Origin of the sequence: Filimonas lacunae, assembly GCF_002355595.1 — a bacterium.
Lineage (GTDB): Bacteria > Bacteroidota > Bacteroidia > Chitinophagales > Chitinophagaceae > Filimonas > Filimonas lacunae.
Genome location: NZ_AP017422.1, coordinates 3,748,644 through 3,806,314, shown reverse-complemented (window position 1 = coordinate 3,806,314; position 57,671 = coordinate 3,748,644). Strand labels below are relative to the sequence as shown.

Here is a 57,671-nt window from a genome sequence, read left to right as displayed (position 1 = left end):
TATTACAACTGTGACTCGTTGAATACTGCCTACACTATACTGAAAGAATATCATTTGACGCTGGACGAACTGAGAAGCAATAATTTTACTATTACGTATCCATAAAGCACCGATACTATGAAAACAGAAAAAGAAAAGGCGCAGGCAGGAGCGTTGTACGACGCTAATTTTGATGTAGCACTGATACAGGAAAGAGATGTGGCAAAAATGCAGTGTTATACCTATAACCAGCTACCTCCTGCCGCTAAAGCAGAGCGCGAAACATTACTTCGTGAACTATTGGGCAAAACCGGGCAAACGTTTTTAATAGAGCAGCCATTCTACTGCGATTATGGCTACAATATTGAAATAGGCGAAAACTTTTACGCTAATGTAAACTGCGTAATACTAGACGGTGCAAAAGTAACTTTTGGCGATAATGTGTTTATAGCACCCAATTGCGGGTTTTATACAGCAGGGCATCCCCTGGATGTACCACAGCGTAATAAGGGACTGGAGTATGCGTATCCTATACGGGTAGGAAATAATGTGTGGATTGGCGCTGGTGTAACGGTATTGCCTGGTGTAACTATAGGTGATAATACCGTAATAGGTGCAGGTAGCGTGGTAACTAAAAACATTCCGGCGAATGTGGTGGCCGTAGGCAACCCTTGCCGGGTAATGAAGAGTATATAAATTGCCCGATGGCTACACCTAAGATCCATTTGTTGGTGAGTCTACGCTGTTAGGCAAAAAAGTGGTTCGGCGATGAGTAGCTATAAAAAATCCGGTTTGCATCATGCAAACCGGATTTTGTTTATGTATAAGAAAGTTGATTATTCATACAGGTACATCAGATAGTCGTAGCCGCTACCTGTGTTTTTTCACGCCTGGTAAATTTATCAAACAGCAACACACTTGCTAACCATACTGCAAATAAAATAACCAATGGTACCGTGTCAGATACGTTGCGTGGTACTGCTGCCTGGTGAATATTATTTAAGGAATGAAAAGCAGCTACTGCCAGGAATGATCCTGTTTTGTCTGCTACCGCGCCAATGCCCCAGCTACCCACCAGCAATAAAGCAAAGAAAACAAGGTGGCCGGTAGAGAAACCGAAATTCAGGTGCCAGAAATACCATAATATGGATACGATTACAATATTGGCGAATTTAGATACGCCTGCCTGTGCCAGTAACGGACGTAAAAAGCCACGCCATCCAATTTCTTCGAGTAAAGCATATAGTAACAGCGCAAAAGCACCGGTTGCAGACTCCATTGTGGTAGTGAATAGTGGATAAATAAGTAATATAATAATAGGAAATACCCAGTACAATATGATAGTTATCAGTAGGTTAGGGAATTTTCCTTTAGGTGTTAACTGAATTTTGATGCCAAATATAGCCGCTGCTATTAATGCGCCAATGGTGGTGCCAGAACCACGCAAAATGGTTTGTAAAAAGAAATTATCTGTATGTAACAGGTCGGTTTTAGTAACGAGGTAACGGATACCTAAAGCGATCACATAAAACACGATAAGGGCGGCTACTGGAATTTTCTTAAACATAGTTTTGAATTGTTATGCAAACATAATATGCCCGTTCTCCGTAAAAATTGACTTTGGGTAAGAACTATAAAGGCTTATTTACCAATCCGTTTTCTTATCCTGCTTACACTTTCTGCTGTTAAACCCAGAAAACTGGCTACAATTTTCAGTGGTGTGCGTTGTAATACTTCCGGTTTTTCCTGTAACAGTTGCAGATAGCGTTCCTGTGGCGAAAGGGTAAGCAGTTTTATCTGTTCGGTTTGCTTGCGGATATATAACACCTCCGCAATAGCTTTACCTATATGCACTCCGGCAGTGGAACGGGTATATAATTCCTGTAAATCGTTTTTATGAATAGCCCATACCACGGTTTCTTCCAATGCTACTGACTGAATGGGAGTGCCCGTGCCTCTAAGAAAAGAAAGGTAATCAGAGAATATATCGTTCTCGTAGCAAAGATGAATACAGGTTTCTGTATCCTCTCCGCATACATATAAAGCTACTGAGCCTTTTATCAGCAGGTTGAGGTGGTTTTCTTTTCCGTTACAGGGTTTGATGATTTCGTTACGTGCATATGCGATGGTTTTGAGCTTTTCGGCGAAAGATTCCCATATGCGCACGTTGGCTGGAAAATAGCGGTCAAATATCTGCTTTACAGCTTCTGGTGTTGGTTCTCTCATACTACAGGTAGTAAATATAAGAATTTCAATATTCCAAAAACAAGCGTTTTTTATCTCTGTTTTTCTTTGTATAGGGAAGCTGTAGCGCTATGGAAAATGTAACAATAGTTACAAGTATTGTATTTCCGGGCAGATAACTTCGCCGCAAAACTCAGATAATGTTATATTCTTTTTACCGCAACTGTGCTATCGCATTAGGTTTGCTGGTTTTTGCTACCTCTTGCAACAAAAACAACGACAATGCAGCCCCCCAGGTGGCTGATTCTGTGTACATGCCTACGGTTATTTACGATGGTGATGCTCCTTTGGATAGTTTTGTTTACAATAATGATAACACGGTAGCTACTGCCTATAATGGCCGTACCTATCAAAATCACATGAATTTTGAATATAATAGTGAAGGGAAATGTAAGCGTGTGTTTTATTATTTAGGAAACGAATCCCAGTTGGCACAGGTGGATACCCTGGTGTATGCCGCAGATGGTTCCATCGCATTCAGCTCTTATTATCCCTCACAGGGGCGCCCTATAGAGTATGCCGTGAAGGTGAAATTCAATAGCAATGGAGCTGTTGTTTCTCTTGCGCAGGACACCGTGAAAAGGGATGGTGGGTATAAGCAAACGCTGACCGCCAACTTTACCTTTGCTAATAATAATCTTACGCAATACTCCACTAACTATTATTTAGAGGATGGTGGAGCGGTGGAAAGCAATTATACCAGCAGTTTTGCCTTTGAGTATAATCAGCGTGCAAATAGCTGGCTGGAGTTTTATCATAAAAACCCTTTTATACAGGTGCTGTTAGGCTATTACCAGATTGAAACATTCCTGTTTACTGCCAGTGCTAATGAATTAGCTAAGTTTAGCCCCACTTATTCCGGAAGTGAAACTAAAAGCTATCCTGTAAACAACACGTATGATAATGCAACCGGTACACTTGTGAAGCAGCAAATTGGTGATGATACTAATGAATATGCTACTTTTTCATTTAAGTATAAAAAAGTGGCTAAGAAATAAAATAGCTGAATCCCTTATTAAACAGTGAATATGATAACTTCCTTCTTGCGCAACAGCGCTATTGTATTGTTTTTTTCGTTTGTGGGCGCTTCCTGTAGCAAAAACAGTGATGCCGTATCTACTAAGGCAGATTCTGTATATATGCCTGTTGTTATTTATAACGGAGCCACTCCCTTAGATAGTTTTGTGTACAATGATGATAATACACTGGCAACCGTATTTTGCCAAAGTGTGAATAGTGCATACGGAACACGTATGGATTTTAGATACAATATCAGTGGGCAGTGTAAAAGTGTACAGTATTATACCATAGCTAATGGTAAGTTGGAATATACCGATTCGCTCTTATACGGCTTAAATGGAACTGTTGCTCTTATGCGATTTTATGAGGTTGGTGTGCCAGACTTTACCTACAAAATGCAGTTTAATAGTAATGGCGCATTAACCACCTGGGTAATGGATTCGCTTATCGTGGAGCTGGCTAAAACAGTTGATGCTTATAAGCTCACATTCAGCAATGATAATCTTACAGATTTTACCCATCATTACTATTATGAATATAATGGTAATGTGAGAACTGATTTTACCGACAAGTATACATTTGAGTATGATACGCATGCGAATAGTTTGCTGGAGTTTTTCCGTAAAAATCCTTATATGCAGGTACCTATGTGCTGGGATCAGTTTGACGGATTGCTGATAACTTCCAGTGTGAATGTATTAAGCAAAGTGAGTATAAACTTCCAGGGGATGGATCCGGAGTCGTACGTGGTACATAATACTTATGATGCTACCACTGGTTTGCTTACCAGGCAGGTATTGGGCGACGAAACTAATTACCTCTTTGATTTAAACATGCGCTATAGAAAAGTAGCGAATAAATAAGCAGGCCTTTAGTGGTTTAAAGGGAGCTTTCTACAGGAAGCTCCTTTTTTATTGGGACAGGCTACTGGTGTATCAATATCTCCTGGAAAGCTTTGGCGCTTTGTTTCTGGTAAGCTGCTTTTAAAGAGATGATAGCTGCCTGTTGCACAATATTTACTCCTTCAATAGGGATGGCAGTAAACTGTGGCTGCCCATTCGCGGTGGTTTGGGTAAGTATGGTGTGCCAGTGGCCGGTGTTTACCAGTTCCAGCAGGGTGGGTATGTCGTTAATTTCCAGGTTTACCTGCGGGGTAAGCTGGTGGCTGGTAAACAGCTGATCAATAAAATGCCGGGTGGCATAACCATGTGCCGGAAGTGCCAGCGGTAACTGTTGAATATCGGCTAATGTTACACTGGAACGGTGGGCTATTTCAGAGGTGTGAGAGGTTAACAGGCGCAAGCCGGAGGTAAACAGGGGCTGGTAGTTCATTTCCGGGTGAATGGAATCAAACTCAAAAGTGAGTACAAAATCCAGTTCAAAACTAAAAAGGCGGTCGGTAATCTCTTTAGAAGTGCCAAAACTTACCTGTATGTGAATATTGGGGTAGGTGCGGGCAAAGGCTACAATTGCCGGCGCCAGCACGTGTTTTAGGCCATAAGAGCAGCCTATATGCAGTTTGCCGGTTTTTATCTGGCCCAGATCCTGCACCATCTGAAAGCCATCGTTGGCTTTATGCAGGCATTGCAGGGCATAATCGTAAAAGCGTATGCCGGCTTCTGTGGGATGTACGCGCTTGCCCACCCGGTGAAAAAGTGGGGTGCCCAGCTCGTTTTCCAGTTGTTTTATCTGCTGCGAAAGGGTACTTTGACTAATGAAAAGCTGTTCTGCGGCTTCTGAAAAATTTTCCAGTTCCTTTGCCTTGATATAATATTTCAATTGCCGCAGCTCCATGGGTAAATCGGTTTTATCAATAAGCGTTATTGAAAAATAGCATTTACGAAAGTAAGCATAGTTAAAGAACTTTGATCTGTTTTTAGCAAGGCCGCCCGTTAGGGCATATGAGGATAGTAATATGAATATAATAAGCGCAAGTGAAGGTATTTTTAGACTAGGATCGGGAAAGCAGTTTGGCAGACTGGATGTGGCTGAATTGGCGAATGAGAAACAGGCGGTAAAAGTAAGTGTAACACCTTTTGTGGTGTTATCGGAAGGGGAAGTGATACTGCTGGACACCGGATTAGGAAGTATGGTTGATGGGCAGCCTTGCATTTACAATGCTTTACACGAAGCGGGTATACAGCCGGAGCAGGTGACCCGCATTCTGCTATCGCACTTGCATAAAGACCATACTAACGGTATCCCGCTTTTTCCCAACGCTACTATATACGTTAACAGTAAAGAATATGCTTTTGCCCGCACGCAGGAAGGAAACCCTTCTTATAACCAGTCTTTGCTGATGCAGTTGCCACAGCAATACAAGGTGCATTGGATGGAGGAAACGGAGGGCTTTATTAATGGAGAGATCACTTACCAGGTAGTAGGCGGGCATACGCCTTTTCACCAGGTATTCTGGATAAGGAACAATGAAGGAACCACCTTTTATGGAGGAGATAACCTGCCACAGGCATATTACCTGAAATATCATGCCGCCTGGAAAAACGACTACGATGGCAAAACAGCTATGGAACTACGTTTGCAGTGGGAGAAAGAAGCGCGTGATGAAAACTGGTCAGTATTGTTGTATCATGATGTAAACAGGGATCGTATTAAGCTGTAGGTTTCCTGGGGTATACCAGCAATTGTAGTAACAACGCAATTGCCAGCAGTAAAAGGATGAATACGGTCCAACCCTGGCCGGATAACAATACGCCACTACCACTTCCTATAATAGAGGAACCTATGTAATAAAACAACCAGTATAGCGCCGTTGCGGTGCTTTTATTATGTTGGGCGGTTTGGGCAATGATGCGACTGGCCATAGTGTGGCCGGCAAAGAAACTAAACGTAACCAATCCTAATCCACACACCAGCACTACCAGGTTGCCCGATAGCATGGCCAGCAGTCCACCTGCCAGAAACAGGATAAATAGTCTTATTAATTGCTGAGGGGCTACCTTATCGCTCCATTTACCGGCCACCATAGTACCCACTACGCCAATGGTATACATGAGAAACACACTGGCAATAATGTAATGTGGCAGGGAAAAAGGAGGTGCTTCCAGCCTAAAGCCCAGATAGTTATATACGCTTACGAATGTGCCCATAATGCAGGCAGCTGTAATGTAGTAACGCAGCATTACCGGATGCCGGCTAAACTGCCCTATCTGTTGCCATTTTACTTTAAAACCAGCCTTTGCGGGAACAAAATGGCGGGATGCGGGCAACAGCTTTACAAACACTATCCCTATTACCAGGCTGCTAAGGCCAATAAGCCCCATTGCCCAACGCCAGTTGAGCCAACCTGCCAGTAAAGTAGCTTCTATACGCCCGGCCATGCCGCCAATAGCATTACCGCTCAGGTACAGGCTGATAGCACGGCCAATGGCTGCCGCACTGATTTCTTCGGACAAGTAAGCCAGCGCCACCCCCGTAACGCCGGCCAGTGCTATGCCTTTGCAGGCATTGATGAATACCAGTAAAGGAAAGTTGTGTACGAATGCCGTGCTGATGGTAAGCAAAGCCGAAATAATCATGGAAAAGCCCATTAGCTGCTTACGATGTAACTCATCGGCTTTAAAAGAAAGAATAAACAGTCCGATGCCTACGCCAAGTGTAGAAGCCGAGACGGTGTAGCTGCTTTGTGCTGGTGTAACACTAAACTGCTTACACACCAGTGGGAGCAATGGCTGAAACACATAGAGCTGTGCAAACACCGAAAGGCCTGATAAAAAAATGCTGGTGTTGATGTAAGTATACCGCAAGGTTTTCGCTTCTGCTTTCCTTCTCTTCGGTACTATAGAGATTGTATGTGCCAGTGACTGCGTAATCATAATTGGTACAGCAAAGGTCCGGCACAAGGAGAATATGGGTAAACGGTATTTTTCTATAACATCTATTGATAAAACCGATTAGGCGGAGGGAAAAGTTTTTAAAAAATAGGCCCTGGCTTTAGACAAAGCGGGCCGTTTGCTAACCTATGAAAAACACCTAGTTTATAATAAGGTAGTGTAATCTTTTTTGTTATTTACTTAGCTGCTTATTGCGCTTTGCAATGTGAAAGTAGTACGCTTTCTGATACCCGCAATAGGTGCCGATTACTTATAACTGCTTTTTAATAGTTGATATTTTGTATGTATCAGTGACCTTAACTATTCCTGAAAAATAGCTTAACGCTAAAGGCCATTATCTTAAAGAAATACCCGATACTTACTTATTTATCTAAAAAAGACAACTTGAAACGTTTATTGCTGCTACAGATATTGGGGAAGGCGTTGTATGAGTATAAATACAGCAGAATATAAGCAGGAAAGCGGCTTTTGTTAAGCCCCTAGTTGCCGGATATCTTTAACCTCTAATACCTGTTTGGGATAACCCTTTAACACTGCATTGATCATTGCTTTCCCTACTTCATGCAGACTCAGCATCCCGGAAGGTGCTATCAGCGAAAAGATACTGATCAATGGCTTAAAGAACCAGCGAACGTTTTTCTGGCCTTTTACAGGTTTCATGCCAGCGGGCCTGAAGTTATACTGGCCTTTGAAAGGTAATTGCATTAAATCATTCTCCGTTTTGCCCTTTACACGAGCCCACATACTTTTTCCTTTTTCGGTGCTATCGGTTCCCCAGCCGGTAACGAAGGTGAACACCATATTGGAGTTGAGGGTTGCCAGCGTTTTGGCAAAGTATAAAGTGGTATCGTAAGTGATGTAGGTATAGTCCGCTTCATTCTTGCCCATGGCGCTAACGCCGGCACAATAAAAGCAGGCATCATAGCCTTGTAAAGTATCTGTATGGTGACCAATTTCCCAAAAGTCTTTTACTATCAACTCCCGTGTTTTGGGAAGTGACTGGCCATAAGATTTGCGGCCTACTAACAGTATTTCAGAAATGTTGTCGTTTTGCACGCATTCTAACAAAACGCCTTCGCCTACCATTCCGGTTGCCCCGGTAATAATTACTTTTAATGCCATAGTTGTTGTTGAGAGGTGCATTTTACAACAAAATCACATACTGACCATATATCGTATTATTATAGAACGGCTTCCGGATGGTTGTTCTTTTAATTGCCTTTTTTTATCAGTTTTTCCAGATCGCTCCATGCGCCGCCGTTGTATACTTTTTTAAATCCTCTTTCTTTTAAAATATTTTCTGCTTTTACACTTCTTAACCCATGACTGCAGCAGGTGATATATGTTTTTCCGGAATCGAGTTCTACATATCTTTCCCGTAAAGTGCCAAGTGAAATGTTCAGCGATCCGTTGATATGACCTGTTTTGTATTCCTGTTCTGTTCTTACGTCCAGGATAATTGCGCCTTTGGCCAGTAAGCTGTTCAGTCCCTTATCCAGTGTGGCAATACGATAGGCGCGGTAGGATATATACACCAGCAGCAGTATGCCTGTTATTATTATGGCTGTTTTCATTATTGCTGTTCCAGTTTACTTAAAATGTGTTTGTCTATATAAAAAGTGCCGAAGGGAATAATGCAGGCTATCAGCACCTTCCAGGTGGTGGTTTTAAATTTCCAGTTTTGCTCAACGCCTACGCTGAGTGTGTTGAATACAAACAGCAGGAAAATAGCGCCGTGAACAGCACCCAGTACTCGCGTAGCATCCGGATTGTGTAACAGGTATTTCATGGGCATGGCAACAAACAACAGTGTCAGTAATGAAATACCTTCCAGTATACCAATAATACGTAGCCTGCCAATTTTTGTGCTAAATAATTGAAGCATATGAATAGGGGTTTTATCTGAAGTAGGGGCGGCTGGCAAAGGGGGAAAAAGGCCAGGGAATGGCTATGAAAATGATTGCCAGTGCTATAGCATACCAGGTAAGCAAGGTTTTGAATTGCTGTTTATCGTCTTTTTTTCGCTTGGCCAATGCTGATCCTATAGTGATAATAACAATAGCGAGTAGCATGCAGCCTGCATGATATATGCCAAAGAAGGCTATGTCTGTAATTCGTACCGCTTCGTGGAAATGCGACCGGAAATATTGAATGGCCGGACTGCGAAAATACAGAAGCATGCCTATTACTAATTGAATATGGGCAATGGTGGCAGTCCAGTGCCGTACCAGGTTGTCTGTTTTAGTAAAAGCAGCTTTTCGGATATAGCCTTTGAAGGCTCTGTACACTGCATATGCCAGGCTTATTACCACCAGCCATCGAACAAATGAGTGGAGAAAAGTGAGTAGTTGATACATTGTTATTTTACTTCTGCAATGTAAAAGTAAAATAATTACATACTAATTGGTATGTTTTTGGTGAAAAAAATTATTGCAGGCTGCGCAGGTAGTTTTTTAATTCTTTCAAATAAGGCTGGTAAACGCTTTTATTGTTTTCCAGTTTTCCAAAATTCCGGATACCCCAGTAGCCCGACATTACAAAAGAGGTGACTTGTTTTGCGTTGACATCGGCCCTGATGAATCCGTCTTTCTTCCCTTTTTCAATAACGTCTACCATTACCTTTGTCCATTCTTTGGTGAGCTTGTCCAGTGCTTTGCTAAACTCTTCGTTCCAGGGCGTCATTTCCTGTGTGAAGTTGGCGGCGGGGCAACCAAACTCTACTTTTAAAAAATCATTTTTTATCAGCAGGTGATACATTAGTTTGTAAATGGCGTCTAATGGATTCGCTTCTTTTTGTAAAGGCTCTATAAAGCTGCTGGTGAGGGTGGGAGTCATGATTTCATTGATAATGGCCAGCCCCATTTCGTCTTTACTTTTAAAGTGATAAAAGAAAGCTCCCTTGGTTACCTGCGTGGTGGCTATTATGTCGTCAATACTGGTGGATTTATAGCCTTTTAAATAGATCAGCTCAAATGCCTTTTGTAAAATCATGAATCGTGTAGCCTCTGACTTTTTCATAAAATACTACCTGGTATGTATGGCAAAGTAACGAAAAATGCCTTGTAAACCGGGGGCACACTAAAAACACTTATCTTTCCGCTTCTACTCAATACTATAATCGTATGAAAGCCTTACACAGTTGTTTATTGTTTGTAGCAATGATATTCTCCCTTAGTGGTTGGGCCCAGCGAACTACTATTGATAACACTTTGCCTGATAGCCTTACAGCTGCCCGCACCCGAAGCGCTTTAAACAGTTTACCAGCCACTGACTATATAAAGCAAACCTATTATCAGAACGATAGTTTGCTCCACTACCGGCTTTTGACGCCTGTTGATGTAGCTGCTAACAATAAATATCCGCTTATTATCACGCTTCATAATTCTTCCCGGATAGGGGATGATAATGAAAAACAGCTGGAGCCTATGGCCCGTATATGGTTACGGGATGATATCAGGTGGAAGTATAAAGCTTACGTGCTGGCTCCGCAGTTTACTACCCGTTCTTCTAACTACCAGGAGGATAGTTTGCGTCATACATTAGTATCTATACCTTCTTCAGATGTATGGTTGTTACTGGCACTGATAAAACAGGTGCAGGAGGAATATAAAGATATTGACCCCGCCCGTATTTACCTGGTTGGCTATTCAATGGGGGGCTCTACGGCGCAAAACCTGATGAGCCTGGCGCCTGAACTATTTGCAGCCATGGTGTCGGTAGCGGCAGTACCTGATTTTTCTAATATTGCGGCTGTTAGCACTAAGCCTGTATGGTTAATTCATGGACAAAAGGACGATGAAAATCCATACATCGGAAGCCGGCAGCTATTTGAAGCCATGCCACACAACAGGCAGTTGCTTTTTACTACTTATACCCAGCTGGATCACAATGTGATTACCATTCCGCTATTGTTATCTAACCAGGTGCCGCAATGGTTATTTAAGCAGTATAAAAAGCGTTAGGGTCGGATGGATTTACCAGCGATAAATACTTTCAATTTCACCGTTCGCTACTACAAACCTTAATGTTTATTCAGCTGGCAAAAGATCGCAAAAGTAAAAGCCATACTGTTGGGTGGTATTATTGTCTGATTCAGGGGCTGGGTATTGGCGATATACGGTTTCGCCAAGGGTGCAGGTTATTGGATGCATAAACAATGGCCCGTCAAATACAAAAGAATGATATTCTCCGTTTTCGCCACATATATCCACATGGGGTGGCAGATCACGTACAAATGATTCATCTATCATTCGTCCACAGAAGTTTTTGTCAAGGTATTGTTCGTTCACACAAACTACTATGGCCTTGAAGCCTGCTTGTATAAACTCCTGCATCAACTCGCGTGTATCTCTTTTCCATAAAGGAAAAACGCCTGTGATGCCTGCACGGGCCAATTGTGCTTCGCGGTATTGTTTTAAGTCTTCCAGGAAAATGTCTCCAAACAAAGCATGTGTATATCGATCGTGTTGCAGCTGGTGTATCTTCTCCATTAATATAGCTTCGTATGTTTCCATAGAAGGCTGTTCCGGCAATTCAATAGTGGTCAGGGGAAGGTTCATGGCCCGGGCCTGCTGCATAAGCAGGCTTCTGCGAACGCCGTGCATAGAGATGCGATCGTGTGTGGCATTAACACTGGTAAGCAGTGTGCCTACGTGGTATTGTTTGTTCCGTAACACTTGTAACAGGCATAAAGAAGAATCTTTGCCACCGCTCCAATTCATGTATGTTTTGTTCATTCTTTTGTCGTTCGTGCTGCTGTTTCTAAAGCGCAATATCGTTGTTTCATCATAAAACCCTTAACTTTCATTTTTCTACCAAAGCAAATTGATATGTCTACTGCAGCTGATACTATTCGCAACCTAATGACCCAGTTAGAGCAAAAAGCACAATCACTGGATGAGAAAACCAGGAAACGATACCGTGTAAATTATGTACTGGGTGCTGCTTCCAGGATAGCTGGTAAGCCTGAAGTTGCCACTGATACCGAATATATTACCCTGCTGGGCAATGTGGTAAATACTTTTCCTGCAACACCCGAAGGGAAAAAGCCCTATGCGCAAAACATTAACCGTTACGATGCTTATATCCGTAAGAAATATAAACTGGTGCCAGCCGGTTTTAATCTCGCTATTTGGATGTCGATGGGCATAGGATTGGGTTTGCCTATTGGTGCTGCTTTAAAGAATATCGCGCTGGGCATCCCTATTGGAATCGGGTTGGGATTGTTTATAGGTTCTATGCTGGATAACAAAGCTAAAAAAGAAGACAGGGTGGTGCCTTTATAGCAAAAACTATCAAATCAAATGTAAGAAAGGATTGAATACTTCCCCGTTCCTTCAGAATGTTTGTGCATGCTATCCACCAGTACTTAGATTGTTTGCACAAGTTGGTGAACCCTTTCCATCAGTTCTTTCCTTTCTTCCATATTCTCCGGCAAATAAGCAAGGAGTACCCTGATGCTTCCCACAAGTACCTGCATCACTTCAGAGAATTTTAGCACTGCTCCGGAGAGTTCTCTGTACTTTTCCAGGAACTTTTGCTCTTCTTCGGAGAGTTCCTGCATTTGTAGCCACAACTTATTGGGCAAAATTTCCAACCTTCTGGCCATTTCAGGGAACTCCCTGGAATGGTCAGGGAACTCCCTGTACAAATCAGGGAACTCCCCGGAAGGATGCCACAACCTTCCGGGCATTTCGGAGAGTTGTCTGGAATGCCCAGGTAACTCTCTGGACAAATCAGGGAGTTCTCTGGAAGGATGCCACAACCTTCTGGCCATTTCAGAGAGTTGTCTGGAATGCCCAGGCAACTCCCGGGAGTGATGGACCAACCTTGTGGAGAAAAACTAAAGTGCCAAAATCGCAAATATTGACTCAATTTGCATAGAAGGAAGAGGTTGACTGTCGCAATTAATGTTTTATTGACCCCTTATCCAATAATTGTTTTACTTGTATAATGCTTTCCAAAGCAGGTTATTCCACAAAGAGCGTACAAGTGCTGTAATATATCGTTTTTCAAAAGTGAAATTGTTGATTACCTTCGCTTCCGGAAGTCCGGATTTGTTTAGAAAGCCTACAGGCGTATTTGGGCTGATAGATATTCATTCATCCATAAACACAGCATATCATGAAATATTTATTCCAATTGCTTTTTAATAAGCTGAAAAAGAATTTCTATTATACGGAGATAAAGCAGATTGGCCTTTTGGTAGCTATTGCGGCATTTGCATGGGCTGCCTATGCTTATGGAACTTCTGTGGCGCATGTGGCTTTTTCCAATACAGGTATGACGTATATATTTTTCCTGTTGCTGGCGATTGTGCTGGGGCAGGTGATACGCTTGTATTACCGTATCATGATGATTAAATACGCTGAGAAAAAGGCTTAATCCGTTATTCAACTACCCGGCAGCCTGTATAGCAACAGTTGGCCAGATTAGAAATAGTATTATCCCTCCCTGGCATTGCCACGGAGGGATATTTTTTTGTACTCCTGGCTGTTTTATTTATTTGCAACATTATCCAAATGGTGGCAAGCTGGAGAGTGACCTGGTTTCTGATACCAAATCTTCTACTGATGCCGCAGTAACCTTCCCCGTTAAAGTGATTGTACCATAATATAGTACTGGTAGCAAAAAGTGAAAAGCCGGACCAGAGCCGGCTTTTCTTATTTTTACAGTCATAATACGGTATGAAGAAGCAGGCAATAGCTATACATAGGGATGAGCTGAAAAATACGGGGGTAGACGTAGCGCCCCTTGGCGAGCAGTCGGAGTGTGTGCAGTTGCCGCACCGGGATGACCATTATATGTTTATGATTCAACAGAAGGGTAGTTGTGTGTGGGAGTTGGATTTTAATGAAGTGAAACTGTCGGGCACCTCTTTAGGTTATGTAGCGCCGGGTCAGGTGCATCGCTATGTACGTCATACCAACAGCGTGGGCTGGCTGGTTTTTGTAACTCCTGAACGCATATCGGCGCAATACCGTGAAATACTTAGTACTTACCAACACATACAGCAGGTAGTTGCTGTTCCAAAAAATCATGCTGCTTTCACTATCACTCCTTTATTAATTGATGCCAGGAATGAGGATGCTACCTTGCTTCGGAAAACTATTTGTCATTCCCTGGTTGATGTGCTGGCCGGACTGGTGGCATCAGGTATTGCACAGGCGCACCAGGCGGTAGGTTTAATTGGTAGTCAGAAATACCATACTGTGCTGCGGTTTAAACAGTTGGTGATAGCGCATTATAAAGAAAAGAAGCTGGTAAAAGATTATTCTGCCCTGCTAAACCTTACACCATTATACCTGAATGAGGTGGTGAAAGAAATAACCGGCTTCCCGGCCAGTTATTGGATTCAGGAGAGCATTTTACTGGAAGCCAAACGGTTATTGCATTACACCACGCTGGATGTAAAGCAGGTGGCGTATGAATTAGGGTATGACGATCACGCTTATTTTTCCCGTTTTTTTAAAAAGCATACCGGAATGACAGCTACTGCATTTAGAAACAGGTAACCATGATTTGTCCAATGATAGCCATGGCATAGCTATCGACTGGCGCCTGGCGCCGGGATAATTTTGTATCCGTAATCATTGAATCATAAATACGATACAAAATGTCTCAACCACACAACATGGCAATGGCAACTGGTAGCCATGCGCCAGGCAGTGAAGCGCCTGGTTTCTTTAAAATGACAGGCCCTATAGTAATGGCTGTTTTTGCAGTGTACTTGTCTATTGGCATTACTCTGGGTGCATTACCTTCTTTTATTAAAAAAGACCTGGCTTATAGCAGTTTTACGGTAGGCCTGGTGATTGGCCTGCAGGCGCTGGCTACTTTATTAACGCGTGCCTATGCCGGCAAAAGAACGGATGTAAAAGGTGCAAAGAACAGTAAGCAGATAGGGGTGCTGTTGGTGCTGGTCGCTGGCGTGCTATATGTTGCTGCCGGATTATTAAGTGCTTTTCATAGCCTGGCACTGGCAGTGCTGGTTTTATCACGTGTGATACACGGGGTGGCAGAAAGCATGCTGGTGACGGGTGCACTCGCCTGGGGCATTGGCCTGGTAGGACACGGTAAATCAGGTAAGGTAATGACCTGGAACGGCATCGCTATGTATGCAGGCATTGCAATAGGTGCCCCACTGAGCATATGGTTGGTAAATACCTCTGGTGTGGTAAGCGCTTTTGCGGTGATACTGGTGTTAGCCTTATTTAGCTGGATGGCAACCGCCAAACTACCTGCTATTGCATTAGAGGCTACACAGGTGCGTACACCTTTTTATAAGGTGATTGGCCTGGTGGCAGAACAGGGGATGGCACTGGCATTTTCTTCTATGGGCTTTGCCTGTATTGCTTCTTTTGTGGCATTGCTGTTTGCAGAGAACAACTGGCAGCAGGCTTCTTTAGGCTTTTTATGTTTTGGTGGGTTTTATGTGCTGACACGTGTATTCTTTGCTTCTTTCCCGGATAAATATGGTGGGTATAAAGTGGCCCTGGTGTCGTTTATTATTGAGATAGCAGGGCAACTGCTGATAGCGTTTGCGCCGGATGGGATAACTGCTATAGCAGGTTGTGCACTTACGGGGATAGGTTTTTCATTGGTGTTTCCGTCGTTGGGTGTACTGGCTATTAAAAAAGTAACTCCACAAATGCGTGGTACAGCCCTGGGGGCTTATGCTGCATTCTTCGATTTGTCGCTGGGATTGGCGGGGCCTATAGCTGGTATTATTGCGGGGTGGTTTAACTATCAGGCTATTTATCTTTTTGGAGCCATCAGTTGCTTATTAGCGCTATTACTATTGGTATTTAAAAACACGAAAGCGTAATAACAGAAAGGGCAGACAAAGAATCATATCTCTGTCTGCCACTTTTAACTTGTTGGAAATTTTCCCTATGTTTACTCCTGATTATAGAAATTAACTGTTGAATCGTAGCCTTATACATACTGAAAAAGAGGAGTTGGTGCGTGCGCTGAAAAAAGGGGATGAGAAAGCTTTTAGCCGTTTTTTTGATGAGTTTTATGCGCCCTTGTTCTACTATTCCCGTCACCTGGTGCGGGAAGAGGAGGAGGCTAAAGATATTGTGCTTACCAGCCTGTACAAATGCTGGGAGCGGAGAGGGCAGTTTGAACAATATCAACATGTAAAATCCTTCCTGTACCTGGTTGTGCGCAATGCCGGGTTAAACTTTCTGAAAAAAGAACAACGCGACGCCAGTCGTTTTCATGAGTTTTTATTGTCGGCCAACCTGGTAGAGCAGGAAGATGATTACCTTGCTACAGAAGCCGAGGTGCTCAAGCGTGTGTATAAAGCCGTGGAAGCCCTGCCGGATAAATGCCGGCGCGTGTTTGAACTTACTTATCTGGAAGAAAAATCTGTTGGCGAAATAGCTGCCTTGTTACAAATTACTCCTGCCAATGTATCGGTGCAACGCCACCGGGCGGTTCAATTGCTTCGCCTGGCGCTGGCAGATGCGCCCCTTGCGCTGATATACCTGTTCCTGATCCTGGAAAAATACTAACACCTGTTTTGTGTGGTCAGGAGGTTTTAAAAAAAACTTCCTGCATTTTTTAATATCGGTTTATGGCCGTTGTAATAGGTTATATAGATAATTATGGACGATCCATCTTTTGATATAGAAGAACTGCTTTTTAAAGCGCTGCAAGGCACTTTAAGCACGGAGGAAGAAGCTTTGCTGGAAGCCTGGAAGGCCGAAAAGCCTGGCAACCATGCATTTGCTGAGCAGTTACTTCATCCTGACCGGCTTACAGGTAAGCTACGGTTATATGCTGCGCACAACCAGCAGCAGGCCCGGGAAGAGGCTATTCGTCACTTGTTTCCGCAACAGCGTACGAAAACAATGCCTTTACTCAGGTGGTGGGTGGCGGCGGCTATGCTGATATTGGTGGCCGGGTCTATTTATGTATTGATCAGTTATAGAATTCCTGTTGATGCGCCTGTTAAAATATCGCGGGTGCCTGCAATGGTGGCACCAGGGCGGCCAGGTGCTGTGTTAACGCTGGGCAATGGATCGCAGGTATTACTGGATACAGTGAAAAATGGTGTGGTAGCCTTGCAGGATGGCGTTACTGCCCGCATTATCAATGGGGTGTTACACTACGAAGGTGTGGGGGCCGGTATGGTATACAATACTATGTCAACTCCTAAAGGCCGGTTGTTTGAGTTAACGCTGCCGGATGGCACACAGGTATGGTTAAATAGTGCCAGCAGTATCCGGTACCCGGTTGCGTTCAATGGCGTTGATAGGAAGGTGGAAATTACAGGGGAGGCCTATTTTGAGGTGGCAGCCAATGTTCGGAAGCCTTTTAGGGTAACTGTGAATAACAGCACTGAAGTGCAGGTGCTGGGTACGCATTTTAATGTAAATGCTTATAGCAATGAGCAGCAGGCGGCTGCTACTTTATTGGAAGGGGCTATACAGGTGCAGCAGCTGAATACAGGTAACCATGCAGTTAAGGTGCAGCCAGGGCAGCAGGCGGTATGGCAGGCTGATGAATCGGCGGCTGGTGTTCAACTGGTGAAGTCGGTGGATATAGAAAAGGTAATGGCCTGGAAAAACGGGTTGTTCAATTTTGAAGGCGCTTCGCTGGAAGAAGTAATGCGTCAATTGGAACGGTGGTACGATATAGAGGTGGTGTTTGAAAAGCCGATGACTGATATACGTTTTGGTGGTAAAATGACCAAGGGCATTCCGCTGAACGATTTATTGGAAGGGTTGAAGGGGGTAGAAGGATATGATCTGAAGTTTCGTATGGAAGGTAAGCGCACATTGGTAGTAAGCCGGTAAACAGTTAACAATGGATATATAAACTAAGTAACGTAAACCCATAAAACAGGAATGATTTAACAGGTAAGAAAGTTCAGTCATAAAAAAGCCGGAAGTGTTTGCACCACTGCCGGCAATAAAGTCTGGCTGATCTAATTGAGGTCTAAAACTCTATTCAGAAAAAACCAAAACTGTTCACAAATTATGAAAAAAACTGCAACGCGTAGTCGTTACGCCTTTGCATGCCGTTTACCGGCGCAAATGATGAGAATCATGAAACTGCTCACATTTTTTCTGTTCGCTGCTATTGTGTCTGTACAGGCCGAAGGAACTGCACAATCTATTACGTTATCTGGTAAAAGCCTTACCATGAAGCAGGTATTTGCGGCTATTGAAAAGCAAACGGGCTATGTGGTGTTTTACCGGCAAAACCAGCTGGAAAAAACAAGGCCGGTTACGGTAACCGTTACCAATATGCCTTTACAGCAGTTTTTGGATACGGTATTGTGGCAGCAACAGCTCGATTTCAGCATTAAAGACAAAACGATTATCCTGAGCCCACGCACAGTACAGGCAAAAGAGCAGGTGCAAGCGGTGTTGGAAGCTTTGCCGGTAGATGCTGCACCATTATCCCTGCGGGTAACGGATTCGTTGGCCTTGCCGCTGGAAGGCGTGTCTGTAGTAGTTATGGCACATGGCGCTGCTGTAAAAGTAGCCACAACGGATAAGTTCGGTGTTTGTAAGTTACAGGTAAAAGAAGGGGATGAGGTGCATGTAAGGTTAGTAGGTTATGAAGCACGCAAAATACATATCACCGCAGGTATGTTAAAAGAAGGCAATGTAACGGTGATATTAAAACCGGTGATTTCTGAACTGTCCGAAATTGCTGTTTCTTCTGTAAACACAGGGTATCAACGTATACGTCCCGAGCAAAGCACCGGGGCAGTGGCACAGATCAGTACCAAAGAATATGAGTCACGGGTGAGTTCCAACTTTATCGATGGACTGGTAAACAGGTTGCCGGGGCTAATGATCAATAACAGTGTTTCTTTTACCAGCACTGCACCAGGCAGCACTACCTCTACTTCTAATTCATTGTTTAATATCCGTGGCATCTCCACCATGTCGGCCAATCAAACTCCGCTGGTGGTGATTGACGGTTACCCTACAGAGCTTACGCTGGATATGCTCGATCCCAATGAAATTAAGTCTGTTACCATTTTGAAAGATGCGGCAGCGGCTACGGTGTATGGGGTGAGAGCTTCCAATGGCGTTATTGTGATTGAAAGAAAGCAGGCATCCCAGGGAAAGGCTAAGTTCACTTTCAGAGCTACGGCCGGCATTACCCCTAAAGAAAACTACAGCCGTTACAGGTGGGTGGATAATCCGTCTGCTGTTGCGGTGAACTACCAGAAAGATATTTATACTTCCAGTGTAAGCCCTACTACCTGGAGTACCTTATTAACCAGCAGTGCCGGTACTACACCGCGTAACCCGGTATATTATATACTGGCGCAGAGTGCGGCAAAAGTAATAACGCCTTATCAGGCCGATCAGGCTTTGAATGCTATGAAAGGGTATGATAACATAGATGAGTACAACAGGTTGTTTCAACGCCCGGCACTTACCCAAACGTATAACATAAACGTTTCCGGCGGAAATCCGAATGCCTTGTATTATATCACTGCCAACTATACGCGCAATAAGCTTTCCGATCTGAACAACGATAACAACCGGTTATTGCTTTCTGCACGCAACACGCTTAAATTTTCACAACGTCTTTCGCTGGAGCTGACCACCGATTACCAGGAGCAAAGGTATAACTCTGCACCTGTGCCAGGCGTAGCTTCTGTGTATTCCTTTGATCATTACCAGGATGTAAATGGTAATCCTGCTGCTGTATATTTGGGTTCTAAAGGCGTTACTCCTTTTTACAACAGCTACCTGGTTGGGCAGGGACTAGAGGATCAGCTGTATTATCCGCTGAGAGAGGCGAATGAAGTCAGTAATAAAACACGTACCGTTAATAACCGTGTTACCGCCAATTTTATTTACACCATAGGCGGTGGTTTTAACCTGTCGTTTGGTGGCATCTACGAAACATCCCGCTCTGATTATAAGCACCTGGCTACCGGTTCTTCTTTCGAGGTAAAAGATATGGTGAACCATTATGCGGCCCGTAATGCAGATGGCACGCTTACTTTTTATATACCCAAGGGCGACTTTTTGCAACAGCAGGTTACCAATACCAGCAGTTATACAGGGCGTGCGCAGCTGAACTATAATAAAAAGATAGGCGGCCTGCATTCTTTCAACGGCATATTGGGTGCTGAAATAAGAAGGGTAACCAATAGCAGCAATCTGAGTTCTCTGTTTGGTTATAACGATCAAACTCTGTTAAATCAACCTGTAGATTTTTCAGCGATCAATACCGGTGCAGTGAAAAATACATTTGGATTAACACAATCGTTGCTGGGTTACTATCCTACCTTTTTTAACCAGGCATACGTGGAAGACAGGTATTTGTCGGGTTATGCCAATATGGTGTATTCTTTTAAAAATACCTATTCGCTTTCCGGTAGCATACGTATAGATCAATCTAATCTTTTCGGTACCAACCCTAAGTATAAATACAAACCTTTGTGGTCGTTAGGCGCAGCCTGGAACATACACCAGGAAAGCTTTATGAAGGGGATTGACTGGTTGAATATTTTGAAGCTGCGTGTGGCGTATGGATTTAATGGTAACGTAGCTAAAATGTCGGTGCCGGAGGTGATTGCCCAGGCTACTACTAACACGTACACCTCTTCTTACTCTCCTGCTTTGAAATTGTTTTCGTATGCCAACAGCAGCCTGCGTTGGGAACAAACCAGGAACACGAACATAGGGCTGGATTACCGTGTTGCCAATAATATTAATGGAACTATTGACTACTATATTAAAAGAAGCACCGATTTGCTGGGTAGTGCACAGATAGATCCCACCATTGGCACCAGTCCTTCGTTGATAAACCAGGCTACTATTGATAACAGGGGTATAGAGATAAGTTTGCATGCAGATTGGATCACTACCAGTAAGTTCAACTGGAACACAGGTCTGGTACTGGCCCGCAATACCAGCAAGGTGCTGGATGTGTTTCGTACATCCGATTATAAGCCTCAGTCACTGAGTGCTATGGGCTACGTAAAAGGCTTCCCGGTGGGTGCTTTGTTTGCTTTCCGTTATGCAGGGCTGGATACCGCAGGTTATCCTTTAATTACCAATACCAAAGGGCAGCTGTATAGCACCATTAACAGCAGCTCTACAGGGCCTACCAGCGTGGCTATCACTAAAGATACATCAGGCACCACCCGGTATATGGGCTCTTCTATTCCTACTATCAATGCGGGGTTGAGTAACCGGTTGGATATCGGCAACTTTTATGTGTATTGCATGGTCAATTATTACGGCGGGTTTAAGGTAAGAGTACCCAGGCCCGATCCTTCTGCCGTAAGAGCATTAAAAGGAGCCGGTGATTACTGGAAAGCGCCGGGTGATGAAACCAAAACAGATGTAATGGCCTTAAAAGGGTTTAATAATACCAACTCAATCTGGGCCTACAATTATGCGGATAAGTATGTGGTGAATGGCGACTATATCACCTTAGCCGATCTGACGGTTTCTTACAGTTTTGATAATGCTAAACTGATTAAAAAGGCAGGCTTTACGCATTTTGAAGTAAAGTGCCAGGCCTCCAATCTATGGACGGTGGGGCTTAATAAATACAATTACAGTGCGGCCACCGGCAGTTACCAGAAATCGTATCTGACGCCTACTTACACGCTTGGCATTTTTACCAACTTTTAAATTGTACACAAGTGAAACAGTATACATACGTTATTATAGGTGCTCTTTTAGGTAGCCTGGGGTTAACCGGGTGTGATAAATACCTGGACGTGCAGCCAAAAGGTAAAACATTACTTACCACGGTTACCAACTACGATCAGTGGCTGAATGATCCGTCGCTGGCAACGGGTTATTCTCCCAGTACCTGTACGGCTAATTTATTAAGCGATAATTACGATTATCCCGGCATTGCAACGCCAGCTATGCAGTTGGGTGAGCTGGTGTATACCTGGGCACCGCAGTTTTCTTCTGATCTTACCGCCAGTCCGTTGTTCTGGGCGGAACATTATGCCAAGATCAATCAATACAATACTGTGTTGCTGGGGATAGATGAAGCTACAGGCGGCACCAGCATTCAAAAGAATAGTTTGAAAGGAGAGGCGTTGCTGGGGCGTGCGCTGGAATATTTTTACCTGATAAATGAATATGGAAAGAGTTACGACTCTTCTACCGCTCAAAAAGATCTGGCAGTGCCTTTTGTAATCTCTAACCAGGTAGTGCAGGATATTCCACCAAGAGGAACCGTTGCAGATATTACCAACCAGATCATTACAGATCTCAACATAGCTATTCCCAACCTGCCGGATGATAATAGTGCCAACCGCTACCGTGCTTCCAAAGCGGCAGCTTATAGCGTACTGGCAAGAGTGTATTTCTATGCCAGGAATTATGCAGAGGCCCGGAAAAATGCTGCTTTGGCACTGGCTAACAGCAAAGCAGTAATGGTAGATTATAATGGCACGCTGCCTGCGTCTAATGTGTTGGCTGTAAGGCCGGATGTGATATATGGAAGATTGGTGATAGGCAATGCCGCAGCCAGCCTCGATTTCATGCGCACTTTTGCAGCTAACGACCTGCGCCTGAAAAAACTGTATTCCAGTTCGGATGGTTACAAGTTCACCACCAGGGGCGCAACGGTTTTTTACCCGGGTGCGGTAACCGGTGTGTTGATATATGAGAATACAGGCACTTCGGTTCAGGAAATGAAACTGATAGTTGCAGAAGCTGCTGCACGTAATAATGAGTTGACAGTGGCACTACAACAGCTGGATGAGGTACGTAAAACAAGAATTACCGCAGCAAGCTATGTGGCTTTTCAATCTAACGACCCCGAAGAGGTGCTGAAGGAGGTGTTGCTGGAAAGACGACACGAATTGGCATACTGCGGATTACGTTGGTTTGATATGCGCCGTTTAGATATGGAAAACAGGATGGATACGGTAAAACGTTACGATGCAGTAGGTAATGTAGTGGCTACGTTGCCGCCGCATAGTAACAGCTATACGCTTCAGATACCAGCCCAGGTACTGACCTATCATCCTGATATGCCTCAAAATCCTTAATCTACAATCATTCATTATGCGTACAATTATTGTCAATATATTTTCCTGTTGCCTGTTATTGTTAACAGCCTGTAGTAAAAATGACGCGCCGGTTGCTTTATCTGCCGGCAGTGTTTCTATTCAAACAACTTCTGGTAAGGATACGGTTCAAATGGCTATACCTATTGCCTCGGATTCTACGCAGGTAATAGGCTTACAAGCGGTGTTGGCTGATGCTGTCGGTAGCGATCATTGGGTAACCTTTAAAGCAGATACCACTAAATTAGCGGCATTCCGTGCCGTGTATGGAAATGCGGATCTGCTGCCCACTTCCTGTTATTACTTTTATAAGTCCACCGCACGTATTGCTGCGGGTAGCACGGTTTCTGATTCTGCGCAACTCAATATTATTTTGCAAACAAAGCTGGATGGTTACGCTACCTATGTATTGCCGTTGGTGATACAATCGGTAGATGGTAATCCCGATGGCATTGCTACCAGCCAGGTGGTGTATTATGTGTTAAAAACAGGCAAGCCTTCTGTTATCCCTAAAACCAGCTGGACTATTGCCGGTGTGTCTTCTACCGTTACCACCTCCACTGCCTATGCAGCAACCAATGTGCTGGATGATAATAATACCACTACTTCCTGGGCTTCTGATCTTACGCAGGCCATGCCACAGTGGGTGGCCATCAATTTTAATAAGAGCGTTACGTTTTCCAGTGTGGTGTATTATTTCCCAACAACCTATAAATATCCTACGCTGGGCGGGTACCCTACCTCTATACAATTAGAAACCAGTCTGGATGGTACTAACTGGGTAAACAAGGGGGTATTTGCCGGAAACATTGTTAACAACATGCAGGTGATTTCCCTTGGGTTAACAACTGCCCGGTATCTGCGTTTTACAGGGCTGTCCAGTGTAAAATATAATAACACTTATGAAACCATCTTTATCAGTGGCATAGGTGTATTGCCTTAATAGAGCTTTTTATAAATGAAAAGTGTAAAACAACAACGATGACTAAAATGTGTATTGCAGCAGCGATTTGCTGTTTGCCAATGGGGTTGATGGCACAAAAGGGATTTACCATTAACGGTAAAGTAGGCACATTGGATGCTCCTGCTACTGCTTTTCTCAGTTATACGGAGGGTGGAAAAAGTGTGCGTGATTCAGTTGTGTTGCATAAAGGCAGTTTTCGGTTTACCGGACAAGTGAGTGCGCCTGTGCAGGCATTACTGGTGGTTAAACGCGATACTGTTACCGTATCTAAAAAAGTACGGCCGGATGATTTGTATTTCTATTTGGAGAATGCAGACATCACTGTTACTGCTGTTGATTCAGTTACGCATGCGGTTGTAAAAGGTTCTGCCAGTAACGAGGAGGATAATGAGCTGAACCGTTTGCAAAAGCCTTACCGCAAAACAGCCGATTCGTTGATGAAGGCTTATTATGCCAAAACAGTGGAAGAGCGTAAGGATAGTGCGTTTAAAAAAGCAGCGGGTGCAGTGCAGCAACAGTCGCAGGATGGTTTTGACAGTGTTTCCCGTAAGTTTATAGTGAATCATCCCAATTCATATATAGCGCTGCGCACCTTTGCTAATTTTGAAACAGGCTACAACTTTAACCCGGATACGGCAGCAGTGAGATTTAGCCGCTTATCACCTGAACTTCAGAATTCATCGCTAGGCAAAAAGATAGCGGGTATGATTGAAACCGGCCGTAAAACCCGTGCTGGTGTAATAGCGCAGGATTTTACTCAGCCTGACACTACCGGCAAACAGGTGAAGCTGAGCGACTATCGCGGCCGTTATGTGCTGGTTGATTTCTGGGCCAGCTGGTGCAAACCTTGTCGTGCCGAAAACCCGAACGTACTGGCAGCTTACCATAAGTTTCAGCAAAAGAATTTTACAGTGCTCGGAGTTTCATTGGATGAGGGCAGAGGGGCCTGGCTGCATGCTGTGGCACAGGATAGCTTACCGTGGACACAGGTAAGTGATCTGAAAGGCTTTGAAAGTCCTGCTGCAGTGTTGTATGGTGTAAAGGCGATCCCGTCTAACTTTCTGATAGATCCTACAGGAAAAATAGTGGCCACCAATTTACGGGGCGAAGAGCTGGAAAAAAAGCTGGGTGCACTGTTATCTATGTAACAGGGTGCCTTGTTGCAGGGTATAAGGGAACCGGATTAAAGCCCGGTTCCTTTTTTTATGTGGTTTATCCTGGCTTTTGTAAAACGCTGTGGGAGGGTGGATATGGCATTTATCACATATTTGATAATGTGCCTTTTGTTGTTGCTGTTTTAAAAGGCAGAAGCGATAGAGGGAACTGGAGTCAGCTTTTTTATCCTGTTGCCTGTAATGGAGTTGGAATAAAAAACGCACACCTTACTGTTCGGATTCGTACACCCTGGTAAGGTGGAAATGAATAATAAGCTGATAATTAGTGTTATATACTTCGGCATATCTATTGGTCAACAATGGCCATACCCAACTAAAACGAATACCGTGTTTAGAAACTACCTGAAAATAGCTTTTAGAAACCTGGCCCGTAACAAAGTATATTCTTTTATCAATATTGCCGGATTAAGCATTGGATTAGCCTGTGCCATGCTTATCCTGTTGTATGTGAAGGATGAGGTAAGCTTCGACCGGTTTCACCAGCAGGTGGCGCATATTTATCGCATCGTTCAAAAAGGAAAAGATAAAGGAGTAGAGTTTGACGATAGCAATACGGGGTATCTGCAAGGTCCGCGTTTTACCAAAAATGTAGCAGGTATTACTTCTTTTGTGCGGGTGTTAAGCAACTCGGAAGATTTTAAGCAGGGAGCGGAAGTGGAAAGTCGCGACGTGTTGTTTGTTGATTCTTCTTTCTTTTCCATATTCTCTTTTCCACTGATAGAAGGTGATGCACGCACCTGTTTACAGGAGGTTCGCTCTGTAGTGCTTACAGCGGAAATGGCTAAAAAGCAGTTTGGTACCACGCATGCCGTGGGTAAAACGATGATGGTAAGAAAAGATAGTGTGTTTGTGCCTTACACAGTTACAGCAGTTACAGGCAACTGTCCGCAAAACTCCACCCTGCAATACAAGATATTAATGCCACTGGAAGTGCCGGAGGATGAGCGGAGTGATGAAAGCTGGTTTAACTTTTCCCTTAATACTTTTGTGGTGCTGGATGATAAAGCCGATGCGGCAAAGCTGTCTGCCAACATGACTAATTTTTACAGGCAGGATGCGGAAGCTGCTTATAAATCGCTGCTGACAAAGTATGCCGGCATAGGTTTTCAGCTGGGATCTTATTATCTACAGCCTATGCTGGACATTCACACCAGTACCAGGCTGCCTGCTCAAAATGGTTTGCAACACCGTAGTTCTCCCATGTATTCCTATATCCTTTCCGGTATTGCTTTATTCGTGTTGTTAATAGCCTGTATCAATTTCGTGAACCTTACTGTTGCGCGTTCTGTAAAACGTTCCAAAGAAATCGGTATTCGCAAAGTGGTAGGTGGCAACCGGAAACAACTGATAGTGCAGTTTCTGGGCGAGTCGTTCCTGCTTTGTGCTATTGCTTTTTTGCTGGCAGTAGTATTGGCCATGTTGGTACTGCCCATCTTTAACCAGCTTGCCAACAAAGAGCTTGCTATTGCTTATTTGCTCGATGTCAAACTGGTGGTAAGTTATCTGGTCTTATTCCTGGTAACGAGTGTATTGGCAGGATTTTATCCGGCATTGGTGCTGAGTGGGTATAATCCTGTAGAAACTTTGTACCGCCGCTTTCATTTAAAAGGGGGTAATCTTTTGCAAAAATCGCTTATCGTGTTGCAGTTTACCCTGGCGTCTTTGCTGATAGTGGCCACGCTTACTATTTATGCCCAGTTCTCTTTTCTTACCAAAACCAATTTGGGGTACGACGATAGCAATGTGGTAGTAGTGGATAAAAGCAGGCTTAGTCATGAGCAGGCTACTGCTTTTAAAAATGCTTTGCTCAGGTATCCGGGTATTGTATCTGCTTCTCCCAAAAACAGTAGTCACTGGACTACTGCTGCCAAACTGGAGAGTGATTCCACTATTATGTTTACTTATGAAACGGTAGACGATGCTTTTTTGCCTATGATGAAAATACCAGTTATCCAGGGCCGTAATTTTTCGGCCGAATATCCTTCCGATTCTTCTCGTGCTGTAATAGTCAATGAATCTTTTGTAAAACAGGCCGGCTGGAAAAATCCTTTGGGCCAAACTGTTAATTTCTTCTTTCACAAAAAGAAATACCAGGTAATAGGTGTAGTAAAAGATTATCATTATTTGTCTTTAAATCAAAAGATTGGCCCGCAGTTATTTACTATGACAAGGGATAACGATTATGGCCGCATGTATATTAAAATAAGGCCGGATGCAGTAACGGCCAGTTTGCAATTCATTCGCAAAACCTTCCACGAATGGTTTCCGGTAAGTCCTTATTCTTATATATTTAAGAATGAAGAAATGCTGAAAGACTATGAAACTGAAGCCCGCTGGAAGCGTATCATCCTGTTTGGTGCGGTGTTGACTATTTTTATTTCCTGCATAGGTATGTTTGGTTTGTCTGTGCTGTCTGCCGAAAAACGTACCAAGGAAATTGGGGTGCGTAAAGTGCTGGGGGCTTCTGTTAACAGTATTGTATTGATGCTGTCGCGCGATTTTGTAAAACTGGTGCTGCTGTCGCTGCTGATTTCCTTTTCTGCTTCGTGGTTTATTTTGAATAAATGGCTGGAGAATTATCCCTACCGTATTGCCTTGCACGGGGGCATTTATGCCTGGGCCGGTATTTCGGTATTATTAATAGCCTTGTTAACGGTGAGCTTTCAGGCGGTGAAAGCTGCTGTTGCAGCTCCTGTAAAAAGCTTGCGGACTGATTGATTAGGTCCGCAAGTTATCTTGTTAAAACAGTGCTTCTGTTTTTGTGAGGAAGTCGTTCACTGCTTTCTTTATATCAATGCCGCTTCTTTCTGCTAATACTATCAGCCACCAGATGTTTTCGCCCAGTTTGTGAGTGAGTTCTTCCTGCGTATTGGCTTTAGGCCAGCGTTGCTGTTGCGACATAACATTTCTTCCCACCAGACCGGCATCTGTAAGGTAGGCGAGCGCGTCTTCTTCCACTGTCCATTCACTGCTGTGATGCTGAACTTCCAGTTGATGATATTGTTGCCTTATGGCCAGTGTGCGGCTTACTATTTCGTCAAAATCGTTACTGTTCATGTTGTTGCTTAATCGTGTAATAGATTGGCTTTTACAAAAGCTATTTTGTTTTCCCGGAAGGTGAAATCAAACGTTCCCCTGATTTTGCCTTCGGGAAATTCGCCTGTAAACACTACTTCCAGGTGTGCGTGTGTGCTGTCGTGAATGGTAATGTGGGCTATTTCGGTTTGTGTTTGATAACCTATGAAATAACTTTCAAAGTAATCTTTGATGCCTTTGTGTTTAGTAAACTTTCTACCTACGGACGGATCATCCAAAATAGCATCGGGTAAATAATAACCCAGGTATTGTTCGGTATCGTATTGATTGCCGGCTGTTATCCAGCCTTCTATAAAACTGGTAATGTTCATGGTGATCTTCTTTAGTTCATCAGGCTTTTTTTATAGTCTGATGGCGATAGGGATGTTTTGCTTTTGAAAAGCTTGTTGAATGATTGCGGATGTTCAAAGCCCAGTTGAAACGCAATTTCCTGCACGGTTAAATGGTCTTTGGCTAAATACGCTTTTGCTTTTTCAATTACCTTATCGTGTATCAGCTGTTGGGTATTTTGACCGGTAAGTTTTCGTAACAGATCGCTGATATATCGCGGTGTTAAGTGTAGCTGTTCCGATAACCAATTCACAGAAGGTAGCCCTTTTAGCAAAGATTGCTCATCGTTAAAGTAGTTGTCCAGCAATTGCTCTAACTGGCTTAAGATGTCGTGGTTAACGGCTTTGCGGGTAATAAACTGGCGATCGTAAAAGCGGTTGCTGTAATTCAGCAGCAGTTCAATCTGTGAAATAATTACATCCTGGCTGAATTTGTCAATCCGCTCACTTAACTCATCCTGTATAAAGCGGTATACGCTTAGTATGGTTGCTTTTTCTTTATCTGAAAGATACAAGGCTTCTGCAGCGGAATAACTGAAAAAGCCATATTGCTTTATCGTTGTGCCTACAGGGTAGGGGCGTAAGAAATCGGGGTGAATATGCAGGCTCATGCCTTCATAATTGGCTTCTTCCTCCTGCATTTTTAGTAGTTGCCCCGGAGCTATAAACGACATGCCGCCTGCTTCAAAATCGTAAAAGCCCTGTCCGTATCTGAGCTTTCCCTTAAAACTGGTTTTGAAGGAGATTTTATAAAAGTCCAGTATAATACCCTGCTCAAAATCTTCCGGGTTAAAGATGGCTTCCCCGTAATTGATAATGCTGATAAGCGGGTGCGTAGGAGCAGGCTGCCCCATTGCCTGGTGCAACTGAAACAACGATTGGAATATAACAGGTTGCTTTTTCACAAAATGATGATTAACTGGTATACAAATGTACAGTATTGCCTGTTGGCACTGCTATTAGTGTAAGCCGTGCCAACAGCAGTGTTTTAAAGGATAAACTGTGCCTTTATTTTCCGTACCTGTTCTTCTGCACCTATGGTAAGTCGTTCGTTGTATAAAGCAATAGCGTCTTTACCGGCTATATAGCGCAGTTGGTTTTTGCCATCCGTAGCCGCATCGTATATTACCTGGGCCACCTCTTCCGCTTTGGTGTATTGGGCTATCTGCTCTTCACTGTATCCTTCGCTTACTTTCGCTACCAGTTGCTCATAGGCATTGTGTGTGCTTGCCTGTAACGAGCGGCCTGCAAAATCGGTTTGCATACCGCCGGGTGCTACTACTTTCACCTGCACGTTAAACTGTGCCAGTTCGTATGCCAGCGCTTCTGAAAAGCCATCTATGCCAAATTTGGTAGCGCTGTAAATAGAGCAGGTAGGATAGCTTAACAGGCCAAAGGTGGAGGTAATGTTAATGAAAGTGCCGCTTCTTTTTTCACGGAAGTAAGGTGTAAATGCTTTGCACACGTGAATAACGCCGGAAAGGTTAGTGCTGATCTGCGTGTATATCTGTTCACCGGTTAAGGCTTCCAGTGGGCCTATCAAGCCATAACCTGCGTTGTTCAATACCACGTCTATGGTGTGTATTGACAGCACTTTTGCTACAGTATCTTTTATCTGTTGGGCGTCAGTTACATCCAGGGGTAACACGGTTACATTTTCCAGTGCGGCCAGGTCTGTAGCCTTTTCTGGTTGACGCATGGTGGCTATTACGTGCCAGCCTTTACTTTGAAATAATAAGGCTGCTGCTTTGCCTAATCCGGATGAGGCGCCTGTAATAAAAATGGACTTTTGCATTGTTGTTTGTTTTGTACAATGCAAAAGTCCATCGCTGCCCGTTGTATTACTTAGTGTAAATGGAGCTATTGTTAGCCGAAATGACGTTGGGTGTATTTATTCTACCGGTAACCCTGCTGCTGTCCATTCCTTCATGCCGCCCGGAAAGTTTTTAACGTTCTCATACCCGTTCTTTCTCAGCAGGGAATAAGCCAGTGCAGCCCTGGTGCCGTTCTGGCAAAGAGTTATTACCTGTTTGTCTTTCGCAACCTTATCCAGGTGTTGCAATAAGGTGCCTACAAATACATGGCTGGCCCCGTTGATATGCGCTGTATCAAATTCACTTTTGTTGCGAACGTCCAGTATCTGCAACTCGTTGCTGGCTGCATAAGAGGTAAGCTCTTCCAAAGTAGCCTGGTTGCCTTGTTGCAAGGGGATGCCTGGCTCATTTACGTCGGTAATATAACCCAGTATATTATCCATGCCAATGCGCATCAGCTTTCGGGTAAGTTCATTGATTTGTGCATCGCTGGTTACCAGTATAAACTGTTCCTGGTAATTCATAATCCAGCCCATCCAGGTGGCAAAAGCGTTATTGCCATGTATATTAATGCTGCCGGGAATAAAGCCTTTGGCAAAGTCGGTAAAGGAGCGGGTGTCAATTACTTTTATTCCATTATGGTATGCATGTAAGAAAGCTTCATTATCCAGTTTGGCATGCTTGGGTACTTCTATCAATAAGGGACGATCTTCCTTATTCAGCTTTTTCATCATGGCAAAATAGGTAGGCGGTTCTGGTTGTCCTTCCAGTAAGTTGTGTACAAAGCCTTCCTGGTCGTTTTCAAATTGAAAAGCCCAGTTCCTGATTTTTTCATAGCCTACGGTAGAGCTGGGTACAGCGCCCAGGGCTTTGCCACAGGCAGAACCTGCGCCGTGCCCCGGCCATAACTGTATATGAGCGGGCAGGGTGGTAAACTGCCGAATACTCTTAAACATCTGCCGTGCTCCCTGTTCCTGTGTGCCGATAAGGCCTGCCGCTTTTTCCAGCAGATCGGGACGGCCTATATCTCCCACAAACACAAAGTCGCCGGTAAATAGCATTACGGGTGCTGTAGAAGCCGGGTTGTCGGTTAATAAAAAGCTAATGCTTTCCGGTGTATGACCGGGTGTATGCAATACCTCAAAAGTGAGGTTGCCTACTTCTATTTTACTACCATGCGTAAGGCCGATATGTGGAAACTGGTATTGCCAGTCTGGCCCACCTTCATCAGAAAGGTAGATACTGGCACCCGTTACCGCTGCCAGCTCCCGCGAGCCGCTCAGAAAATCGGCATGTATATGCGTTTCGGCAATGTGGGTAATCTTCAGGTGGTTTTGTTGAGCCACCGCCAGGTAGGTGTCAATATCTCTTTTGGCATCAATCACCATAGCAACGCCTTTTGCCTGGCAGCCGATTAAGTAGCTGGCCTGGGCTAACGTTTTATCATATACAAGCTGGAAAAACATATTCTCAGTTTGGTCAAATATCGGCATTGATACTCAAGTACTTTGCTACTTTTGTTACAAATTCATCGATAAGTAACATAAATGCCTAGAATTAGGGATGCTAACCTCCATAATATCAGGGGGTTAAATAGATCCTCCTTTTACCAGTAAAGCGTCTACCTGCATTTGTTGAATAAAACTGCTGCCTGCCATAATTGCCATCATACGTGTATAGGCCAGTTTGCCCAGCTTAAAGCCGCTGGTTTCTACATAGGTTATTTCCGGATAATACAGCTGGGGAATAAATCCATTGCTGATGGCTATGATTCCAGCATCTTCCGGAATGTTCAATTTTAGTTGCTGCACAGCCTTCATTACTCCGGTAAGAATTTCATCACTCATGCAAAATATGGCATCCGGTTTTGCGGTAGCAGCCCAGGCTTTCAATATGCGTTCACAGGCCTCTGCGGGGTGATTGGCCTCCTGTATAAAAAGCCTTACTTTTTTGCCGCTTTCGTCTATACTGGTGCGAAAAGCTTTTTGCCGTTCGCGGGTAATACTCAAATGGCTGTTGCCGAACAATGCTAATATTTTTTTCTTTTTATGCGATAATAATGTTTCGGCTGCTATCCTGGCGGCATCGGCATCTGCCACACATATCTTATTGCAATGGGCATAAGTGGGTACCTTGTCCAGGAAGATAACCGGAATATCGTTTTCTGACAGTTTTAGGAAGGAAGTAATATCAAGCGTTTCTTTAGTAACCGCAGCAAATACTCCTGCCACGCGGTTTTGTTTGCATAGCTTCAGGTTAGCCTGTTCCACTAACGGATCATCTCCCGATTGCAGTATCAGCAGGGAATAGCCATGCAGGCGTGCTTCTTCTTCCAGTGAAGCAATCAGCGAGTCGTAAAAATAACTGGATATTACCGGCACAATCAAACCAAACAGCTTACTGTTGTTGGTGCGAAGGTTAATGGCATAGGTGTTGGGTTCATATTCCAGCACATTAGCCAGTTCCCATACTTTTTGCCGGGTAGCTTCGGAAATGTCGGGGTGGTTTTTTAATGCGCGTGAAACGGTAGAGATGCTTAAACCAAGTGTGTGGGAAAGCTTTTTCAATGTTGTATTTGGCTTCATATAGCAGGGCAGTTCACTTCTTATTTGAAATTAGGAAAGTTTTTATCCACCGCAAACATTTTCGCAAACATTACCGCAAACGTTTGCGGCTTCCTCCCCATTTTTCCCGTCCTTTCTGTTTGTCAGACTCCGTACGTTTGTTATGCATAAAAAGCGAACTAACAAAACGATTAAAGCAGTCCATTATGAAAACAAGTTTTTCCATTCTTGCCTTCCTGTTGTATGCCTTGTCTCTGGCGGCACAGGAACCTCAAAAAATTTCCGGTCATGTATTGAGTTATAAGAACGAACCCCTGAGTGGTGCTACTGTGTGGGTAACTCCGGGCAATAAAGTGGTTACAACAGATAGTACAGGTGTTTTTACGGTAACTGTTCCGGCGGGTAAATCTGTAACTATAAAAGTATCTTTTACCGGTTACGAAACAACGGAGCAAACCTTAAACGAGGCATCGGTGAATAAGCCGTTGCTGTTTGTGTTAAAGAGTGATGTGCTGGCGCTTTCAGATGTCATTGTGGTGGGTAACACCAGCCCCCGTTCCAAGTTAAATTCCAGTATTTCGGTGAGTACGCTCAGGCCGGACGATGTGCAAAAAGCAGCACCCCGCACTACGGCAGAAATTTTCCGTTCTATACCGGGTATCCGTGCCGAAGCTTCGGGGGGGGATGGTAATACCAATATTACGGTAAGGGGTGTGCCTATTTCATCGGGAGGGTCCAAATATTTACAATTGCAGGAAGATGGATTGCCGGTGTTGCAGTTTGGTGATATAGCTTTTGCCACTGCAGATATCTTTTTGCGGGCAGATGCTACTATTGGCCGTATTGAAGCTATCAGGGGCGGATCGGCTTCTACGCTGGCCACCAACTCTCCTGCAGGCATTATCAATTTCATTAGTAAAACAGGCGCAGTAGAAGGGGGTGGAGTGGCTGTAAGCTCCGGATTAGACTATGGTAATTTTCGTACCGACTTTAATTATGGCGCGCCCATAGGTAATGGGGTGAGTTATTTTGTAGGCGGATTTTACCGCGTGGGGCAGGGGCCGCGTACTGCCGGGTTTGCAGCCAATAATGGCGGACAGCTGAAATTCAATATTAATAAGCAATTCAGTAATGGTTATGTGCGTTTGTATGCTAAATACCTGAACGATCGTGCAGCAGCCTATATGCCTATGCCTTTGCAGGTTACCGGCACAAACAGTGATCCTGTATATAGCAATGTGCCTGGCTTCGATGCTAAAAAAGGTGCTTTGCAAAGTGCTTACCTGTTACAGGATATGGGCACAGGTGTTAATGGCGAATTGCGCAGGGCGGATGTATCAGATGGTATGCACCCGGTAAGCAAAACAATAGGAGTGGAACTGGCATTTGACCTGGATAATAACTGGCGCATTGAAAACAGGGGCCGCCTGGCTATGAACAACGGCCGGTTTATTGCTCCTTTTCCTGCACAGGTTGGTTCTACGGCTTCTGTTTTGTCTACCATTGCAGGCGCTACCGGCTGGAACCTCGCTAATGCCAGATTATCCTATGCCAATGATGGCAGCGCGTATACAGGCTCCAATGCCATGCTTATCCACATGTTTGATGTAGAACTGAATAACATGAATAATTTTGTAAATGATTTTAAACTGAAAAAGAAAGTAGAAGCAGGTGATATCACTTTCGGTTTCTTTAAATCGTATCAGAATGTAGGCATGTCGTGGTTGTGGAGCTCTTTTCTTACAGATGTAAATGGTAATGGCTTGCGCCCGTTATTGGTTACCAACAGCACCGGCACTGTGATGAATCCGGGGGGACAGTTGCAATATGGTACTCCTGTATGGGGTAATTTGCGCCGCAATTATGATACCCGGTATGATATATCTGCTCCCTATGTAGCTGCTGCATTGAATGTAACCCGCAAACTGAATATTGATGCCAGTGTGCGCTGGGATATAGGCAATGTACGTGGTTCTTACACCGGAGGCAGTACGGCAGCAAAAGATATGAATGGCGATGGTGTTATCAGTGCCAATGAGCAAAAGGTAGAGTCAATTGATTACAATACAACCAAACCGGTAAAATATAATTATAACTATGGTTCTTATTCTATCGGCGCTAACTATAAGCTGGATGCTTCTAAAGCCATTTTTGCCCGCTACAGCAGTGGTGCAGTTACGAAGGCTGATCGTATTCTTTTTACTAGCAATGTGATGGCGGATGGCAGTGTTCGTGGATTTAAGGATAATATAGACCAGGCTGAGCTGGGTTTTAAAAGTAACTACAAAGCAGTAGGTTTGTTTATCACTGGTTTTTATGCCAGGGTAAACGAGCAGGGTGGTTTTGAAGCCACTACGCAAAAGGTAATTGAAAATCACTACCGTTCGTATGGGGTAGAGCTGGAAGCGGCTGCCCGTATTTCCCGTCATTTTGATATAAGAGGAGGCGCCACTTTTACCAAAGCCGAATTAACAGATGGTGCGAATAAAGGTAATCGCCCACGCAGGCAATCTCCTTTTATTTATAACCTGGTGCCTACTTATACAGCTGGCAGGCTGAGTGCAGGGGTTACTGCTATCGGAACAGCCGGATCATATGCACAGGATGACAATCAACTGAAGTTTAAGGGATATGTGTTGCTGAATCCATTTGTAAGCTATAAGTTTACCAAAGCATTGATGATGTCGGTAAATGCCAACAACGTTACTAATTCACTGGGCATTACCGAAGCGGAAGAAAACGCTATTACCCCCAATACTACCAACATTATCCGCGCCCGTTCGGTAACCGGCAGAACCATTGCTGCAACGATTGCGTATCAGTTTTAAAACCGGATATTGTGAAAAAGCCTACGCTTAGCTTCTGGTCCATTATTAATATGAATGTCGGTTTCTTCGGCATCCAGTACAGTTTTGGACTACAGCAAACTAATATGACGCCTATATATGCCTACCTGGGGGCGCAGCCGGAACAGATTCCGCTGTTGAACCTGGCAGGTCCGATGACAGGGCTGCTGGTGCAGCCCATCATTGGGGCGATGAGTGATAAAACGATCAGCCGGTTTGGCCGCAGGCGTCCTTACTTTATGATCGGGGCAATTTGTTGCAGCCTGTGTTTGCTGGCGATGCCTTTTAGCAGCAGCTTATGGATGGCGGCCGGTTTGCTGTGGATGCTGGATGCGGCTAATAACATGACTATGGAGCCTTACCGGGCTTTTGTAAGTGACCAGTTACCTGTGCAGCAACATGCCACTGGTTTTCTATCACAAAGCTTTTTTACAGGATTGGGTATTACGCTGGCAAACCTTACGCCTTCTTTACTGGTATCGCTGGGTTGGATACGGCTGAACGCCCGAAGCAGCAATCATATTCCTTATACCACCTATGCTGCTTTTTTAATAGGGGCTGCGGTGTCTATAGGTTCTGTATTCTATTCTGTACTTACTACGCGCGAATATCCTTTAACAGCGGAAGAAGAAGCGGCCATACGGCAACAGCCTTCCGGCGTGCGTGCAGTATTTACAGCTATTTTTTCGGCCATACGGCACATGCCAGTGGTGATGCGCAGGCTGGCGCTGGTGTACCTGTTTAACTGGTATGCCATGTTTATATACTGGCAGTTTATTACGCTTTGCCTGGCACGTACTATTTATCATACCAGTGATCCGGCTTCGGAGGGGTTCAGCGCTGCCCAGTTATTAACCGGTAAAGTCAATGGTATGTACAACATTGTTACGTTTTGTACAGCTTTTGGGTTAGCCTGGCTATCTGCCCGCATACAAGCCAAAAGAGTGCATGCGTTTAGCCTGCTGCTGGCAGGGGCGGGGTTACTGTTACTACCGTTTATACAGCAACCTGGCTGGCTAATACTGTCCATGGCAGGGTTGGGAATTGGCTGGGCCAGTATGATGGGAACGCCTTATGTAATATTAGCCGGACAAATACCGCCGCAACAAACAGGTGTGTATATGGGTATATTGAATATGTGCATTGTGTTGCCTATGTTGCTGGAAACAGTGTCTTTCCGTTACGTTTATCACCATATGTTACAAGCCAGTCCGGAGCGTGCTATTCAACTGGCAGGCGGTTTATTGCTGGTGTCGGCACTGCTTACCCTGCGCATAAGTATTTTGAAAACAAAAGAGAAATGAGGATGAATGTAGCTTATTACCACTCCGCTATCAGCTTACTGGAGCAGGCTAGTAGTTCTGCCGGTTTTGTAGCGGCGGTGAATGAACAGGATAATTACCGGCGTGTATGGACGCGTGATGGGGTAATATGCAGTATTGCTGCTTTATTAAGTAAGGAAACACAGCTGGTAACCACCGCATTGGCTACGTTGCATACACTTTTTACACACCAGCATAGTGCCGGTTTTATGCCCAGCAATGTACACCCGGTTTCAGGGGCTGTTAGTTATGGCGGGGTAGCTGGCCGTGCAGATGCGCCGGCCTGGGCAGTAATTGGGGTGTGTTTATATACTTTACATACCGGCGATGATGAACCGGCCATTCAATACAGGCAACAGGTGGAAAAATGCATAGCTGTAATGGATGCCTGGGAGTTCAATGGCCGCCACCTGGTGTATGTGCCGCAGAGTGGCGACTGGGCCGATGAATATATACAACACGGTTATGTGTTGTTTGATCAGTTATTGCGTGTATGGGCTTTGCAGCTGGCGGCGCATGTATACCGGCGAAGCGACTGGGCTGAGAAAGGAGCTGCTATTGCACAGGTAATAAATAATAATTTCTGGAAACCGACACAGGGTGGCACTTGCTACAGTCCTACGGTAGAGCGTATGTGGCAAAAAACAGGGGAGAGCAGCTACTGGCTGGCAGGCTTTAATCCTTCCCGCTTCTATACTTATTTCGATCTTCAGGCCAATACACTGGCTTTGTTGCTGAATATGGGTAATGCCCGGCAACAGCAACAGGTGGTAGGCTACATTCACGATATGCTACAACAATACCAGCTGGTGCCCGGTTTTTACCCGGTAATAGAAACGGGTTCACCCGATTATCGCGAACTGAGTGATAACTATGCTTTTCATTTTCGTAACCGCCCTCATGAATTTCATAATGGTGGCTTGTGGCCGGTATGGAACGGTTTTCTGGTAATGGCTCTTGCACAAACCGGTAACCAGGCCCTGGCATCACGTTTGGCTTTATCACTGCACCAGGTGAACCAGCATCCGCAAAGTCCTTTCAACGAATGTTTTCATGGACTAACGGCGCTTCCGTGCGGCGTACCACAATGTGCCTGGAGCGCTGCTGGTTCTGTGATTGCGGAATGTGCCTTATCCGGTAAATTTTTAACGACAAGCTTTACGTAATATGAAATCTTATATACTGGCGATAGGGGAATTGTTAGTGGATGCGATATCCACTACTACAGTCAATAGTTTGTCAGAAGCAAAAGCATTTACTATTGTAGCAGGTGGCAGCCCTGCTAACTTCTGCCGTTTTTTGAATTACTGTCAAACGCCTTCCAGGCTTGTTGCTGCAGTGGGAGAAGATGGGCTGGGTGCTCAATTGCTGCAACAGTTAAAGCAGGAAGGGATGGATACCCGCTATATTTCCCGGAATAAAAACCTGGCTACGTCGCTGATTGTAGTAGGTAAAACTATTGGCACGCCTGACTTTATTCCTTACCGGGAAGCAGATCGTTTTATAACGCCCGTAAGCAGCAGCCTGTTGTCTGGCGCTGCACTGGTGCATACCACAGCATTTGCGTTGAGTGCTGAGCCAGCCCGCAAAGTGATATTGAACGCTTTTGCTGCCGCTGCCACTTCCGGGATACCGGTATCGATAGACTGGAATTATGCAGAGAAAATCTGGGGGCCTTATAATGATGCTCCTGCTATCTGGAATGAATTACAGCAGTATGCGCCTCTTATTAAAATAAGCATGGATGATATTCAGCGTTTTGAAGGCCGGGAACTGACAGAATCGGAGGCCAGATGCAGACTGGATAAAATACGGTGTCGTGCCATATGCCTTACCTGTGGTGCCAACGGTGTTTATTACCGTGTATCGGAAGGAGACTGGCAGCACATGCCGGCAAAACCTGTGGCTGTAAAAGACGCCACAGGTGCCGGTGATGCTTTTTGGGCAGGTTTTATCTCTGCCTGGTTTCAGGAATTTACCATAGAAGCCTGTGTTGCGAAAGGTATGGATAGCGCAGTGTGTAAACTATCCGGACAATGGTAAACCTGCTGTTAATGCAGTAATGTGCTCAATGTTTCTGCCAGTTTATTGCCACGCAGGTTTTTAGCTACGATTTTACCAGAAGGGTCTAGCAGAAAATTGCTGGGTACAGAGCTGATGCCATACTTTACGGCCACTGCGTTTTTCCAGAATTGTAAATCAGAAACATGCGTCCAGGGCATGCCGTCTTTTTCTACTGCCTTAGCCCAATCGTCATGCGATGCGTCCAGCGAAACGCTGAGTATTTCAAAACCTTTGTCTTTAAATTGCTGATAAGCCTTTACTACAAACGGATTTTCGGCGCGGCAGGGCTTGCACCAGCTGGCCCAGAAATCGATCAGCACATACCTGCCTTTGAAGCTGGACAGGGTAACAGGTTTACCTGCCAGGTCGTTTTGCGTGAAATCGGGTGCTATGGTGCCAATGCTTACACTCAGTGCTTTGTGAATACGGGCGGCTATTTTTTCGCCGGTAAACGAGGTGCGCAGTGCTTCGGGGAATAATTTAAATTCCCTGTCTGCCGCCACAGCGTCAAAATTGCCCATAAGTTCATGGCTAAAAAAGGCATCCAGCGCTACATAAGACTGCCGGTGGCTGGCAATAAAAGCTTTATACAGGCTGTCAATGGCTTTTACATGCGTATCCCGTTGATACCTTAGTGATTGCATCGGTGCCGTATCGGCCGCTCTTTCAGCAGGCGTCATCTTCTCTGCCTGGTCCAGTACTGCATTGATCGCTTTCAGGTGAGGAGCGCGTTGGGTAAGCAACAGCTGGTTTTCTTCGTTGGATACAGAGCCTTTCAATACAGCAGTTTTCATCGAATCCACCCCGGTAATAGTCATGGTGGCGTTTTCGATAAAAACATCCAGGCCGTCCACGTTGTGGTAAGTATTGACGGCATTGTTGTCGTGTTTCAGGTACAGCGATGCCTGCACAGGAGTGGGTAACTGGCCTGTAAATGCAAATTGGCCGTTGTTTACTTCGGCTGAGTCTTCCACCCGGTTGTTATGGATACTATATGCCAGGTAAACCTTTGCGGGGGAGGGAAGATGGCTAAATGACCCTTTGATGGTATAGCCTTTCTGGGCTCCTGCGCATACGGGCAGCAGCAAGATCAGGGATAGCATGTTCTTGTTCATATTAAATGGATTGCATGTTGTTCTATTCTATAACAACGCAACTGTATCCATCTTAAAAAAAGAAGATTTTTTTTTAAGTAATTATGTTTGCCTGCTTGTAAGGAATACAGAAGCCTCTCATTACGGGAACCCGTAATATAGCCAGCATGTGAACTGGTATTTTGCGTGTAAAAGCAAAACAGTTTACTATGGATTTTAAAGATATTATAAAGCAGCTGGCTGAACGAATAGTAAAGCACAAGGAATTGGTGCATACAGAAGAAGCCACCAAGCATTCATTTGTGATGCCTTTTCTCCAGGCATTAGGATATGATGTGTTTAATCCACTGGAAGTAGTGCCTGAATTTGTGGCTGATTTAGGTATTAAAAAAGGAGAGAAAGTGGACTACGCTATCATGAAAGAGGGTAACCCGGTTATCCTGATAGAATGTAAGCATTGGTCTACAGAGCTTGATCCGCATAATTCACAGTTGTTTCGTTATTTCCATACCACAAAGGCTAAATTTTCTATTCTTACCAATGGTTTTGAGTCGCGTTTTTATACCGATCTGGATGAACCTAATAAGATGGATGAGAAACCCTTTTTTATATTCGACCTGAATGATGTTCGGGACACACATATAGAAGAGTTAAAGAAATTTCATAAAGTGTATTTTGATTCAGATACTATTGTGTCTACAGCCAGTGAGCTCAAATACGTAGGGCAATTGAAAGCGCTGATGATGGCTGAGTTTAACAACCCCAGCCAGGATTTTGTAAGGTATTTTGCCAAACAGGTATATAATGCAGGTATTCTTACGCAACGCGTAATGGATCAGTTTACTCAACTTACCAAAAAGTCGTTTCAGTATTATATTAATGACATTATAACGGAGCGGTTAAAGTCTGCTTTGCAGAAAGAAGAAATAGACCAGGCGGTGCAAACGGTTACAGAAGTACTTGCTGATAACGATAATAAAATTGTTACTACTGAGGAAGAGTTAGAAGGCTTCCGGATTGTACGATCAGTTTTGCGTCAATATGTATCTGTGCAACGGGTTTGCTATCGTGATGCATTATCTTATTTCGCTATTTTATTTGACGATAACAACCGAAAGCCTATTTGCCGATTGTATTTCAATGGAAATAAAAAATACATAGGCGTGTTTGATGCGGAAAAGAATGAAGTGAAAAAGGAACTGACTTCGCTGGATGATATATTTTCTCATGCGGATGCTTTAATACAGGTAGTGCAATATTATAACCAGGCCAAAACGATAGAAGCCTAAACATACCAACAAGACCCTTTATACATCAAAGCCCCGCGCCTGCGGGGCTTTTTATTGGCTATACCTTGGGTAGCAGTTATGTAAACGTATTAATTAGCATGTTGCCAGCAATAGCCTGATGCACCTGCTCTGCGCGAACATTGTGTGCCTTTTTTGGTAGTGGCTTTGCATTGCGAAAACGGAATTTCTTTGTTGTTGCCAGGCGCACAGGGTAGGCTTTTAGGCCTGGACTTCCCGGCTGCGCATACTCCACATGTGCCACCTGCAGTGCAATACTTACAAGCCGAACAGTTTTTACAGGCAGCGCAGTTATCGGCTCCTACGCATTTTCCTGCATGGTGTTCTGAAATGGGAGTAAAGGAAGTAAGGCAAGTCAGTGTTACAAAGATTGCCAGCAATTTTTTCATTATTCAATGGTTTAATAACGGGTGGGTTATGTGAATAATATGATGGAAGTCGCAAGACTAATTGTTTCGCAAGGGTGTAATATATTTATCAATAATGTAATTGGTAATAGGTTTTAATCTTAACTGATAAGAAACGGGATGGAAACCTTCCGAGGTATAGTATTCAGGATCTGAATCTTTTTTAGGTTTTACATACCAAACAAATCCTTTTGCATTATAGGTAATAGTGTCTGGCCTTGTTATTTTCTTAAAATGAGTGATTTTGGTCGAGTCCAGTGCAATAACTAAAGTGCCGTCTATTTTTTCATTGCAGGAAATAGGCTGATAATGATCGCCTGCCCAAAACATGCATTTTTCATTTCCGGTAAGCATAGGTGTTTTATAGTTGATATTATTATGTAAGCGCCAGTAAATTCCTGTACCGGCTAATAGCATTCCCGTTGCTAATATACTTATCATTATTGCATAACGTTTTCTGGTTTTCCGTAATGGAGCAGGTGTAGTTGGGGGAGTGAGTGGTTTTGGCGGAGTTGCTATCAGGGCCGGGGAATTGGTTGTTATTTCACTGTTGTTGGTGCCAGGGGTTGATGCTAGTGATGTTGTTATGTCATCTTTTTCATTACCTATATCTTCTGTAAGAAGCTCCGCTTTTTTTGTCTCTACCGGTTTTATATCTCCTTCCGGTAGCTCCGTTTTTTCTTTCTCTAAAACAGGCGTTTCCTCTAAAGAATACTTTTTTGAAAGCTTGAATGGTCGATCCTCAAAATCTATCAGCCAGGCCAGAAGTTCAATGTTTTTCTCATTGGTATCCATTTTATGGTTATTGAGAAATTTATTGAGTTGCCTGAATTTGTTGATATCAAAATTTCTTATTGTTTCTGCATAGTCTGCCGGACTATTGCACTTCCCAAAAAAATCGCTGAGCGTTTTTTCGTCTGACTTCAGAAATCTTTCTGTGCATGCAGCTAAACATGCATCCCGCAATTGGGCTGGTGAATGGTATTGTAGGGCGGAGGAAAGCTCGCTCGCATCCCTTTTTTTACGATAGCTCCGAAGAACTAATTCTTTGTAATCAGGAAACATAGCAGGATTTATATAGTAAATCTAAATGTTTTTTTGGAATCATACCGGTCTTTTCGGATTTACGCCGGAATTGCCGGACTTACCGGAATCGTTTGCCAGTAAAGGCTTTGCGCCTATCTACCTTTGGTTTGGAAATCAGGGGATGCCCTCCTGGCTAAAGGCAAACTGTTCGAAACTGATTTTCACCCGAGTAGAGAATGTGGTGGTGGATAACTGGTTTTGGGAAGCGATTACCTGCTTCCACATTCAAAACGCTCTCTTCCCAAAAAATGTAAGTAGCGCTGCTTACACCTCCAAGCACAACGCGCCGGAAGCATAACAGCCGGTAGCGATTTTATTCACCATTTCATACTTACTAAAATGTTTCATATTCTTTTTGCAATATTTATGGCATTGGTATGCCCTAACCATAATAGAGATAACGGTACAGTAACCACTCAGGATACCAGTGGCGAAACGGGGCATATACCTCCCAAATTACCACCGCCACCACCGGCGCAGTAATAGGATGAATACTTACACAATAAGGCAAGAGAAATCTTGCCTTATTTTTTTTATTTTTAGTGTAAATAGCCATTTTGAGAAATTTACCCTGTTTTGTATTCATGTTTGCAACCCTCTGGTACGCGTGTACCCCAAAAACGGTTACCATTGAACGGGTGAAGGAAAATGCGGATTATAAAAAAGCGGACTCCTTTTTATATGTTAACAATGATTCTGCCTTTTATTACTACAATAATGTAGTGGTCAATGGTAAGGATAGTGTATTGGTAGCTATGGCATATAATAATATGTCAGTGCTTCAATCTTCGGTTGGAGATTATTGGGGTAGCCAGGAAAGCCTGCTTACGTCGTTAACATACTTGAATGAGAATAAAGAAAGGGATCACTCCTGCCTTGCTGCTGATTACAACGAACTAGGAAGTGTTAGTTTAGAGCTAAAGCATTTTGATGATGCCATTAAATATTACGATCTGGCAATCAGGTTTGCCAAAGATTCAGGATATCAAAGGGTGGTATTAAATAACAAGGCAGTTGTTTATCAAAAAAAGAAGAATTTCAACCAGGCCATAAGCCTCTATCTTTCTATTCTTAATAAAAGCAAAACAGATACAAAAGAATATGCGAGGGTAATTTCTAACCTGGCCAAAACAAGATGGTTACAAAATCCGGATTATGATGCTGCTCCTGAATTGCTAGCTGCTTTACAAATGCGGCAGAAAGAGGGCGACCTCTGGGGGCAAAATGCCAGTTACGCACATCTGTCTGATTATTATAAGAATTCTCATCCCGACTCTGCCTTTATATATGCTGATAAAATGTATTCCATTACGCGGCAAATCAACAACCCCAATGACGAATTAGAAGCATTGCAAAAATTAATTATGCTTGGTTCTCCTCAAATGGCAAAGCAATACTTTTCGCGGTATCAATTTCTAAGTGACAGTCTACAAAATGCCTGGAACACAGCCAAGAATCAGTTCGCATTGATACGTTATGAGGTAGGGAAAAATAAAATGGAAAATCTGAAGTTACAGCAGGAGAATACGGAAAGAAAGCTTCAGGTAGCTCACCAGCGTTTATTGCTGATAGTAATATTAGTATTTATTGTATCAGCTGTTGTAATTACTATTACCTGGTATAAAAAACGAAAACAAAAAATGCTTTGGGAAACGCAGACGGCCATTCGTGAAAACCGGTTACAAACATCTCAGAAAGTACATGATGTGGTAGCGAATGGGCTGTACCTTATCATGATGGAAATGGAGCATAAACAGGGAATAGATAAAGAGCATTTACTGGACAGGATAGAGGGTCTTTACGAACAATCGCGTGACATATCCTATGAACAGCCGGAGCAGCTGCATCAGAATTTTTATGAGGAGTTGGCGGGGTTGATTACCTCTTTTGCCACACCTGCTACTAAAATAATGATAGTAGGCAATAATAGTGGTTTATGGACGGGTGTAGATAGTACAGCCAAACATGAGGTAAAGCATATTTTACAGGAATGGATGGTAAATATGAATAAACATAGCCAGGCGCAAAACGTGGTAGTGAAGTTTGAACGGCAGGATAATTATATCATCATTACTTATAAAGATGATGGGATAGGATTCAGGCGTGATTTCACTTATGGAAATGGATTTACGAATACGGAAAACCGTATTCGCAGCATTGGGGGACGCTTTATTTTTGAACAACCCGATAAAGGTGTAAAAATCCACGTTTCTTTTCCAATCACTTAGATGAAAATGATAAAAAAAGTACTTATTGCCGAAGATCATGAGATTGTTAATATCTCTGTTCAAAAAACGCTGGAGGACTTGAATATAACTGACGTGCAATATGCGGCCTATTGTGATGAAGCATTGTTGAAGATACAAAGGGAACTGCAACGTAACCAGTCGTACGATCTGCTTATTACAGACCTCTATTTTGAAAAAGACCACATACCGCAACAACTTTCCGGTGGGGAGGATTTGATAGCAGCTGCCCGTCAGGTACAGCCAGATTTGAAAATATTGGTTTTTTCAGCAGAAAATAAGCCTGCTGTTATAGAAAAGTTACATGGCCATGACATAGATGGTTATGTGCGTAAGGCCAGAAACGATTCCCGCGAACTCAAACAGGCTTTAGAGACTATTGGTAAAAATCTGCGCTATTTTCCCCGGCAGCTGATGCAGGGAGTAAAACAGATGAATGCGCATGATTTTACCTCGTATGATATAATTATTATAACACTATTGTCACAGGGTATTCGTCAAAAAGATATGCCGGAGTGTTTGAAAGAGAAGAAAATAACCCCTTCGGGTTTAAGTAGTATTGAAAAACGGCTTAACACTATTAAGGAGTCATTAGGGGTGGGTAATAATGAGCAATTGGTTGCTTTTTGTAAGGACAATGGGATTATTTGATTTATCCGCGATTTTTTCGGTTTACGGGTTCCCGTAAAAAAAATCGTTCTATGCCATATACTTTTGACTTGTAACAATAAATCACTTTTTCTTGAAACAGAAACATTACGTATCAACAGAAGCACGGGGCAATGCTGAGCACGAAGTGTATTATCATTATATAAAAGGGGGAGTTTTATATATACGTGCGTCCGTTTCCCTAGACCCTGCTTTACAAGTTGAGCAAAAGCCCGCTTTTTAGCGGGACTTTTTTTCATCTTTGTAATTATACTTGCTATCAGATTTATTAACTATTCGCCCTATACATGAAAACTTTTCTGTTTGCCGCACTACTCTTTAATGGAGTCAGATGCGCTGATACTACTACGGTTTATATGTGTGATAGTCCCACCGCCAGGAGATACCATTTCCGTTCGGATTGTGGTGGCTTAAACCACTGTAATTACAGGATTATTAAAACAACATTGGATAGTGCAAAAAGCAGTAACCGAACACTCTGTAGCATGGAAAGGTCTGTGCCCTGAAATATCTTTTATAAACCTAAAATACATTAAAATGGCACATCCTGTATTAAACGAAGATTGGTCGGAATATGATAACCGCAAAATTATAGGTTATCAGGATCGGTCTCAATTTTCATGTACTGAAAGCTGGGAGGTGAATTACCTGGTAAATAAACTAAGGAAACATTTTCCATATAAGACAGACACTGCAATACGAATGGCAATCGCTGCCTGCTGCAATTCAACCAATCCTCCTCATGCGCGTGTTGATTTCGTTGAGTGTGTAGTGAGAAGACTAAACTGCTAATAGTATAGATTTGAAAATAAAAATATTGGAAAGGTTGTTTGATTAAATATTTATATACATATTCGTACTGTATTCTTGTCCGTCTCCCCGTATATAGTTTTCACTAATTTATATTATTGTCAACCCAATAAAACGTGATGCTGTATGCATACTTTAACTCTGGCCGCAAACAAAACTCGGAAAATTATGTCCGGTGCTTTACCGCTTTTATTCAAAAGAAAGCTGTTGGGCGCGTGGTGGTTGTGGAAACGGTATTTTGTATAAAATGACTTTTTCTCACTTCGGCAAAGCAAGCAGGGAAGTAAAAGCGCTTTGCTGGTTGCTGTGTTGATGATTGTATTGTCCACACTGGTTTGGGGGCTATCAGGGCATGCTAAGTGGGATAGGGAAACATTACTTTTTCAGCTTTTACTGCCGGGCATTGATGAGGAAATGATGTTTAGAGGTGTTCTTTTAGGGCTTTTATTAACCGCGTTGAAAGAGCGTATTGCCTTGATCGGCAGTCCTGCTATAGGGATTACGGCTGTGCTTTTTGGATGTTCCCATGCAGTAACGGTAGGAGCGCATTATTCCATTCACTTTGATCCTTTTTATTTTCTGCAAACTGCATTGGCGGGGTATGTGTGGGGATGGATAACTTTCAAAAGCAGGAGTATCTTATTGGCTATAGTATCACACAACCTCTGTAACTTTTTCGGAACGCTTGCAACAATGATAAAATAAAAAAGCGGGTGTTCTTCGATAGTGCCTTAATATGTTCAGGATATAAAATGTTCTTTCAGGGATGAATGACTATAACACTTACCGGTAATTTGTTATCTTTATAAGTGCTTTAATGTCCATTATTTTTATCTTCCTGCCTTGTGTTTCAACAATTCCTTCCATTTTGAGTTCTTTCAGCAGGCGAACCACGTTTTCTTCTGTTGTAGCGGCCATGCTGGCCAAATCCTTGCGCGGGATATTAATTTCAATGTTATCTGTATCTAATTCAGGAAGCTTATATTTCTCTCTCAAAACAATCAGCGAAATGGCCAGCCGCTCTCTTACCGAGTGCCTGGCAACAATGGAAATACTGTTTGCAAGCACCTTGTATTCATGGCTAAGTGCTTTTAACAGGTGATTAGACAAGTTAGGGGACCGTTCCACTGCTAAAAGAAAATCTTCTTTGGGGATAAACGCAATAGAACTATCCTCTAGTGCGGCGGCTGAGTCCGGATAAGTTTCACTGGATAAAACCGCATGGTACCCGATCATTTCACCGGCATTGGCTACATAAATGATTTGTTCGTTTCCTCCCTTATCCTGCTTGTATTTTTTTACCTTTCCCTGTTTGATAAAGTAGATGCCGGAAGCATAACTATTTTCCCGGAAGATCATTTGTCCTTTTTGGTATGGCTGCTCTATCATATTTACAGAAAGCCTTTCCATTTCTTCGATAGATAAACTATCCAATACCGAACTGGACTGAAAGATCCACTTATCTATAGGGAAAATACCTTTTAAGCTCATACTCCGGGATATTCGTTCACAAAAAGTTGATTTTTATCAACTTTCCGATTGATAACTTACAAAGTTACCGAAAAGATATAAAAATAACTTTGCAGAATGATACAGGCAGGTAATGTGAGGCAAAACATTATGACAAATGAAATCAAAGACACAAGCGTTTTTTCTACTGACGTAAGCTTTGATGATGTATATCCACGAGAAATTCGTCGTTTATCCAAATCACACTGGACATCTGTAGAAGTAGCTAAAAAGGCTGCTTCGTTTTTAGCAGAAATCCCTGGCTCCTGTGTACTTGACATAGGTTCCGGAGTGGGAAAGTTTTGTTTGAATGCAGGCCATTATTACAGAGATAGTCATTTTTTTGGGGTAGAACAAAGGAGTAGTCTGGTAGAAATTGCCAAAGAAACGCAGCAGTTATTAGGCATTCAAAATGTGACATTCATTAATGCCAATTTCACTCAACTGGATTTTTCTGAGTTTGATCATTTCTATTTCTTTAATTCTTTTTATGAGAACCTCACAGGTGAGCAAGATTGGATTGATGACTATATTGACCACTCTGAAAGTTTATATAATTACTATACAGGTTACCTGTATAAAATGTTGGAGACAAGACCTCCTGGCACCCGCCTGGTAACTTATCAGAGTTTATTTGAGGAAATTCCTTCAGGATACCAGGTAGTTGAAAATGATCTTGCTATATTATATAACTGCTGGATTAAAACAGAATAAGTGTGTTGCAATGTAAATGTTCAGGATTCGTTGCTTCTTGTCAGCAACCTAATATTTATCGTACAATGAAATTAAAAACAATGGAATTATCTATATCTGATACATTCAGTCCCATTGAAGTGGATTCACAGCAATGGAATAATATCAAGTTGGCCAGGATAGAGTTTACAAGGCTAAAGCCGGCCTTTGCAGTGGTCTCACACAGCTAAGCCAGCAAGTATACAACCATGCGAAAGATAAATGATATAAGAATCCCCTCAAGTGTCCTATTCACCATGCAGATATGGCAAATCCTGAAAGAAAAAGGATATGCCTATCTGCAGGTGAAGGCATTGACTTCTGATGGCAGAACGGATTATATCTCTACCAGCTATATTATCCTGGAACCGTTTTATCAACTACCTGGCGAACCCAATCAAATAGAAATATTTGAACCGATTGATAGCCCTATTTTCAAAAACTGGGCACAAGCAGAGGATGATACTATCCTGGTTCTAAAAAAATATCTTTGATTTTTTACTGTTGTAAAGCTGACTTAACCACAGATGTTCAGGCATAGAGGACAAAAAAGAACTTTCAGGCACAATATCCGTTTGGCCATGTTGCTCTGTTTAACCGCAGGGTTTGTCAATGCTTCCGGTTTCCTGGGTTTCATGGTACTTACTACCAATGTTACAGGCCATGCAGCCTTACTGGCTGTAAAGTTAACGGAAGGAGATCTTCGTTCTGTCCGCATGATAGGTCTTTGGTTAATATTGTTCCTTGCAGGCGCATTCCTGTCTAGTCTTTATATTTCAAAAGCGGGTCATGATAACCCTTATGCTTATTCCATACCCGTTATTGTAGAAATAATCATCCTGGTCCTCGTTGGATACTTCGGATATAGTTTTGATAACACTATTGTGAAAACGGAATATTTTGCCGGCAGCCTGCTTTTTGCTATGGGCATGCAGAACGCGCTTGTATCCATTGTATCCGGCTCTGTTGTCAGAACTACACACCTTACAGGTATGTTTACCGATCTGGGTATTGATTTGGCTGCTGCCTTACTCAAGCCCACCTCAAATTATTCTTTCATCTGGAGAAAGATTGAACTACGGATTATCATTATTACATTTTTCCTTGCTGGTGGTATTATTGGAGGTTTTGTTTTTGTCAAACTGCGGTACCATAGTTTTTATCTGGCTGCAGGTTTTCTGGTGATTGCCATGTTCTATGATTTCTTTAGGGTTAAGGTGAAGCGTATTCAATCAAAAGTAAGGAAGATGACAATAGTCAGGGATTAAGTTTATCGTAAACCTCCGTAATATGTCTTTAAGCCAGCTATAAGACTCAATGTTATACATTTTGCATGTTCCCATCAGGCTGTAAAGTATACCACTTCTTTTGGCAGCTTCATGTGAACCGGCAAAGAGGTCGTTTTTTCTGCCCAATGCAACCAGTAGAATTGGTTGACGCAAAGCGTTCGTGACGGGAACCGAAGATCACTACATATCCAGCCACTGCTTAAACTCCTCCGCTCTATCTTCACTTACAATACTATCAATACCATCTGGTGGGGTAGGTGTTAATATTACCTGCACTCGGTTGCGTGTTAGCCGGTGCATCTCTTTAATAGCGCTGATATGAATAATAAACTTGCGGTTAATACGGAAAAAATCAGAAGGGTTTAACTGCGGTGCTATGCTGGCTATGGTTTCTTCTATAATATAACGCTGCTGGTCTTTGGTAACCATGAACAGGTATTTATCAGAAGCCATAAAATAGGCCACATCTTCCATTTGTATGGTTTTGATGAGGTTGCCTATTTTCACCATAAAGCGGTTGCGCAGGCGGCCGGCGGGGAGGGCCGGCAAAGATTCTGAGGCAATAGGTGTTGTCTGGCGAATGGTGGCCAGCTTGTCCAGCGCGGCACGTACATCCGATTCTTCAAAGGGTTTTAGCAGGTAATCGATGCCCTGGTGTTTAAATGCCTTTAGCATGTACTGATCGTAGGCAGTGGTGAATATTACGGGGCTGTTAACGGTCACTTCCTCGAAAATATGAAAGCTTTCCCCATCGCCCAGGTGAATGTCCATAAAAATAACATCAGGCTGTGGGTGAGTGCTTAACCAGCTTACGGCGGCCTGTACGGTTTCCAGGATGGCGGTAATCGCTATCTGTGGGGTAATGCGTTGCAGCATATGTTGCAGCGTGTTAGCTGCAAGCTCTTCGTCTTCTATAATCAATACTTTCATGGGGCCGTAACTAGGCCTAAAAGTATAAAAAAACTCCGGCCTGTGTTACCAGGGCCGGAGTTTGCACTATAAAACGGTGATGGTTATTGCAAATTGGGGTTATTGGCCAGCGCATCTTTAGGGAAACGCAGGGTATAACGTGGATCGTTCTGTTGCAAGGTAAAGTCTTCTCCGGCTAAAGAATGCACCAGCGAAGGTTGGCCGGTGCGACGCAGATCGTACCAGCGATGACCTTCCAGGGCCAGTTCGCGTTCTCTTTCATTGAGTATTTCCTGTATCAGGGCAGCCTGGTCTAAACCGGCAATGCGGGTGGCTTCTGTCTGGTAATAGGCAGGTTTCAGGCGGCTGGCTTTCAGTTGCAGCAGGCTTTCCCGCGCGGTAGGCAGGTTGTTGGTACGTGCGGCAGCTTCGGCCTGTAACAGGTACAGTTCGCCGTTGCGAAATGAGATTTTTAACGCATCACTGTTGCCTTTGAGGGAAACATAGTCTCCGCCTGATTTGCTGAAATACAGTGGAAAGCGTAAGTCGTTCTGCTGATCGTAAATGCCCAGCAGGTGCGAACTGATCATGGCTATGCTACCCAGGTCAAATGCTTTTTCCATCGACATGATGTTTTCCACGCTCTGGTAATGGATGGGTAATACTTTAGAGCTGTTCAGGTTTTCGAGCTTGTTGTTAATGGCCAGTGCATCTGTACTCAGTGTTAAAGCCTGGTCCCATTCGCCACGGAAAGCACGCACACGTGCCAGTAAGGCTAGTGCGGCACGTGTAGTGAAACGATAGTTTTTACCAGCTTCAAAACTGTCCACGTTCAGCAGTTCTCTGCCTGCTGCAATATCCGCCAGTATTTGTGCATATACAGCTTCTACGGTAGCGGGGGCATAGTTTTGTTCCAGGTCTATTTTTACCGAAACGGGTACGCCGCGGTCGGTGCTGGCGGTAGCTTTGTTGTAAGGTTTGGCATACAGGTTCAGTAACTCAAAGTGACTGTAAGCACGCAGCAGATAAGCTTCGCCTTTAATCTGCGCGGTTTCCGTGGTTTTACCCGCTTCATTCTCCACCTCTGCAATTACATGATTGGCGTTAAAAATCGCTTTATAAAACTGCACATAAGGAAACTGCACCGTTAAGTTATCGGGGTTGGCATCTTTCCAGCTATAGATATCCTTCATAGCAGGGTAGTCTGTAGCGTATTCGTCCAGCACCAGTTCGTCGGTACGTAAGGCCAGTAACGATTTATGTGTGGGAAAGCTGCTATAGGCAAAGGTTAATAAACCTCTGAAATCATCAGCTGTGCGTGGTATCACGCGACCTGCAGGTTGTATATCCAGGTATTTTTTACAGCTGGCAGCAGTCAGTAACAGGAAGCAGGCTGTAATATATAGTTTGATTTTGTTCATGGTGTGCTGATTAAAAAGTGGCGTTTAATCCAAATGAAATACTTCTGGTGATAGGCTGGGCGTAAATGTTACCGAATGTTTCCGGGTCGAAATAGCCGTTATAGCTGGTGCCGAATACAAAAGGATTGCGGGCTTCTGCCGATAAACGCAGACTGCTTACTTTAATAGCGCGTGCTGCATTGGCTGGCAGGGTATAACCCAGGCGAATGCTGTTGATGCGTACATAGCTCATCTTTTTGGCAAAAACGTCCAGCATGCGATAGCTGTTGATAGGGTCTTGTGCGTTCATCCAGGTATAAGCCATCCAGCGCTCGCCGTTGTAGCTGTCTTTACCAAAGGCAGGTGGCAGGTTGTTGATATTCTTAGAATAGTTTAATCCACGATCTACGGAAGCCGGGTTATACGCCGGTGTACTTTGACGCCATTGATTAATATTAAACAGCGCTGCCACTGCCAGGTCAAAATTGCCCAGGCGGAAACGGTTGATTAAACCACCTGTGTATTGTGGGTCCATATCACCGGCATAGGTAAACAGGTTCTGGAAATCTTTGGTAGCCAAACGGGTGTCCAGCAATTCACCAGGGAATATATCTGCATAAGGATCATACAGTTGGAAGAAGTTTTCCAGTGACGTGGTTTTGCCATCCTGTACAAACTGCGGAATGCCATTGGCATCCAGTCCGGCTGTTTTTAATACAAATAAAGAGTTCACCGGATGGCCTTCGTTAGAAGGCAGGTAGCTGCTGGGGCGCACGCGCTGGCGGGTTACCTTGCTCTTGTTATGGGTGATGTTGAAGTCGGTTGACCACTGGAAGTTTTTGGTACGGATGTTACGGGTAGAAATGCTCAGTTCAATACCCTTGTTGGTTACCATAGCAAAGTTAGAGCTGGTGAAATCGAAACCGTTTTCCAATTGCAATGCTTCGGTAGAAATCAGGTCTTTACTATTGCGGTTGTAATAGTCCACCGTTACCTGAACTGCGTTGTTCCAGAAGCCAGCTTCTACGCCTGCGTTAAAGGTGTTGGTTTTTTCCCATCTCAGCTTGTTGTTGGGCGGACTGGTTACCGAAATGCCCGTTTCTGTATTACCAGGCAACACACCTATGTTCTGGTATTCGCCTATGATATAAGGGGAAGTGTTTTTATCAATATTACCCTGTATGCCATACGAGCTACGTACACGCAGGTTAGAAAGCCAATTCACTTCTTTCAAAAAGGTTTCTTCTTTGGCATTCCACGCGCCAGATACAGAATATATAGGCAGGTATTTGTATTTAGGATCTACTCCAAACAGGTCAGAACCATCGTAACGCACACTACCATATAAGGTGTACCGGCGGTCGTAGGTGTATGCGAATGTTGCATAAGCAGAAGCAAACGCGTTTTCTACAAATCCTTTCTGGTAAGAACGGAAATTAGCGTTGCGTGCAAAGTCTGCGTTAGGGAAGAGGATCTGCTGTGTGGTGAGTGTACGTGCATCATAGCCAAAACCTTTGGTGGAAATATCTGTGTTCCTGTTGCGTCTCAGTTCAGAACCTACCAGGGCATCAAACTCGTGTTTGCTGTTCACTACCTTGTTATATTCCAATACGGTTTTCCAGTTATTCTGGAAGAAGGAAGTGTTCTGGTTTTGAATAGTACCACCAGTGGGCAGAAAGTATTCATATTTGCGGGTAGAGGAATTATAAAAACGGGTACTCTCTTTCAGCTTGCGCAGGTAATAAGAGTTAGTACCGGCAAACTTCTCAGAGCCGGTTTCATCAAACTGCAAACCTAACTCCGAGCGGAATTTTAAATCCTGCCACACTTTATAGTTCACACTGAATAATGCTTTCAGGCTGCTGTTGGTAAGGTTGTAGTGCGTGTTCTCTCTTTCCTCTATAATGTTAAATGGAATATATACATCTCCGCTTAGGTTGCTGGTGCCAAAAATGTCCTTGTCATATACATAGTTACCGGCGTTATCCAGGATAGTTAAATAAGGATTGGTGTTTCTGCTGTAACGCGAAGGGCTGGTGTTGGCATCTATTTCTGTTAAATAGTTCTGACGGCTGGAACGGGAGCCAAACAAAGCAGCGCCAAAAGTTAATTTAGATGATACATTGAAATCTGTTTTCAGTGTGATGTTATAACGTTTCAGGCCTGTTCCAACAGTAGTGCCTTTTTCATCATAATAGCCACCGGAGAAATAATAGTTTACCTGGTCGCTACCGCCGGATAAGTTGATGCCGTATTGCTGGTTAACAGCTGTTTGATACAACTCTTTACCCCAGTTGGTATTGTTTTGACGTAAGGCATTGATTGCTGCTTGTGTGCCGCTGCTCAGGCCGCTGAAACCATTGGTACGGAAGGCATCTAATTCATCTGCACTATTTAAAATTCTGGCAACGGCACCCTGTTGATCCCGATAAGTAAGATACGGATTAGCAGCCAGCCCCAGTTCAAAATCTATTTTCTCGTTAGCGTTCATGAGGTTCAGCTTGTCAAAAGCCGGACGCTCCGCTATAAAAGTGTTGGCGGTAAAACCCACGTTTACGGGGCCTTTCTTGCCTTTTTTAGTAGTGATAACAATAACACCGTTAGAGGCTCTTGCACCATAAATGGCCGTAGCTGCCGCATCTTTTAGCACAGTGATGTCTGCAATGTCATCCGGGTTTAAACCGGCAATAGGCAGGTTGCGTAGTTGGTCAATATTGTCTTTGTCGTAATTCAGTGGCAGGTTGGTTCCTTCTAATGGAATGCCATCCAATACCCACAGTGGATCCTGGTTGGTCAACGATGCAGTACCGCGTATTCTTATCTTAGGTGCATTGCCCGGGCCACCGTTCACACTGGTTACCGCTACACCGGCCATCTGGCCTTCTAACATCTGGTCAACACCTGCAACACCTGTTTGTCTTACCTTGTCGTAATCCACTTTCACGGTAGCGGTGGTGTTCTTTCTTTTAGAAGTGCTGGTGTAACCGTTCACAATCACATCGCTCAGCATATTCTTATCGCTGCCCAGTTTAATGGTAAGATGTTTTTTGTTAACGATGTTGATGAGTGTTGTAGTAAAACCTATACAGCTTACTTTCAGGTAACTCACGCCCGCAGGCACTGTCAGACTAAACTGTCCCTTAGCATCTGTAACAGCGCCGGTTACTGCGTTTTGTATCACGGCGGGGCCAGCTTGTTCGCCAATAGGACTTTGATCAACAAATACAGAAGCACCGGGAACGGGCTTACCGTCTTCTTCCGACAACACCTGGCCGGTAATAGTTTGTGGATCCTGGCTGTAGCTGGTGAAAACACTGCACAGCGCCAAAAGGATGAATAGTAATCTCCTCATTTTTGCAAGATTAGGATAGTTGTGGTTAATTGAGTTTTAAATTCTGTTTGATTCTTAAAATCAGATCCAGGTAATGGTTCCGGGTGTCTTCGTCGGTGTTGACTTTATGCTTTTCTAAAAGTTGTAATATGTTCAGTAGTTCCCCTCTTTTCGCAGCGGCTACGCCACTGGTGCGGGCCATGGCTGTAACGTAGATATTACGGAGGTTATAGGCATTCTCCGCTGCTGCATGATTTTGTAATGCCCGTGGCGTAAGATCACATAGCTGGGGCAGGTGCTGGGTTAACGCTGGGGGAGTCAATGTTTTTTTAGTGATCTTTTCCATCAGCTTATCGGTACTCACCAGTAACACATCTACATAATTTTGCTGTGTAAGGCGTTGGTCAAGAGATAAAGGAGCGTTTTTGAGCGTAGCTGCAAATATGCTGGAGCGGGTGGTTTTAAATAAATCTGCTACCGCAAATACTTTTGACTTGCCATAAATATTTTCCATTTCCAGCATACGTAACAGCCGTTCATCGCTGAATAAACTGTATAATAAACCATACTGCTGTTCGCGCTTCATATCGTAAGGGCCGCATTCAAACGGGCCTAAAGGCGAGTCCTTTACCGCAAAAGTGCTGCTGAGTAAATCGGGCATAAACAACCAGGCGGGCAGCGCTAACAGGTGCTTTTGCAGCCACGCCATCGCTTGCTGTTGAAGTGTTTTAGCAACGGGTGTGTAGGCTTTTTTGCGGTCGCCCAGCACCGGGGTTTCCAGGTAATAGCCGCCAATATTGGCCATCACATGCTCGGTATAGGTGTTCCACTGCCAGATAGCGGCCATGTATAGTTTTCCAGCCTGGTAATAGTTTTCGCCCTGGCTGGTGGTCCATGCCTGTATTTGTGGAACCAGGCGTTCCAGGTTTTTCAATCCATATTCTCCGGCCTTCATGGCATTGTCGCCCAGGTCTTCTGATTGTGCACGTGGATCTATTATGTTCAGGCTGCTTTGCTGCTCGCCATAGTGGTATAAAGGATTGTTTGCATGGTCATTAATGTATTGCTGCTGGCTGTTCAGTTCCTGCCAGGCATTGATGGTATCACCCAGCCAGCGGTAGCCCCAGGCAATAGCATAGGTGTCGTACACTCCCATAGAGGGCGTAATAGCAGTTACATGATCTTCCGGCTGTGCCACGTAGTTAAACCGGGCATAGTCCATAATAGAAGGCGCTGTGCCACCCATCTTTGCTGTATAGGTAGCGCTACGCAGCGAATCTACCGGGTAGGCGGCCGACGCGCCCATGTTGTGCTTTAAGCCCAGTGTATGACCTATTTCGTGGGAAGAAACAAAGCGGATGGCATTGCCCATCTGCTCCACACTGAACTGGTTAGTACGTGCGGCAGAATCGATAATACCGGTTTGAATACGCATCCAGTATTGCAGGGAAGTCATCACATTGTGCCACCAGATCACATCCGATTCCAGTATCTCACCGGAGCGCGGATCTACCACAGCAGGCCCCATCGCATTGGATTTAGGCGATGCGGCGTAGGTAACTACAGAATAACGCACGTCGT

At 43.8% G+C, this 57,671-nt stretch carries 55 protein-coding genes (2 of these 55 cut by a window edge); 29 read left to right on the top strand and 26 right to left on the bottom strand.

All coding sequences use genetic code 11. The features are described from left to right. Both FLA_RS15110 and FLA_RS15105 read left to right on the top strand, forming a co-directional pair. Positions 1-105, top strand: partial view of a hypothetical protein gene (locus tag FLA_RS15110; protein WP_076377890.1) — the end only. 303 nt of this gene lie to the left of the window's left edge; only the last 105 of its 408 coding nucleotides appear in the window; the start codon falls outside the window, past its left edge; the stop codon is at positions 103-105. Between the two features lie 12 nt (positions 106-117). After that, a complete protein-coding gene (locus tag FLA_RS15105) occupies positions 118-675 on the top strand; it encodes a sugar O-acetyltransferase (protein WP_076377892.1) in 558 nt (185 codons plus the stop codon). Between the two features lie 157 nt (positions 676-832). Here the strand turns inward: FLA_RS15105 and FLA_RS15100 are convergent, their stop codons facing one another. Further along, positions 833-1,546 carry a CPBP family intramembrane glutamic endopeptidase gene (locus tag FLA_RS15100; RefSeq protein ID WP_076377894.1) on the bottom strand — a complete coding sequence of 238 codons (714 nt, stop codon included), beginning with the start codon at positions 1,544-1,546 and terminating at the stop codon, positions 833-835. Positions 1,547-1,620: 74 nt separating this feature from the next. Then, the gene (locus FLA_RS15095; RefSeq protein WP_076377896.1) at positions 1,621-2,205 is read right to left on the bottom strand and encodes a Crp/Fnr family transcriptional regulator; all 585 of its coding nucleotides are present in this window, start codon (positions 2,203-2,205) and stop codon (positions 1,621-1,623) included. 158 nt (positions 2,206-2,363) lie between these two features. On the opposite strand from FLA_RS15095, the gene FLA_RS15090 reads away from it, so the two are divergent. Both FLA_RS15090 and FLA_RS15085 read left to right on the top strand, forming a co-directional pair. After that, positions 2,364-3,221 carry a hypothetical protein gene (locus FLA_RS15090; RefSeq protein ID WP_076377898.1) on the top strand — a complete coding sequence of 286 codons (858 nt, stop codon included), beginning with the start codon at positions 2,364-2,366 and terminating at the stop codon, positions 3,219-3,221. Between the two features lie 30 nt (positions 3,222-3,251). After that, positions 3,252-4,106: a hypothetical protein gene (locus FLA_RS15085; protein WP_076377900.1), complete on the top strand. Its 855-nt coding sequence runs from the start codon at positions 3,252-3,254 to the stop codon at positions 4,104-4,106. 61 nt (positions 4,107-4,167) lie between these two features. Here FLA_RS15085 and FLA_RS15080 read toward each other — a convergent pair whose 3' ends face one another. Beyond that, a complete protein-coding gene (locus FLA_RS15080; protein ID WP_076377902.1) occupies positions 4,168-5,037 on the bottom strand; it encodes a LysR substrate-binding domain-containing protein in 870 nt (289 codons plus the stop codon). A 121-nt stretch (positions 5,038-5,158) separates the two neighbouring features. On the opposite strand from FLA_RS15080, the gene FLA_RS15075 reads away from it, so the two are divergent. After that, complete coding sequence (locus tag FLA_RS15075) at positions 5,159-5,863, top strand: MBL fold metallo-hydrolase (protein ID WP_076377904.1); 705 nt, start codon at positions 5,159-5,161, stop codon at positions 5,861-5,863. On the opposite strand, the gene FLA_RS15070 is transcribed toward FLA_RS15075, so the two are convergent. The 6 genes from FLA_RS15070 to FLA_RS15045 all read right to left on the bottom strand — a co-directional run bounded on the left by FLA_RS15070 (position 5,853) and on the right by FLA_RS15045 (position 10,112). After that, positions 5,853-7,076, bottom strand: a complete 1,224-nt coding sequence (locus FLA_RS15070) for an MFS transporter (RefSeq protein ID WP_076377906.1) — start codon at positions 7,074-7,076, stop codon at positions 5,853-5,855. The two genes, FLA_RS15075 and FLA_RS15070, sit on opposite strands and share 11 nt — an antisense overlap. A 489-nt stretch (positions 7,077-7,565) precedes the next feature. Then, complete coding sequence (locus FLA_RS15065; protein WP_076377908.1) at positions 7,566-8,216, bottom strand: NAD-dependent epimerase/dehydratase family protein; 651 nt, start codon at positions 8,214-8,216, stop codon at positions 7,566-7,568. Positions 8,217-8,305: 89 nt separating this feature from the next. Then, a complete protein-coding gene (locus FLA_RS15060) occupies positions 8,306-8,668 on the bottom strand; it encodes a rhodanese-like domain-containing protein (RefSeq protein ID WP_076377910.1) in 363 nt (120 codons plus the stop codon). Continuing rightward, entirely contained in the window at positions 8,668-8,979 is a 312-nt protein-coding gene (locus tag FLA_RS15055) for a DUF3817 domain-containing protein (protein WP_076377912.1), read from the bottom strand. Before FLA_RS15055 ends, FLA_RS15060 begins: the two co-directional genes overlap by 1 nt. A gap of 13 nt (positions 8,980-8,992) precedes the next feature. Further along, positions 8,993-9,451, bottom strand: coding sequence for a hypothetical protein (locus FLA_RS15050; protein ID WP_076377914.1), 459 nt, complete (start codon positions 9,449-9,451; stop codon positions 8,993-8,995). A gap of 70 nt (positions 9,452-9,521) precedes the next feature. After that, positions 9,522-10,112, bottom strand: coding sequence for a TetR/AcrR family transcriptional regulator (locus tag FLA_RS15045; RefSeq protein ID WP_076377916.1), 591 nt, complete (start codon positions 10,110-10,112; stop codon positions 9,522-9,524). Between the two features lie 104 nt (positions 10,113-10,216). On the opposite strand from FLA_RS15045, the gene FLA_RS15040 reads away from it, so the two are divergent. After that, positions 10,217-11,056, top strand: coding sequence for a carboxylesterase family protein (locus tag FLA_RS15040; protein WP_076377918.1), 840 nt, complete (start codon positions 10,217-10,219; stop codon positions 11,054-11,056). 66 nt (positions 11,057-11,122) lie between these two features. Here the strand turns inward: FLA_RS15040 and FLA_RS15035 are convergent, their stop codons facing one another. Continuing rightward, on the bottom strand, positions 11,123-11,830 hold the full coding sequence (locus FLA_RS15035; protein ID WP_076377920.1) for a Dph6-related ATP pyrophosphatase: 708 nt from the start codon (positions 11,828-11,830) through the stop codon (positions 11,123-11,125). 93 nt (positions 11,831-11,923) lie between these two features. Here FLA_RS15035 and FLA_RS31715 point away from each other — a divergent pair, with 93 nt between their 5' ends. After that, the gene (locus FLA_RS31715; RefSeq protein ID WP_076377922.1) at positions 11,924-12,379 is read left to right on the top strand and encodes a hypothetical protein; all 456 of its coding nucleotides are present in this window, start codon (positions 11,924-11,926) and stop codon (positions 12,377-12,379) included. An 83-nt stretch (positions 12,380-12,462) separates the two neighbouring features. Here the strand turns inward: FLA_RS31715 and FLA_RS15025 are convergent, their stop codons facing one another. After that, positions 12,463-12,870: a hypothetical protein gene (locus FLA_RS15025; protein ID WP_096511045.1), complete on the bottom strand. Its 408-nt coding sequence runs from the start codon at positions 12,868-12,870 to the stop codon at positions 12,463-12,465. Positions 12,871-13,217: 347 nt separating this feature from the next. Here FLA_RS15025 and FLA_RS15015 point away from each other — a divergent pair, with 347 nt between their 5' ends. From FLA_RS15015 to FLA_RS14970, 10 genes are all read left to right on the top strand, one after another. Then, the gene (locus FLA_RS15015) at positions 13,218-13,478 is read left to right on the top strand and encodes a hypothetical protein (RefSeq protein WP_076377926.1); all 261 of its coding nucleotides are present in this window, start codon (positions 13,218-13,220) and stop codon (positions 13,476-13,478) included. Positions 13,479-13,780: 302 nt separating this feature from the next. Next, positions 13,781-14,608: a helix-turn-helix domain-containing protein gene (locus tag FLA_RS15010; RefSeq protein WP_076377928.1), complete on the top strand. Its 828-nt coding sequence runs from the start codon at positions 13,781-13,783 to the stop codon at positions 14,606-14,608. A 119-nt stretch (positions 14,609-14,727) separates the two neighbouring features. Beyond that, complete coding sequence (locus tag FLA_RS15005; protein WP_231940447.1) at positions 14,728-15,921, top strand: MFS transporter; 1,194 nt, start codon at positions 14,728-14,730, stop codon at positions 15,919-15,921. 97 nt (positions 15,922-16,018) lie between these two features. Continuing rightward, the gene (locus FLA_RS15000) at positions 16,019-16,615 is read left to right on the top strand and encodes an RNA polymerase sigma factor (protein WP_076377930.1); all 597 of its coding nucleotides are present in this window, start codon (positions 16,019-16,021) and stop codon (positions 16,613-16,615) included. A 93-nt stretch (positions 16,616-16,708) separates the two neighbouring features. After that, positions 16,709-17,902 carry a FecR family protein gene (locus FLA_RS14995; protein WP_076377932.1) on the top strand — a complete coding sequence of 398 codons (1,194 nt, stop codon included), beginning with the start codon at positions 16,709-16,711 and terminating at the stop codon, positions 17,900-17,902. A gap of 183 nt (positions 17,903-18,085) precedes the next feature. Further along, positions 18,086-21,727, top strand: coding sequence for a SusC/RagA family TonB-linked outer membrane protein (locus FLA_RS14990; protein WP_076377934.1), 3,642 nt, complete (start codon positions 18,086-18,088; stop codon positions 21,725-21,727). An 11-nt stretch (positions 21,728-21,738) separates the two neighbouring features. Further along, positions 21,739-23,109 carry a RagB/SusD family nutrient uptake outer membrane protein gene (locus tag FLA_RS14985; RefSeq protein ID WP_076377936.1) on the top strand — a complete coding sequence of 457 codons (1,371 nt, stop codon included), beginning with the start codon at positions 21,739-21,741 and terminating at the stop codon, positions 23,107-23,109. Positions 23,110-23,125: 16 nt separating this feature from the next. Further along, positions 23,126-24,070: a discoidin domain-containing protein gene (locus FLA_RS14980; RefSeq protein WP_197705906.1), complete on the top strand. Its 945-nt coding sequence runs from the start codon at positions 23,126-23,128 to the stop codon at positions 24,068-24,070. Between the two features lie 38 nt (positions 24,071-24,108). Beyond that, complete coding sequence (locus FLA_RS14975; RefSeq protein ID WP_076377938.1) at positions 24,109-25,239, top strand: TlpA disulfide reductase family protein; 1,131 nt, start codon at positions 24,109-24,111, stop codon at positions 25,237-25,239. Between the two features lie 354 nt (positions 25,240-25,593). Next, on the top strand, positions 25,594-27,984 hold the full coding sequence (locus FLA_RS14970) for an ABC transporter permease (RefSeq protein WP_076378472.1): 2,391 nt from the start codon (positions 25,594-25,596) through the stop codon (positions 27,982-27,984). Positions 27,985-28,005: 21 nt separating this feature from the next. Here the strand turns inward: FLA_RS14970 and FLA_RS14965 are convergent, their stop codons facing one another. The 6 genes from FLA_RS14965 to FLA_RS14940 all read right to left on the bottom strand — a co-directional run bounded on the left by FLA_RS14965 (position 28,006) and on the right by FLA_RS14940 (position 33,090). Beyond that, positions 28,006-28,323: a nucleoside triphosphate pyrophosphohydrolase family protein gene (locus tag FLA_RS14965; RefSeq protein ID WP_076377940.1), complete on the bottom strand. Its 318-nt coding sequence runs from the start codon at positions 28,321-28,323 to the stop codon at positions 28,006-28,008. An 8-nt stretch (positions 28,324-28,331) separates the two neighbouring features. Next, a complete protein-coding gene (locus FLA_RS14960; protein ID WP_076377942.1) occupies positions 28,332-28,673 on the bottom strand; it encodes a nuclear transport factor 2 family protein in 342 nt (113 codons plus the stop codon). Between the two features lie 11 nt (positions 28,674-28,684). Continuing rightward, positions 28,685-29,596, bottom strand: a complete 912-nt coding sequence (locus FLA_RS14955) for a helix-turn-helix domain-containing protein (protein WP_076377944.1) — start codon at positions 29,594-29,596, stop codon at positions 28,685-28,687. 83 nt (positions 29,597-29,679) lie between these two features. Next, the gene (locus tag FLA_RS14950; RefSeq protein WP_076377946.1) at positions 29,680-30,486 is read right to left on the bottom strand and encodes an SDR family oxidoreductase; all 807 of its coding nucleotides are present in this window, start codon (positions 30,484-30,486) and stop codon (positions 29,680-29,682) included. 96 nt (positions 30,487-30,582) lie between these two features. Continuing rightward, positions 30,583-31,971: an MBL fold metallo-hydrolase gene (locus FLA_RS14945; protein WP_076378474.1), complete on the bottom strand. Its 1,389-nt coding sequence runs from the start codon at positions 31,969-31,971 to the stop codon at positions 30,583-30,585. A gap of 123 nt (positions 31,972-32,094) precedes the next feature. Then, positions 32,095-33,090, bottom strand: a complete 996-nt coding sequence (locus FLA_RS14940) for a LacI family DNA-binding transcriptional regulator (RefSeq protein ID WP_084206137.1) — start codon at positions 33,088-33,090, stop codon at positions 32,095-32,097. Positions 33,091-33,275: 185 nt separating this feature from the next. Here FLA_RS14940 and FLA_RS14935 point away from each other — a divergent pair, with 185 nt between their 5' ends. The 4 genes from FLA_RS14935 to FLA_RS14920 are packed head-to-tail and all read left to right on the top strand — an operon-like array spanning position 33,276 to position 39,280. Next, a complete protein-coding gene (locus tag FLA_RS14935) occupies positions 33,276-35,897 on the top strand; it encodes a TonB-dependent receptor (RefSeq protein ID WP_076377950.1) in 2,622 nt (873 codons plus the stop codon). 11 nt (positions 35,898-35,908) lie between these two features. Then, positions 35,909-37,219, top strand: a complete 1,311-nt coding sequence (locus FLA_RS14930; RefSeq protein ID WP_197705905.1) for an MFS transporter — start codon at positions 35,909-35,911, stop codon at positions 37,217-37,219. Continuing rightward, positions 37,216-38,403: an amylo-alpha-1,6-glucosidase gene (locus FLA_RS14925; RefSeq protein ID WP_144263999.1), complete on the top strand. Its 1,188-nt coding sequence runs from the start codon at positions 37,216-37,218 to the stop codon at positions 38,401-38,403. Before FLA_RS14930 ends, FLA_RS14925 begins: the two co-directional genes overlap by 4 nt. A gap of 1 nt (position 38,404) precedes the next feature. Then, positions 38,405-39,280 carry a carbohydrate kinase family protein gene (locus FLA_RS14920; RefSeq protein WP_076377956.1) on the top strand — a complete coding sequence of 292 codons (876 nt, stop codon included), beginning with the start codon at positions 38,405-38,407 and terminating at the stop codon, positions 39,278-39,280. Between the two features lie 8 nt (positions 39,281-39,288). Here FLA_RS14920 and FLA_RS14915 read toward each other — a convergent pair whose 3' ends face one another. Continuing rightward, on the bottom strand, positions 39,289-40,416 hold the full coding sequence (locus FLA_RS14915; protein ID WP_076377958.1) for a TlpA disulfide reductase family protein: 1,128 nt from the start codon (positions 40,414-40,416) through the stop codon (positions 39,289-39,291). Positions 40,417-40,604: 188 nt separating this feature from the next. Here FLA_RS14915 and FLA_RS14910 point away from each other — a divergent pair, with 188 nt between their 5' ends. After that, entirely contained in the window at positions 40,605-41,684 is a 1,080-nt protein-coding gene (locus FLA_RS14910) for a type I restriction endonuclease (protein WP_076378476.1), read from the top strand. An 89-nt stretch (positions 41,685-41,773) separates the two neighbouring features. Here FLA_RS14910 and FLA_RS32065 read toward each other — a convergent pair whose 3' ends face one another. Then, positions 41,774-42,091: a DUF5763 domain-containing protein gene (locus FLA_RS32065; RefSeq protein ID WP_144264000.1), complete on the bottom strand. Its 318-nt coding sequence runs from the start codon at positions 42,089-42,091 to the stop codon at positions 41,774-41,776. Positions 42,092-42,148: 57 nt separating this feature from the next. Continuing rightward, positions 42,149-43,174 (bottom strand): hypothetical protein, encoded by a 1,026-nt coding sequence (locus FLA_RS14900; protein WP_076377962.1) that lies wholly within the window; start codon positions 43,172-43,174, stop codon positions 42,149-42,151. A 25-nt stretch (positions 43,175-43,199) separates the two neighbouring features. Here FLA_RS14900 and FLA_RS14895 point away from each other — a divergent pair, with 25 nt between their 5' ends. Beyond that, positions 43,200-43,493, top strand: coding sequence for a hypothetical protein (locus FLA_RS14895; protein WP_076377964.1), 294 nt, complete (start codon positions 43,200-43,202; stop codon positions 43,491-43,493). Between the two features lie 84 nt (positions 43,494-43,577). Here the strand turns inward: FLA_RS14895 and FLA_RS31490 are convergent, their stop codons facing one another. Next, complete coding sequence (locus FLA_RS31490; RefSeq protein ID WP_076377966.1) at positions 43,578-43,781, bottom strand: hypothetical protein; 204 nt, start codon at positions 43,779-43,781, stop codon at positions 43,578-43,580. Between FLA_RS31490 and FLA_RS14885 the strand changes: the two genes are divergently transcribed. The 3 genes from FLA_RS14885 to FLA_RS32060 all read left to right on the top strand — a co-directional run bounded on the left by FLA_RS14885 (position 43,780) and on the right by FLA_RS32060 (position 47,625). Further along, positions 43,780-45,423 (top strand): tetratricopeptide repeat-containing sensor histidine kinase, encoded by a 1,644-nt coding sequence (locus FLA_RS14885; protein ID WP_076377968.1) that lies wholly within the window; start codon positions 43,780-43,782, stop codon positions 45,421-45,423. The two genes, FLA_RS31490 and FLA_RS14885, sit on opposite strands and share 2 nt — an antisense overlap. A 6-nt stretch (positions 45,424-45,429) precedes the next feature. Continuing rightward, entirely contained in the window at positions 45,430-46,092 is a 663-nt protein-coding gene (locus FLA_RS14880) for a response regulator (protein ID WP_076378479.1), read from the top strand. A gap of 1,140 nt (positions 46,093-47,232) precedes the next feature. Continuing rightward, positions 47,233-47,625 (top strand): CPBP family intramembrane glutamic endopeptidase, encoded by a 393-nt coding sequence (locus FLA_RS32060; RefSeq protein ID WP_076377972.1) that lies wholly within the window; start codon positions 47,233-47,235, stop codon positions 47,623-47,625. A 78-nt stretch (positions 47,626-47,703) separates the two neighbouring features. Here FLA_RS32060 and FLA_RS14865 read toward each other — a convergent pair whose 3' ends face one another. After that, positions 47,704-48,411 (bottom strand): Crp/Fnr family transcriptional regulator, encoded by a 708-nt coding sequence (locus FLA_RS14865; protein WP_076377974.1) that lies wholly within the window; start codon positions 48,409-48,411, stop codon positions 47,704-47,706. Between the two features lie 96 nt (positions 48,412-48,507). Here FLA_RS14865 and FLA_RS14860 point away from each other — a divergent pair, with 96 nt between their 5' ends. The 3 genes from FLA_RS14860 to FLA_RS14850 all read left to right on the top strand — a co-directional run bounded on the left by FLA_RS14860 (position 48,508) and on the right by FLA_RS14850 (position 50,429). Continuing rightward, positions 48,508-49,143, top strand: coding sequence for a class I SAM-dependent methyltransferase (locus tag FLA_RS14860; protein ID WP_231940446.1), 636 nt, complete (start codon positions 48,508-48,510; stop codon positions 49,141-49,143). 275 nt (positions 49,144-49,418) lie between these two features. After that, positions 49,419-49,655 (top strand): hypothetical protein, encoded by a 237-nt coding sequence (locus FLA_RS14855; RefSeq protein WP_076377976.1) that lies wholly within the window; start codon positions 49,419-49,421, stop codon positions 49,653-49,655. Positions 49,656-49,796: 141 nt separating this feature from the next. After that, a complete protein-coding gene (locus FLA_RS14850; protein ID WP_231940445.1) occupies positions 49,797-50,429 on the top strand; it encodes a YoaK family protein in 633 nt (210 codons plus the stop codon). A 201-nt stretch (positions 50,430-50,630) separates the two neighbouring features. Here the strand turns inward: FLA_RS14850 and FLA_RS14845 are convergent, their stop codons facing one another. The 4 genes from FLA_RS14845 to FLA_RS14830 form a co-directional block, all read right to left on the bottom strand. After that, a complete protein-coding gene (locus FLA_RS14845) occupies positions 50,631-51,380 on the bottom strand; it encodes a LytR/AlgR family response regulator transcription factor (RefSeq protein WP_076377980.1) in 750 nt (249 codons plus the stop codon). An 83-nt stretch (positions 51,381-51,463) separates the two neighbouring features. Continuing rightward, positions 51,464-52,780 carry a RagB/SusD family nutrient uptake outer membrane protein gene (locus tag FLA_RS14840; protein ID WP_076377982.1) on the bottom strand — a complete coding sequence of 439 codons (1,317 nt, stop codon included), beginning with the start codon at positions 52,778-52,780 and terminating at the stop codon, positions 51,464-51,466. Between the two features lie 10 nt (positions 52,781-52,790). Next, positions 52,791-56,111: a SusC/RagA family TonB-linked outer membrane protein gene (locus FLA_RS14835; RefSeq protein WP_076377984.1), complete on the bottom strand. Its 3,321-nt coding sequence runs from the start codon at positions 56,109-56,111 to the stop codon at positions 52,791-52,793. A gap of 25 nt (positions 56,112-56,136) precedes the next feature. Next, positions 56,137-57,671, bottom strand: partial view of a zinc-dependent metalloprotease gene (locus tag FLA_RS14830; RefSeq protein ID WP_084206138.1) — the 3' portion only. Its footprint extends 1,054 nt past the window's final position; 1,535 of the gene's 2,589 nt are visible here — the last part of the coding sequence; the start codon falls outside the window, past its right edge; its stop codon occupies positions 56,137-56,139.

Bases quoted from the DNA above. Each gene is read 5' to 3' on its own strand.
- FLA_RS15105 (WP_076377892.1), top strand. From the start codon at position 118: ATGAAAACAGAAAAAGAAAAGGCGCAGGCAGGAGCGTTGTACGACGCT.
- FLA_RS15100 (WP_076377894.1), bottom strand. From the start codon at position 1,546: ATGTTTAAGAAAATTCCAGTAGCCGCCCTTATCGTGTTTTATGTGATC.
- FLA_RS15095 (WP_076377896.1), bottom strand. From the start codon at position 2,205: ATGAGAGAACCAACACCAGAAGCTGTAAAGCAGATATTTGACCGCTAT.
- FLA_RS15090 (WP_076377898.1), top strand. From the start codon at position 2,364: ATGTTATATTCTTTTTACCGCAACTGTGCTATCGCATTAGGTTTGCTG.
- FLA_RS15085 (WP_076377900.1), top strand. From the start codon at position 3,252: ATGATAACTTCCTTCTTGCGCAACAGCGCTATTGTATTGTTTTTTTCG.
- FLA_RS15080 (WP_076377902.1), bottom strand. From the start codon at position 5,037: ATGGAGCTGCGGCAATTGAAATATTATATCAAGGCAAAGGAACTGGAA.
- FLA_RS15075 (WP_076377904.1), top strand. From the start codon at position 5,159: ATGAATATAATAAGCGCAAGTGAAGGTATTTTTAGACTAGGATCGGGA.
- FLA_RS15070 (WP_076377906.1), bottom strand. From the start codon at position 7,076: ATGATTACGCAGTCACTGGCACATACAATCTCTATAGTACCGAAGAGA.
- FLA_RS15065 (WP_076377908.1), bottom strand. From the start codon at position 8,216: ATGGCATTAAAAGTAATTATTACCGGGGCAACCGGAATGGTAGGCGAA.
- FLA_RS15060 (WP_076377910.1), bottom strand. From the start codon at position 8,668: ATGAAAACAGCCATAATAATAACAGGCATACTGCTGCTGGTGTATATA.
- FLA_RS15055 (WP_076377912.1), bottom strand. From the start codon at position 8,979: ATGCTTCAATTATTTAGCACAAAAATTGGCAGGCTACGTATTATTGGT.
- FLA_RS15050 (WP_076377914.1), bottom strand. From the start codon at position 9,451: ATGTATCAACTACTCACTTTTCTCCACTCATTTGTTCGATGGCTGGTG.
- FLA_RS15045 (WP_076377916.1), bottom strand. From the start codon at position 10,112: ATGAAAAAGTCAGAGGCTACACGATTCATGATTTTACAAAAGGCATTT.
- FLA_RS15040 (WP_076377918.1), top strand. From the start codon at position 10,217: ATGAAAGCCTTACACAGTTGTTTATTGTTTGTAGCAATGATATTCTCC.
- FLA_RS15035 (WP_076377920.1), bottom strand. From the start codon at position 11,830: ATGAACAAAACATACATGAATTGGAGCGGTGGCAAAGATTCTTCTTTA.
- FLA_RS31715 (WP_076377922.1), top strand. From the start codon at position 11,924: ATGTCTACTGCAGCTGATACTATTCGCAACCTAATGACCCAGTTAGAG.
- FLA_RS15025 (WP_096511045.1), bottom strand. From the start codon at position 12,870: ATGGCCAGAAGGTTGTGGCATCCTTCCAGAGAACTCCCTGATTTGTCC.
- FLA_RS15015 (WP_076377926.1), top strand. From the start codon at position 13,218: ATGAAATATTTATTCCAATTGCTTTTTAATAAGCTGAAAAAGAATTTC.
- FLA_RS15010 (WP_076377928.1), top strand. From the start codon at position 13,781: ATGAAGAAGCAGGCAATAGCTATACATAGGGATGAGCTGAAAAATACG.
- FLA_RS15005 (WP_231940447.1), top strand. From the start codon at position 14,728: ATGGCAATGGCAACTGGTAGCCATGCGCCAGGCAGTGAAGCGCCTGGT.
- FLA_RS14995 (WP_076377932.1), top strand. From the start codon at position 16,709: ATGGACGATCCATCTTTTGATATAGAAGAACTGCTTTTTAAAGCGCTG.
- FLA_RS14990 (WP_076377934.1), top strand. From the start codon at position 18,086: ATGAAAAAAACTGCAACGCGTAGTCGTTACGCCTTTGCATGCCGTTTA.
- FLA_RS14980 (WP_197705906.1), top strand. From the start codon at position 23,126: ATGCGTACAATTATTGTCAATATATTTTCCTGTTGCCTGTTATTGTTA.
- FLA_RS14975 (WP_076377938.1), top strand. From the start codon at position 24,109: ATGACTAAAATGTGTATTGCAGCAGCGATTTGCTGTTTGCCAATGGGG.
- FLA_RS14965 (WP_076377940.1), bottom strand. From the start codon at position 28,323: ATGAACAGTAACGATTTTGACGAAATAGTAAGCCGCACACTGGCCATA.
- FLA_RS14960 (WP_076377942.1), bottom strand. From the start codon at position 28,673: ATGAACATTACCAGTTTTATAGAAGGCTGGATAACAGCCGGCAATCAA.
- FLA_RS14950 (WP_076377946.1), bottom strand. From the start codon at position 30,486: ATGCAAAAGTCCATTTTTATTACAGGCGCCTCATCCGGATTAGGCAAA.
- FLA_RS14945 (WP_076378474.1), bottom strand. From the start codon at position 31,971: ATGTTTTTCCAGCTTGTATATGATAAAACGTTAGCCCAGGCCAGCTAC.
- FLA_RS14940 (WP_084206137.1), bottom strand. From the start codon at position 33,090: ATGAAGCCAAATACAACATTGAAAAAGCTTTCCCACACACTTGGTTTA.
- FLA_RS14935 (WP_076377950.1), top strand. From the start codon at position 33,276: ATGAAAACAAGTTTTTCCATTCTTGCCTTCCTGTTGTATGCCTTGTCT.
- FLA_RS14925 (WP_144263999.1), top strand. From the start codon at position 37,216: ATGAGGATGAATGTAGCTTATTACCACTCCGCTATCAGCTTACTGGAG.
- FLA_RS14920 (WP_076377956.1), top strand. From the start codon at position 38,405: ATGAAATCTTATATACTGGCGATAGGGGAATTGTTAGTGGATGCGATA.
- FLA_RS14915 (WP_076377958.1), bottom strand. From the start codon at position 40,416: ATGAACAAGAACATGCTATCCCTGATCTTGCTGCTGCCCGTATGCGCA.
- FLA_RS14910 (WP_076378476.1), top strand. From the start codon at position 40,605: ATGGATTTTAAAGATATTATAAAGCAGCTGGCTGAACGAATAGTAAAG.
- FLA_RS32065 (WP_144264000.1), bottom strand. From the start codon at position 42,091: ATGAAAAAATTGCTGGCAATCTTTGTAACACTGACTTGCCTTACTTCC.
- FLA_RS14900 (WP_076377962.1), bottom strand. From the start codon at position 43,174: ATGTTTCCTGATTACAAAGAATTAGTTCTTCGGAGCTATCGTAAAAAA.
- FLA_RS14895 (WP_076377964.1), top strand. From the start codon at position 43,200: ATGTTTTTTTGGAATCATACCGGTCTTTTCGGATTTACGCCGGAATTG.
- FLA_RS14885 (WP_076377968.1), top strand. From the start codon at position 43,780: ATGTTTGCAACCCTCTGGTACGCGTGTACCCCAAAAACGGTTACCATT.
- FLA_RS31490 (WP_076377966.1), bottom strand. From the start codon at position 43,781: ATGAATACAAAACAGGGTAAATTTCTCAAAATGGCTATTTACACTAAA.
- FLA_RS14880 (WP_076378479.1), top strand. From the start codon at position 45,430: ATGATAAAAAAAGTACTTATTGCCGAAGATCATGAGATTGTTAATATC.
- FLA_RS32060 (WP_076377972.1), top strand. From the start codon at position 47,233: ATGATTGTATTGTCCACACTGGTTTGGGGGCTATCAGGGCATGCTAAG.
- FLA_RS14865 (WP_076377974.1), bottom strand. From the start codon at position 48,411: ATGAGCTTAAAAGGTATTTTCCCTATAGATAAGTGGATCTTTCAGTCC.
- FLA_RS14860 (WP_231940446.1), top strand. From the start codon at position 48,508: ATGATACAGGCAGGTAATGTGAGGCAAAACATTATGACAAATGAAATC.
- FLA_RS14855 (WP_076377976.1), top strand. From the start codon at position 49,419: ATGCAGATATGGCAAATCCTGAAAGAAAAAGGATATGCCTATCTGCAG.
- FLA_RS14850 (WP_231940445.1), top strand. From the start codon at position 49,797: ATGGTACTTACTACCAATGTTACAGGCCATGCAGCCTTACTGGCTGTA.
- FLA_RS14845 (WP_076377980.1), bottom strand. From the start codon at position 51,380: ATGAAAGTATTGATTATAGAAGACGAAGAGCTTGCAGCTAACACGCTG.
- FLA_RS14840 (WP_076377982.1), bottom strand. From the start codon at position 52,780: ATGAACAAAATCAAACTATATATTACAGCCTGCTTCCTGTTACTGACT.
- FLA_RS14835 (WP_076377984.1), bottom strand. From the start codon at position 56,111: ATGAGGAGATTACTATTCATCCTTTTGGCGCTGTGCAGTGTTTTCACC.